Annotated in this window: 50 protein-coding genes (1 of these 50 only partly in view); 29 read left to right on the top strand and 21 right to left on the bottom strand. The window is 68.1% G+C overall.

What is annotated here, in order from left to right; genetic code table 11:
• The 7 genes from IAI53_RS17575 to IAI53_RS17545 all read left to right on the top strand — a co-directional run.
• A protein-coding gene (locus IAI53_RS17575; RefSeq protein ID WP_187719533.1) for a TRAP transporter substrate-binding protein crosses the window boundary here: on the top strand, window positions 1–887 show its 3' portion. It extends 118 nt beyond the left edge of the window; only the last 887 of its 1,005 coding nucleotides appear in the window; the start codon falls outside the window, past its left edge; the stop codon is at window positions 885–887.
• A gap of 66 nt (window positions 888–953) precedes the next feature.
• Window positions 954–1,667: a TRAP transporter small permease gene (locus IAI53_RS17570; protein ID WP_187719532.1), complete on the top strand. Its 714-nt coding sequence runs from the start codon at window positions 954–956 to the stop codon at window positions 1,665–1,667.
• Between the two features lie 15 nt (window positions 1,668–1,682).
• Window positions 1,683–2,969 (top strand): TRAP transporter large permease, encoded by a 1,287-nt coding sequence (locus IAI53_RS17565; protein WP_187719531.1) that lies wholly within the window; start codon window positions 1,683–1,685, stop codon window positions 2,967–2,969.
• Window positions 2,970–3,106: 137 nt separating this feature from the next.
• The gene (dinB, locus tag IAI53_RS17560; RefSeq protein ID WP_349771951.1) at window positions 3,107–4,201 is read left to right on the top strand and encodes a DNA polymerase IV; all 1,095 of its coding nucleotides are present in this window, start codon (window positions 3,107–3,109) and stop codon (window positions 4,199–4,201) included.
• 62 nt (window positions 4,202–4,263) lie between these two features.
• On the top strand, window positions 4,264–5,772 hold the full coding sequence (locus IAI53_RS17555) for a DUF1538 domain-containing protein (RefSeq protein WP_187719529.1): 1,509 nt from the start codon (window positions 4,264–4,266) through the stop codon (window positions 5,770–5,772).
• Window positions 5,769–6,116, top strand: a complete 348-nt coding sequence (locus IAI53_RS17550) for a P-II family nitrogen regulator (protein ID WP_187719528.1) — start codon at window positions 5,769–5,771, stop codon at window positions 6,114–6,116. The genes IAI53_RS17555 and IAI53_RS17550 overlap by 4 nt, the downstream gene beginning before the upstream one ends.
• 11 nt (window positions 6,117–6,127) lie before the next feature.
• Window positions 6,128–6,535 (top strand): CBS domain-containing protein, encoded by a 408-nt coding sequence (locus IAI53_RS17545; RefSeq protein ID WP_225433400.1) that lies wholly within the window; start codon window positions 6,128–6,130, stop codon window positions 6,533–6,535.
• A 54-nt stretch (window positions 6,536–6,589) separates the two neighbouring features.
• Here the strand turns inward: IAI53_RS17545 and IAI53_RS17540 are convergent, their stop codons facing one another.
• On the bottom strand, window positions 6,590–7,141 hold the full coding sequence (locus IAI53_RS17540; protein WP_187719527.1) for a cob(I)yrinic acid a,c-diamide adenosyltransferase: 552 nt from the start codon (window positions 7,139–7,141) through the stop codon (window positions 6,590–6,592).
• 146 nt (window positions 7,142–7,287) lie between these two features.
• On the opposite strand from IAI53_RS17540, the gene alaS reads away from it, so the two are divergent.
• Both alaS and IAI53_RS17530 read left to right on the top strand, forming a co-directional pair.
• Window positions 7,288–9,909: an alanine--tRNA ligase gene (gene alaS / locus IAI53_RS17535; protein WP_187719526.1), complete on the top strand. Its 2,622-nt coding sequence runs from the start codon at window positions 7,288–7,290 to the stop codon at window positions 9,907–9,909.
• A 150-nt stretch (window positions 9,910–10,059) separates the two neighbouring features.
• Window positions 10,060–11,544 carry a sensor domain-containing diguanylate cyclase gene (locus IAI53_RS17530; RefSeq protein WP_187719525.1) on the top strand — a complete coding sequence of 495 codons (1,485 nt, stop codon included), beginning with the start codon at window positions 10,060–10,062 and terminating at the stop codon, window positions 11,542–11,544.
• A 27-nt stretch (window positions 11,545–11,571) separates the two neighbouring features.
• Here the strand turns inward: IAI53_RS17530 and IAI53_RS17525 are convergent, their stop codons facing one another.
• The 7 genes from IAI53_RS17525 to IAI53_RS17495 form a co-directional block, all read right to left on the bottom strand.
• On the bottom strand, window positions 11,572–12,435 hold the full coding sequence (locus IAI53_RS17525) for an HDOD domain-containing protein (RefSeq protein WP_187719524.1): 864 nt from the start codon (window positions 12,433–12,435) through the stop codon (window positions 11,572–11,574).
• 118 nt (window positions 12,436–12,553) lie between these two features.
• Window positions 12,554–13,942 (bottom strand): phosphomannomutase/phosphoglucomutase, encoded by a 1,389-nt coding sequence (locus IAI53_RS17520; protein ID WP_187719523.1) that lies wholly within the window; start codon window positions 13,940–13,942, stop codon window positions 12,554–12,556.
• Between the two features lie 104 nt (window positions 13,943–14,046).
• Window positions 14,047–15,009: a YheT family hydrolase gene (locus IAI53_RS17515; RefSeq protein WP_187719522.1), complete on the bottom strand. Its 963-nt coding sequence runs from the start codon at window positions 15,007–15,009 to the stop codon at window positions 14,047–14,049.
• On the bottom strand, window positions 15,006–15,437 hold the full coding sequence (locus IAI53_RS17510) for a YybH family protein (RefSeq protein WP_187719521.1): 432 nt from the start codon (window positions 15,435–15,437) through the stop codon (window positions 15,006–15,008). Before IAI53_RS17510 ends, IAI53_RS17515 begins: the two co-directional genes overlap by 4 nt.
• 68 nt (window positions 15,438–15,505) lie before the next feature.
• Window positions 15,506–15,706 carry a zinc-finger domain-containing protein gene (locus IAI53_RS17505; RefSeq protein ID WP_187719520.1) on the bottom strand — a complete coding sequence of 67 codons (201 nt, stop codon included), beginning with the start codon at window positions 15,704–15,706 and terminating at the stop codon, window positions 15,506–15,508.
• A 12-nt stretch (window positions 15,707–15,718) separates the two neighbouring features.
• Window positions 15,719–16,639: a branched-chain amino acid transaminase gene (locus IAI53_RS17500; RefSeq protein ID WP_187719519.1), complete on the bottom strand. Its 921-nt coding sequence runs from the start codon at window positions 16,637–16,639 to the stop codon at window positions 15,719–15,721.
• Between the two features lie 130 nt (window positions 16,640–16,769).
• Window positions 16,770–17,618, bottom strand: coding sequence for a mechanosensitive ion channel family protein (locus IAI53_RS17495; protein ID WP_187719518.1), 849 nt, complete (start codon window positions 17,616–17,618; stop codon window positions 16,770–16,772).
• Window positions 17,619–17,757: 139 nt separating this feature from the next.
• On the opposite strand from IAI53_RS17495, the gene IAI53_RS17490 reads away from it, so the two are divergent.
• From IAI53_RS17490 to mnmA, 3 genes are read left to right on the top strand one after another with little or no spacing between them, the layout of a single operon-like run.
• Entirely contained in the window at window positions 17,758–18,213 is a 456-nt protein-coding gene (locus IAI53_RS17490; RefSeq protein WP_187719517.1) for an NUDIX hydrolase, read from the top strand.
• Window positions 18,210–18,878: a hypothetical protein gene (locus IAI53_RS17485; RefSeq protein ID WP_187719516.1), complete on the top strand. Its 669-nt coding sequence runs from the start codon at window positions 18,210–18,212 to the stop codon at window positions 18,876–18,878. Before IAI53_RS17490 ends, IAI53_RS17485 begins: the two co-directional genes overlap by 4 nt.
• 31 nt (window positions 18,879–18,909) lie before the next feature.
• Window positions 18,910–20,007, top strand: a complete 1,098-nt coding sequence (gene mnmA, locus IAI53_RS17480) for a tRNA 2-thiouridine(34) synthase MnmA (protein WP_187719682.1) — start codon at window positions 18,910–18,912, stop codon at window positions 20,005–20,007.
• Window positions 20,008–20,040: 33 nt separating this feature from the next.
• Here the strand turns inward: mnmA and IAI53_RS17475 are convergent, their stop codons facing one another.
• From IAI53_RS17475 to glnE, 6 genes are all read right to left on the bottom strand, one after another.
• Window positions 20,041–20,223, bottom strand: coding sequence for a hypothetical protein (locus IAI53_RS17475; protein ID WP_187719515.1), 183 nt, complete (start codon window positions 20,221–20,223; stop codon window positions 20,041–20,043).
• 26 nt (window positions 20,224–20,249) lie between these two features.
• Window positions 20,250–21,176: a hypothetical protein gene (locus tag IAI53_RS17470; RefSeq protein ID WP_187719514.1), complete on the bottom strand. Its 927-nt coding sequence runs from the start codon at window positions 21,174–21,176 to the stop codon at window positions 20,250–20,252.
• Between the two features lie 141 nt (window positions 21,177–21,317).
• On the bottom strand, window positions 21,318–21,872 hold the full coding sequence (locus IAI53_RS17465) for a DUF2062 domain-containing protein (protein WP_187719513.1): 555 nt from the start codon (window positions 21,870–21,872) through the stop codon (window positions 21,318–21,320).
• Between the two features lie 180 nt (window positions 21,873–22,052).
• Complete coding sequence (locus IAI53_RS17460; RefSeq protein WP_187719512.1) at window positions 22,053–22,505, bottom strand: SixA phosphatase family protein; 453 nt, start codon at window positions 22,503–22,505, stop codon at window positions 22,053–22,055.
• A 69-nt stretch (window positions 22,506–22,574) separates the two neighbouring features.
• Window positions 22,575–24,080, bottom strand: coding sequence for a CYTH and CHAD domain-containing protein (locus IAI53_RS17455; RefSeq protein ID WP_187719511.1), 1,506 nt, complete (start codon window positions 24,078–24,080; stop codon window positions 22,575–22,577).
• Window positions 24,081–24,250: 170 nt separating this feature from the next.
• The gene (gene glnE, locus IAI53_RS17450; RefSeq protein WP_187719510.1) at window positions 24,251–26,935 is read right to left on the bottom strand and encodes a bifunctional [glutamate--ammonia ligase]-adenylyl-L-tyrosine phosphorylase/[glutamate--ammonia-ligase] adenylyltransferase; all 2,685 of its coding nucleotides are present in this window, start codon (window positions 26,933–26,935) and stop codon (window positions 24,251–24,253) included.
• Window positions 26,936–27,094: 159 nt separating this feature from the next.
• Here glnE and IAI53_RS17445 point away from each other — a divergent pair, with 159 nt between their 5' ends.
• From IAI53_RS17445 to IAI53_RS17430, 4 genes are all read left to right on the top strand, one after another.
• Window positions 27,095–31,027, top strand: a complete 3,933-nt coding sequence (locus IAI53_RS17445; RefSeq protein ID WP_187719509.1) for a YhdP family protein — start codon at window positions 27,095–27,097, stop codon at window positions 31,025–31,027.
• Complete coding sequence (locus IAI53_RS17440; RefSeq protein WP_187719508.1) at window positions 31,024–31,854, top strand: carbon-nitrogen hydrolase family protein; 831 nt, start codon at window positions 31,024–31,026, stop codon at window positions 31,852–31,854. Before IAI53_RS17445 ends, IAI53_RS17440 begins: the two co-directional genes overlap by 4 nt.
• Window positions 31,855–31,924: 70 nt before the next feature.
• Complete coding sequence (gene tldD / locus IAI53_RS17435) at window positions 31,925–33,370, top strand: metalloprotease TldD (protein WP_187719507.1); 1,446 nt, start codon at window positions 31,925–31,927, stop codon at window positions 33,368–33,370.
• A gap of 82 nt (window positions 33,371–33,452) precedes the next feature.
• Window positions 33,453–35,441, top strand: coding sequence for an AsmA family protein (locus IAI53_RS17430; RefSeq protein ID WP_187719506.1), 1,989 nt, complete (start codon window positions 33,453–33,455; stop codon window positions 35,439–35,441).
• A gap of 79 nt (window positions 35,442–35,520) precedes the next feature.
• On the opposite strand, the gene IAI53_RS17425 is transcribed toward IAI53_RS17430, so the two are convergent.
• Entirely contained in the window at window positions 35,521–36,918 is a 1,398-nt protein-coding gene (locus IAI53_RS17425) for a sigma 54-interacting transcriptional regulator (protein ID WP_187719505.1), read from the bottom strand.
• A 350-nt stretch (window positions 36,919–37,268) separates the two neighbouring features.
• Between IAI53_RS17425 and IAI53_RS17420 the strand changes: the two genes are divergently transcribed.
• Window positions 37,269–37,850: a bactofilin family protein gene (locus tag IAI53_RS17420; protein ID WP_187719504.1), complete on the top strand. Its 582-nt coding sequence runs from the start codon at window positions 37,269–37,271 to the stop codon at window positions 37,848–37,850.
• 149 nt (window positions 37,851–37,999) lie between these two features.
• Here the strand turns inward: IAI53_RS17420 and IAI53_RS17415 are convergent, their stop codons facing one another.
• Window positions 38,000–41,617, bottom strand: coding sequence for an indolepyruvate ferredoxin oxidoreductase family protein (locus tag IAI53_RS17415; protein ID WP_187719503.1), 3,618 nt, complete (start codon window positions 41,615–41,617; stop codon window positions 38,000–38,002).
• A 159-nt stretch (window positions 41,618–41,776) separates the two neighbouring features.
• Between IAI53_RS17415 and IAI53_RS17410 the strand changes: the two genes are divergently transcribed.
• Window positions 41,777–42,241, top strand: a complete 465-nt coding sequence (locus IAI53_RS17410) for an Lrp/AsnC family transcriptional regulator (protein ID WP_187719502.1) — start codon at window positions 41,777–41,779, stop codon at window positions 42,239–42,241.
• 90 nt (window positions 42,242–42,331) lie between these two features.
• Here the strand turns inward: IAI53_RS17410 and IAI53_RS17405 are convergent, their stop codons facing one another.
• Genes IAI53_RS17405 through IAI53_RS17395 form a run of 3 tightly spaced genes read right to left on the bottom strand, consistent with a single transcriptional unit; the run spans window position 42,332 to window position 45,119 of the window.
• The gene (locus tag IAI53_RS17405) at window positions 42,332–42,691 is read right to left on the bottom strand and encodes a PilZ domain-containing protein (RefSeq protein WP_187719501.1); all 360 of its coding nucleotides are present in this window, start codon (window positions 42,689–42,691) and stop codon (window positions 42,332–42,334) included.
• A 24-nt stretch (window positions 42,692–42,715) separates the two neighbouring features.
• Entirely contained in the window at window positions 42,716–43,354 is a 639-nt protein-coding gene (locus IAI53_RS17400) for a lytic transglycosylase domain-containing protein (RefSeq protein WP_187719500.1), read from the bottom strand.
• Between the two features lie 16 nt (window positions 43,355–43,370).
• Window positions 43,371–45,119 carry a proline--tRNA ligase gene (locus tag IAI53_RS17395; RefSeq protein WP_187719499.1) on the bottom strand — a complete coding sequence of 583 codons (1,749 nt, stop codon included), beginning with the start codon at window positions 45,117–45,119 and terminating at the stop codon, window positions 43,371–43,373.
• Between the two features lie 163 nt (window positions 45,120–45,282).
• Here IAI53_RS17395 and IAI53_RS17390 point away from each other — a divergent pair, with 163 nt between their 5' ends.
• The 6 genes from IAI53_RS17390 to coq7 all read left to right on the top strand — a co-directional run bounded on the left by IAI53_RS17390 (window position 45,283) and on the right by coq7 (window position 49,727).
• The gene (locus tag IAI53_RS17390; RefSeq protein ID WP_187719681.1) at window positions 45,283–45,804 is read left to right on the top strand and encodes an RNA pyrophosphohydrolase; all 522 of its coding nucleotides are present in this window, start codon (window positions 45,283–45,285) and stop codon (window positions 45,802–45,804) included.
• 210 nt (window positions 45,805–46,014) lie between these two features.
• Window positions 46,015–46,434: a rubrerythrin family protein gene (locus tag IAI53_RS17385; protein WP_187719498.1), complete on the top strand. Its 420-nt coding sequence runs from the start codon at window positions 46,015–46,017 to the stop codon at window positions 46,432–46,434.
• A gap of 201 nt (window positions 46,435–46,635) precedes the next feature.
• Entirely contained in the window at window positions 46,636–47,991 is a 1,356-nt protein-coding gene (locus tag IAI53_RS17380) for a heterodisulfide reductase-related iron-sulfur binding cluster (protein WP_187719497.1), read from the top strand.
• Entirely contained in the window at window positions 47,988–48,575 is a 588-nt protein-coding gene (locus tag IAI53_RS17375) for a DUF3501 family protein (RefSeq protein ID WP_187719496.1), read from the top strand. The genes IAI53_RS17380 and IAI53_RS17375 overlap by 4 nt, the downstream gene beginning before the upstream one ends.
• Window positions 48,572–49,099, top strand: a complete 528-nt coding sequence (locus tag IAI53_RS17370; RefSeq protein WP_225433399.1) for a CNP1-like family protein — start codon at window positions 48,572–48,574, stop codon at window positions 49,097–49,099. The genes IAI53_RS17375 and IAI53_RS17370 overlap by 4 nt, the downstream gene beginning before the upstream one ends.
• 7 nt (window positions 49,100–49,106) lie before the next feature.
• Window positions 49,107–49,727, top strand: a complete 621-nt coding sequence (coq7, locus tag IAI53_RS17365) for a 2-polyprenyl-3-methyl-6-methoxy-1,4-benzoquinone monooxygenase (protein ID WP_187719495.1) — start codon at window positions 49,107–49,109, stop codon at window positions 49,725–49,727.
• A 7-nt stretch (window positions 49,728–49,734) separates the two neighbouring features.
• On the opposite strand, the gene IAI53_RS17360 is transcribed toward coq7, so the two are convergent.
• Window positions 49,735–50,157, bottom strand: coding sequence for an OsmC family protein (locus IAI53_RS17360; RefSeq protein WP_187719494.1), 423 nt, complete (start codon window positions 50,155–50,157; stop codon window positions 49,735–49,737).
• 561 nt (window positions 50,158–50,718) lie between these two features.
• Here IAI53_RS17360 and rplM point away from each other — a divergent pair.
• The 4 genes from rplM to erpA all read left to right on the top strand — a co-directional run bounded on the left by rplM (window position 50,719) and on the right by erpA (window position 53,142).
• A complete protein-coding gene (rplM, locus tag IAI53_RS17355; protein WP_136386921.1) occupies window positions 50,719–51,147 on the top strand; it encodes a 50S ribosomal protein L13 in 429 nt (142 codons plus the stop codon).
• 13 nt (window positions 51,148–51,160) lie between these two features.
• Entirely contained in the window at window positions 51,161–51,553 is a 393-nt protein-coding gene (gene rpsI / locus IAI53_RS17350) for a 30S ribosomal protein S9 (RefSeq protein ID WP_187719493.1), read from the top strand.
• 120 nt (window positions 51,554–51,673) lie between these two features.
• Entirely contained in the window at window positions 51,674–52,702 is a 1,029-nt protein-coding gene (gene argC, locus IAI53_RS17345) for an N-acetyl-gamma-glutamyl-phosphate reductase (RefSeq protein WP_187719492.1), read from the top strand.
• An 89-nt stretch (window positions 52,703–52,791) separates the two neighbouring features.
• Window positions 52,792–53,142: an iron-sulfur cluster insertion protein ErpA gene (gene erpA, locus IAI53_RS17340; protein ID WP_187719491.1), complete on the top strand. Its 351-nt coding sequence runs from the start codon at window positions 52,792–52,794 to the stop codon at window positions 53,140–53,142.
• A 106-nt stretch (window positions 53,143–53,248) separates the two neighbouring features.
• Here erpA and IAI53_RS17335 read toward each other — a convergent pair whose 3' ends face one another.
• On the bottom strand, window positions 53,249–54,571 hold the full coding sequence (locus IAI53_RS17335; protein ID WP_187719490.1) for a peptidoglycan DD-metalloendopeptidase family protein: 1,323 nt from the start codon (window positions 54,569–54,571) through the stop codon (window positions 53,249–53,251).
• 82 nt (window positions 54,572–54,653) lie between these two features.
• On the opposite strand from IAI53_RS17335, the gene tyrS reads away from it, so the two are divergent.
• Complete coding sequence (tyrS, locus tag IAI53_RS17330; protein ID WP_187719489.1) at window positions 54,654–55,853, top strand: tyrosine--tRNA ligase; 1,200 nt, start codon at window positions 54,654–54,656, stop codon at window positions 55,851–55,853.
• Window positions 55,854–56,103 lie beyond the last annotated feature (250 nt).

The raw sequence follows: 56,103 nt of genomic DNA, 5'->3' as shown, positions 1-56,103 counted from the left end.
GCAAGGCGGCGGAGAAGTTCAAGGAGCTGGCCGAGCAATACACCAACGGCGCCGTGAAGGTCGAGGTGTACGCCAACAGCACCCTCTACAAGGACAAGGAAGAGATGGAGGCCCTGCAGCTGGGCGCCGTGCAGATGCTCGCCCCGTCGCTGGCCAAGTTCGGCCCGCTGGGCGTGCGTGAGTTCGAAGCCTTCGACCTGCCGTACATGTTCGACGGCTACACCGCGCTGCACAAGGTCACCAAGGGCGAAGTCGGCCAGAAGCTGATGGCCAAGCTGGAGCCGCGCGGCATCAAGGGCCTGGCCTACTGGGACAACGGCTTCAAGTCGCTGTCTGCCAATACCCCGATCCGCAGCCCGGAAGACCTGAAGGGCAAGAAGATGCGTATCCAGTCCTCCAAGGTGATCGAGGAGCAGATGCGTGAGCTGAAGGCGCTGCCGCAGGTGATGGCCTTCTCGGAAACCTACCAGGCGCTGCAGACCGGCGTGGTGGACGGCACCGAGAACCCGCACTCCAACCTGTACACCCAGAAGATGCACGAAGTGCAGAAGCACATGACCCTGACCGACCACGGCTACCTGGGTTATGCGGTGATCACCAACAAGAAGTTCTGGGACGGCCTGCCGGCCGAGGTGCGCAGCCAGCTGGAGAAGGCCATGGCCGAATCCACCGACTACGCCAACGAGATCGCCAAGGCCGAGAACGACAAGGCGCTGGAAGCCGTGCGCGCCTCGGGCAAGACCGAGATCTACACCCCGACCGAAGCCGAGCGCAAGGCCTTCATCAAGGCGCTGCTGCCGGTGCATAAGAAGATGGAATCCCGCGTCGGCGCGGCGACCATCAAGTCGATCTACGAAGCCACCGGTTTCGATCCGGCTTCCTTCTGATGCAGTGACCCGTCAAGACGCCCATCGGCCCAAGCCGGTGGGCGTTTTTTTCAGGGGGAGACTCTCATGAACAAGCTACTTGACCGTCTGGAAGAGATCATCATCGGCAGCCTGATGGCCGTTGCCACGATCGTCATCTTCATCTCGGTCGTGCATCGCTACGCCTCGGGTTTCGACATCCCGGGCCTGCAGGACTGGCTGCTCGAGATGAATGTCGGCTGGGCCCAGGAATTCTGCATCATCCTCTTCGTATGGATGGCCAAGTTCGGTGCCGCCTACGGGGTGCGCACCGGCATCCACGTCGGTGTGGACATCCTGATCAACAAGCTCAAGGACAAGCCGCGTGCGGTGATGATCCACACCGGACTGGTCTGCGGTGTGATCTTCACCGGACTGATCGGCATCTTCGGCGCGCTCTTCGTGTGGGAAAACGGCATGGCCTACGACTTCCTCACGCTGATCGGCCGCGACCCCGGCGAATACTACGAAGGCCCGACCACGCCCGACCTGGAATGGTCGACCTGGGTGGTCTATTCCGCCGTGCCGCTGGGTTCCTTCCTGATGTCCTACCGCTTCCTGCAGGTCATGGCGAGCTTCGCCCGTACCGGCGAGCTGCCGACGCACAACCACGGCCATGTCGAAGGTCTGGACGAGGAAACCGAGACCCTGTCGATCGGCGAGGCGATCGTCGCCGCCGAAGACATCGAACATGCGCATGCCGGCAAGAGCGACGAGGAATGGGCCAAGACCCATCCCAAGCGCCCGGGCGACAAGAACTGACGGGAGCACGCCAAGATGACCAACACGATTGCAATTTTCGGCCTGCTCGTCGTCCTCATGGCGATCGGCATGCCGGTCGGCGTGGCGCTCGGCCTCACCGTGCTGAGCTTCATGTTCATCTTCACCGACGTGCCGCTCGAATCCGTGGCGCTGAAGATGTTCACCGGCATCGAGAAGTTCGAGATCATGGCGATCCCGTTCTTCATCCTCGCCGGCAACTTCCTCACCCACGGCGGCGTGGCGCGGCGCATGATCAACTTCGCCACCGCCATGGTCGGCCACCTGCGCGGCGGCCTGGGGATGAGCTCGGTGCTGGCCTGCGCGCTGTTCGCGGCGGTGTCGGGTTCCAGCCCGGCCACCGTGGTGGCGATCGGCTCGATCCTGATCCCGGCCATGCTGAAGCAGGGCTTCTCGCTGCGCTTCGCCTCCGGCGTGGTGGCTTCGGCCGGCGGCCTGGGCATCCTGATCCCGCCGTCCATCGTCATGGTGATGTACGCGGTGACCACCAACTCCTCGGTGGGCGCGCTGTTCATGGCCGGCGTCATCCCGGGCTTGCTGCTGGCCTTCATGCTGGGGGTGTGCACCTGGTACGTGGCCAAGAAGCGCAACTTCCCGACCCTGCCTGCTGCCAGCTGGGGCGAGCGTTTCGCGGCCTTCCGCAAGGCCTTCTGGGGCCTGATGCTGATCGTCGTGGTGATGGGCGGCATCTACTCCGGCCTGTTCACCCCGACCGAAGCGGCGGCGATGAGCGCGGTGTACGCCTTCTTCATCGCGGTGTTCGTCTATAAGGATCTGACCTTCAAGCAGATCCCGCGGGTGCTGCTGGATTCGGCGAACATGAGCTCGATGCTGCTGTTCATCATCGCCAGCGCGGTGCTGTTCTCCTTCATCCTGACCAGCGAGCAGATCCCGCAGCGCATGGCCGACGCCATCGTCGCCAGCGGCATGGGCGTGATCGGCTTCCTGATCGTGGTGAACATCCTGCTGCTGGTGGCCGGTGCGTTGATGGAGCCGTCCTCGGTGATCCTGATCCTCGCGCCCATCCTGTTCCCGGTGGCCACCGCGCTCGGCATCGATCCGATCCACTTCGGCGTGATGATCGTGGTGAACATGGAGATCGGCATGATCACCCCGCCGGTGGGTCTCAACCTGTTCGTGGCCAGCGGCATCACCAACGCGGGCCTGACCGAGATGAGCAAGGCGGTACTGCCCTGGCTGTACACCATGCTGGTGTTCCTGATGCTGATCACCTACATCCCGGAGATCTCGCTGTTCCTGCCGCGGGCCCTGGGCATGATGTAAGCGACGGTACGGCGCGACCGTATCGTGCAGGCCCGGCCATGTGCCGGGCCTGTTGCCGTCTACGCCGGCTGCAACTGACGGCAAAATAGCGGATCAACGTTTCTGCCCGAGCCTCGATGGAGCCGCCCGACACGCCCGTGCGCAAGATCATCCACTGCGACTGCGACTGCTTCTATGCCGCAGTCGAGGTGCGCGATGCGCCCGAGCTGGCGGGACGCCCGGTGGCGGTGGGCGGGCGGCCCGGTTCGCGCGGGGTGATCGCCACCTGCAACTACGAGGCGCGCGCCTTCGGCGTGCGTTCGGCGATGTCCTCGGCGCATGCACTGCGCCTGTGTCCCCAGCTGGTATTGCTGCCGCCGGATTTCGAGCGCTACCGCGCCGCCTCGCGCCAGATCCTGGCGATCTACCGCGACTACACGCCGCTGGTCGAGCCGCTGTCGCTCGACGAGGCCTATCTGGACGTCAGCGGGGTGGAGCGCTGCCGCGGCTCGGCGACGCTGATGGCGCAGGAGATCCGTGCGCGCATTCACACGGAAGTGGGCATCACCGCCTCGGCCGGCATCGCGCCCAACAAGTTCATCGCCAAGGTGGCCAGCGACTGGAACAAGCCCAACGGGCAGTTCGTGGTGCGCCCGGAGGAGGTGGACGCCTTCGTCGCCGCGCTGCCGGTGAAGAAGCTCTTCGGGGTCGGCAAGGTCACCGCGGCCCGCCTGCAGGCGGCGGGGGTGGACACCTGCGGCGACCTGCGCGCCTGGGGCCAGGCGGAGTTGGTGGCCGAGTTCGGCAGCTTCGGCGCCAGCCTTTACCGCCTGTGCCGCGGCGAGGACAACCGCCCGGTGTCGCCCGACCGCGCACGCAAGTCGCTGTCGGTGGAGACCACCTATACCGAAGACCTGCCGGACCTGGACGCCTGCCTGGACGCGCTGCCGCCGCTGGTCGAGGATTTCACGCGCCGCTACGAGCGCGCGCGCGACGCCGGCGCGGTGTGCAAGGCCTTCGTCAAGGTGAAGTTCGCGGACTTCAGCCAGACCACCGTCGAGCGCGCTGCGGACGAACCCTCTCCGGCCCTGTGGCGGACGCTGCTGGCCGAGGGGCATGCGCGCAAGGCGCTGCCGGTGCGCCTGATCGGCATCGGCGTGCGCTACGCCGAGACGCGCGAGGACGGCGCCCAGCTTGCCCTGTTCGATGCCGAATCCACCGGCGCCGTCGGCGCTCATGCCCCGGACGTATGATGTTTGACCCTCGTTGCGTCCTTGGTGATACTCGCCGGGTCGACGCCTTCCGGCCATAACAAGTGAATCCGCTCGCCGAGTTCTACAACACGCTGCAGCACGCCTTCCGCAACCTGCTGCCCATCGTCGTGGTGGTCGTCTTCTTCCAGGCTGTGGTGATGCGCCAGGTGCCCGACGGCCTGCTGCCCATGGCCTTCGGCCTGCTCGTCGTGGTCTTCGGCGTGGCCCTGTTCCTGCAGGGGCTGGAGCTGGGCATCTTTCCGATCGGCAAGAACCTCTCGAACGAGTTCGCCAAGAGGGGTTCGCTGCCCCTGCTGATGATCTTCGGTTTCGCCCTGGGATTCTCCGCGGTGGTGGCCGAGCCGGCGCTGATCGCCGTTGCCACCCAGGCCGAGACAATCAGCGGCGGGCGTATCGACGGCTTCACCCTGCGCATCCTAGTGGCGCTGTCGGTGGGCGTGGTGGTGGCGCTCGGCGTGGTGCGCACCATCCTCGGCCAGTCCCTGCACTGGTACATGATAGGCGGCTATCTGCTGGTGGTGACGGTGACCTTCTTCGCGCCCGAGGAGATCGTCGGCCTGGCCTACGACTCCGGCGGGGTGACCACCAACATCGTCACCGTGCCGCTGATCGCCTCGCTCGGCATCGGCCTGGCAATGTCCATCCGCGGGCGCAATCCGCTGGCGCATGGATTCGGTCTCGTCGCCCTGGCGGTGATGGTGCCGATGATCTCGGTGCAGCTGTACGGCGTGGTGGTCTACAGCTTCGGTGACGGGGCCCCGCTCGAGGCTGCGGCTGCGGCGGCGGCAAGTGCCGCGCCGGCGGTCGAGGGCGGCGTCGGGGCCTTCCTGATGGGCATGCTGACCGACCTGCTGGGCATGTTCCGCGACGTGCTGCCCATCATCGGTGTTGTGTTGTTCTTCCAGTACGTGGTGATCCGCAAGCCGCTGGCCCACCTGCACAAGGTGGCCGGCGGCTTCGTGCTGGTGATCGTCGGGCTCTACGCCTTCGTGGTCGGCCTCAAGCTCGGCCTGTTCCCGATCGGCCGCAGCATGGCGGAGCAGTTGATCGCACTGCCCAACATTCTGTGGGTCTACCTGTTTGCGTTCTCGATCGGTTTTGCGACCACGATGGCCGAGCCGGCGCTGATCGCCATCGGCCAGAAGGCCGAGGAGGCCGGCAAGGGCAAGCTCGACGGCAACCGCATCCGCCTGTTGGTGGCGCTTGGGGTAGCGGTGGGGATCACCGTCGGCGTGCATCGCATCATTGCCGGCGGGTCCATCCACTACTACATCATGGCCGGCTACGCCGTGGTGATCCTGCTGACCTGGGTGGCGCCGCGCTACATCGTGCCGCTGGCCTTCGATCTCGGGGGCGTGACCACCTCGGAGGTCACCGTGCCGCTGGTCACCGCGCTGGGCATCGGCCTGGCCACCAGCATTCCGGGGCGCAGCGTGCTGATCGACGGTTTCGGCCTGATCGCCTTCGCTTCCATCTTTCCCATCATCACCGTGATGCTGTACGCCATCGTCGTGGAGCGGGTCGTGCAGCCCGAAGGAGCAAGCACATGAAATTCGCCGTACTCGTGGCCATCCTGGCCGACGATCTGGAAGAGAAGGCGCTGGACGTTGCGCGCGACGCGGGAGCGGCCGGTGTGACCATTCTCGATGCGCGCGGCATCGGTGCGCAGGAGAAGAAGACCTTCTTCGGGCTGACCTACGAGGGCAGCCAGTCGGTACTGGTCTTCGTGCTGGAGAAGAAGCTTTCGCTGGTGGTGCTCAAGCGCCTGACCGCCGAACTGGACCTGAAGAACGATTCCCGCGGGGTGGTGTTCACCCTGCCGCTGGAGCACATTGCCGGCATCGACACCCGGCAGATCGAGCGCTTCGAGCAGCGCATCAAGGACGACATCTAGGAGACAGCCACATGTTGCTGGTCAAGGACATCATGGTGCGCGAGGTGGTCACCATCTCGCCGTTTGCCACCATCCGCGAGGCGATGAAGGCGATGAAGCAGCGCGGGGTGAAGTCGCTGGTGGTGGCCAAGCGCCACGAGCACGACGCCTTCGGCATCATCACCTACACCAACATCCTCAAGACCATCGTGGCCGAGGAAGGCGATATCGACCTGATCAACGTCTACGACATCTGCGCGAAGCCGGCGATCTCGATCTCGCGCGAGGTGGAGATCAAGCATGCGGCGCGGATGATGGTGAATCTCGGCATCCGCCGCCTGATCGTCACCGCGACCAACGAGCTGGCGGGCATCGTCACCATGGACGACATCGTCGGCGCCATCCTGGAAATGGCCGACGGCGAGAGCCTGATGAGCTGAGCGCCCGCTCGGAAACGTCACCGGGGCCGGCGGCCCCGGTTGTTTGCTGCGGCGTCAGGCGTTCTTGCCCTTCTGCCACAGCACGTCGCCGCGCCCGCCGGCGCGGTTGAGCGCGCGGCCGAGCACGAACAGCAGGTCCGACAGGCGGTTGAGGTACTGGCGCGGGGCGTCGTTCACCGCCTCTTCCAGTGCCAGGCCGACCAGCATGCGCTCGGCGCGGCGGCACACGGTGCGCGCCAGATGCGCCAGCGCGGCGGCGCGGGTGCCGCCCGGCAGGATGAAGTCCTTGAGCGGCGGCAGCGGTTCGTTGAACTGGTCGAGCGCGGTCTCCAGCATGTCCACCTGCTTGGTGCTGATCATGCTCATGCCGGGAATGCAGACCTCGCCGCCGAGGTCGAAGAGGTCGTTCTGCACGTCGGTCAGCAGGGCGCGCACCTCGTCGGGCAGCTCCTCGGTGAGCAGCAGGCCGATCACCGCATTGAGTTCATCGACCTCGCCCAGGCTGTGGATGCGAAGGCTGTTCTTCGATACCCGCTTGCCGTCGCCCAGGCCGGTGGTGCCGGCGTCGCCGGTGCGGGTGTAGATCTTGGAAAGACGATGTCCCATGCTGTTCTCTGTTGTAGGTTGACGTGAACGTCAATTATAGGGGCAGTGCGCGCCGCGCATGACCCGGTCGGTGTGCAGGCTCATGATAGACTGGCGCATTCGCCCGCAGCCGCGGGGCATCCCCAGCATAGCGATACGTCGACCTTATGAAATCCGCCGAAATCCGCGACAAGTTCCTCAAGTTCTTCGAGTCCAAGGGCCACCAGATCGTCGCCTCCAGCTCGCTGGTGCCGCATGAAGATCCCACGCTGCTGTTCACCAACGCCGGGATGAACCAGTTCAAGGACGTCTTCCTCGGCTTCGACAAGCGTCCCTACAGCCGTGCGACCACCTCGCAGAAATGCGTGCGCGCCGGCGGCAAGCACAACGACCTGGAAAACGTCGGCTACACCGCGCGCCACCACACCTTCTTCGAGATGCTGGGCAACTTCAGCTTCGGCGACTACTTCAAGCGCGACGCCATCAGCTACGCCTGGGAACTGCTGACCGACGTCTTCAAGCTGCCCAAGGACAAGCTGTGGGTCACCGTCTATGCCGAGGACGACGAAGCCTACGACATCTGGACCAAGGAAATCGGCGTGCCGGCCGAGCGGGTGATCCGCATCGGCGACAACAAGGGCGCGCGCTACGCCTCGGACAACTTCTGGATGATGGGTGACACCGGCCCCTGCGGCCCCTGCACCGAGATCTTCTACGACCACGGCCCGGAGATCTGGGGCGGCCCCCCGGGAAGCCCCGAGGAAGATGGCGACCGCTACATCGAGATCTGGAACAACGTGTTCATGCAGTTCAACCGCGACGAGGCCGGCGTGATGCATCCGCTGCCCAAGCCCAGCGTGGACACCGGCATGGGCCTGGAGCGCATCTCGGCGGTGCTGCAGCACGTCCATGCCAACTACGAGATCGACCTGTTCCAGAACCTGATCAAGGCCGCGGCGCGCGAGACTTCCGGCGCCGACATGGATTCGCCCTCGCTCAAGGTGCTGGCCGACCACATTCGCGCCTGTTCCTTCCTGATCGCCGACGGCGTGATTCCGGGCAACGAGGGCCGCGGCTACGTGCTCCGCCGCATCATCCGCCGCGCCATCCGCCACGGCTACAAGCTCGGCGCGCGCGCGGCCTTCTTCCACAAGATGGTGCCGGACCTGGTCGCCGAGATGGGCGAGGCCTATCCGGAGCTCAAGGCCGGCGAGCGGCGCATCGCGGACGTGCTGCGCCAGGAGGAGGAGCGCTTCTTCGCCACCATCGAGAACGGCATGGCCATCGTCGAGGCCGAGCTGGCCGCGATGGAGCAGGCCGGCAACAAGGTCTTCGACGGCGACACCGCCTTCAAGCTGCACGACACCTACGGTTTCCCGCTCGACCTTACCGCCGACATCTGCCGCGAGCGCGGCGTCACCGTGGATGCGGCGGCCTTCGACGCCGCCATGGCGCGCCAGAAGGAACAGGCGCGTGCGGCCGGCAAGTTCAAGATGGCCGCCAACCTCGAGTACGCCGGCCCGGATACCGCCTTCCACGGCTACGAGCGCCTGGAAGAGCAGGGCAGCATCCTGGCGCTGTACAAGGACGGCGCGCCGGTCGATGAGCTGCTGGAGGGTGAGCTCGGCGTGGTGGTGCTGGACAAGACCCCGTTCTACGCCGAGTCCGGCGGCCAGGTCGGCGACCGTGGCGAACTGCGCGGTGCCGCCGGCATCTTCGCGGTGGAGGACACGCTGAAGATCCAGGCCGCGGTGTTCGGCCACCACGGCGTGGTCAAAACCGGCCGCCTCGCGGTGGGCCAGGCGGTGAATGCCCGTGTGGACGTGGCCGCACGGGCGGCGACCGCGCGCAACCACTCGGTGACCCACCTGATGCACAAGGCCCTGCGCGAAGTGCTCGGCGCCCATGTGCAGCAGAAAGGCTCGCTGGTCGATCCGGACAAGACCCGTTTCGACTTCGCGCACGGCGCCCCGATGACCGCCGAGGAGATCCGCGAGGTCGAGGAGCTGGTCAACGCCGAAATCCTCGCCAACTCGGCCACCGAGGCGCGGGTGATGGCGCTCGACGATGCGCAGAAATCCGGCGCCATGATGCTGTTCGGCGAAAAGTACGGCGACGAGGTGCGGGTGCTGTCCATCGGCAGCTCCAAGGAACTGTGCGGCGGCACCCATGTGGCGCGTACCGGCGACATCGGTCTGTTCAAGATCGTCGTCGAAGGCGGGGTGGCGGCGGGCGTGCGCCGGGTGGAAGCCATCACCGGCACCAATGCGCTGCGCTACGCCCAGGAACAGGAGCGCCGCGTGCAGGGCATGTCCGCGCTGCTCAAGGTGCAGCCGGATGAGGTCGCTGAGCGCGTGGCCGGCATCCTCGACAACGTGCGCGCGCTGGAGAAGGAGCTCGCGCGCATGAAGAGCAAGCTGGCCGCCAGCCAGGGCGAGGACCTCGCCGCCCAGGCGGTTGAGGTCAAGGGCGCCCGGGTGCTGGCCGCCACGCTGGACGGTGCCGACGTGCCGACCCTGCGCGAGACCATGGACAAGCTCAAGGACAAGCTCAAGTCGGCTGCCATCGTGCTGGCGTCCACCGCCGACGGCCGGGTCAGCCTGATCGCCGGCGTCACCGCGGACCTGACCGGCAAGGTCAAGGCCGGCGAACTGGTGAACTTCGTCGCCCAGCAGGTCGGCGGCAAGGGCGGCGGACGTCCCGACATGGCCCAGGCCGGCGGCAACGACCCCGCGGCGCTGCCCGGCGCGCTGGCCGGTGTGGCCGGCTGGGTGGACGGCAAGCTCTGAGCCTCGCCCGCCCGTGGCCCGCAGGCGTCAGCCCGCCGGGCCGCGGGAAAAAAGGCTTTGGTTTGGCGGAATCGGGCCGATAATGGCCGGATGAATATCCGGCGCCCCCTGTTTCGGCTTGGTCCTGCCGCCGCGTCCGCATGTGCGGGCATGGCGGCGCCGGTCCGCGCGGCCGACGGCGGATTCGCCGATGCCTGGGCGAGCACCTTTCCCGCGACCACGCTCTTTCTGCTGCTGAGCGCGCTGCTCGGGCTGTTCGTGCTCGGCGCCGCGGCGGTCGCCCTGGTCCGCGCCAACCGCCGTCTCGCGCAGGCGCTTGCCGACCGCCGGCGGGACGAAGCCATCATGCGCTCGACCATGGAGAACATGGCCGAGGCGGTGATCATGGTGGACGGCAGGCTGCGCCTGACCAGCTTCAATCAGCGCTTCGCCGACATCACCGGCTTTGACCCGGCCTTCCTCGCCAACAAGCCGCCGTATGCCGAGATCCTTCGCCTGTGGGCCGGCGAGAACCGGCTCCCGGACGAGTTGCTGGAGCGCGCCATGCAGCGCGCGCGCACCCGGGAACCCTTTCGCCACACCTTCGAGCATCGCGGACGCGACTACGAAGGCAAGCACGTTCCCCTGCCGGGCGGCGGCTTCGTGCGCACGATCTCGGACGTCACCGAGCAGCACCGCGCCGAGGAGGTGCTGCGCGACAGCGAGGCGCGCCTGCGCCAGCTGCTGGCGCTGGCGCCGACGGCCATCCTGGTGTCCGATGCACGCGATGGCCGCGTGCTGTTCGTGAACCAGAAGGCGGCCGAAACCGCCGGCCTGAGCGTGGAGGCCTTCCGCAGCCGTACCGTGTTCGATTTCTATCTGCATGGCGAGGACCGCATCCGGCTGCAGCAGATGCTCAACCAGCACGGCTCGGTGAGCGATTTCGAGCTGCGCCTGCTGCGCGCCAGCGGGGAGCCCATCTGGGCACTGGTCTCCGCCATGCTGGGCGAGTTCGGTGGCCGGCCGGCGGTGATCGCGGCGATCAACGACATTACCGCCCGCAAGCATATGGAAGACGAACTGGAGCGCGCCCGGGAAGAACTCGAGGCTGCCAACCAGCAGATGCGCCGCGCCAACACCGAGCTTGCCGAGGCGGCGTCCACCGACCGCCTCACCGGCCTGGCCAACCGCCGCCGGCTGGAGGATACCGCCGAGGCCGAACTGTCGCGTTCGCGCCGTCACCGGCACCCGCTGAGCGTGGTGCTGTTCGACGTGGACTGGTTCAAGTCGGTCAACGACCGCTTCGGTCACGAAGTGGGCGACGCGGTGTTGCGCGAAGTGGCCACCCGCCTGGGTGGCCAGGTGCGGGCGTCCGATCTGCTGGCGCGCTGGGGCGGGGAGGAGTTCCTGCTGCTGGCGCCGGCCACCGGGTTGGCCGAGGCGCTGGCGCTGGCCGAGAAGATGCGCCGCCTCATCGACGGCACGCCCTTCCCGGTCGCGGGACAGCTGAGCGCGAGCTTCGGCGTGGCGCAGTACAACGGCAGCGAGATGTTTTCCACCCTGGTGGCGCGCGCCGACCGCGCGCTCTATCGCGCCAAGGACGGCGGGCGCAACCGCGTGGAGTGGGCCGGCGAGGACGAGCGGGTCGGTACCTGAGCGCGCAGGCGTCGCCCGCTAGCGGCCTCAGGCGGCTTCCTGGTTCTTCTGCTCGTCCAGCCAGTACAGCAGGTCGTCGGCGATGTCGTCCATTTCGGTCGGCGTGTAGCCGAGGAAGCGCGCGATCGGCTCGCGTCCCTTGCCCCATTCGGCATCCTGCACGGTGCGCAGGTGGGTGCCGACCACGTGTTCCGCAATGACGTTGATCGCCACCAGGGTGCATGACTCGACCTCCAGCCCGGCCGGATCGGCGAAGATCGAGTAGTCGTGGTGCATCAGGATGCCCTGGCTGACCGTGTCCGCCAGCCCCCAGGAGCGTGCCAGCAGGTAGCCGATCACCGCATGGTTGGTGTTGAGCGCCTCGTCCTCGACGTCGGTGAACCAGCGGTCGGTAGCCTGGTTGGCGGCGCGCAGGATCTGCTTGTAGTCGGGAAAGCGCTGGACCAGCAGCGGGATGCCGCAGTCGCGGAACAGCCCGAAGGTGTAGGCGGTTTCCGGGCGGGTGCCGCCGACGATGCGCGCCAGCTGGGCGCTGGCCGATGCGGTGTAGCGCGAGCTGTCCCAGAAGCGCTCCAGCGAGGCGTCGCGGGTGGCTACGGCGCTGCGCAGCAGCGCCTCCTGCACCAGGCTGGTCAGCATGCCGAAACCGAGCAGGCGGGTGGCCTCGTCCACCGAGGCGATCTGCCGCCGGGTGCCGAACAGCGGGGAGTTGGCCGAGCGCACCACCACCGAGGCCAGCCCGACGTCTTCGCCGATCAGCTGGGCGACGCGCTTGCCGTTGGTCAGCGGCTTGCGCAGCTCGCCCATCAGTTCGCCCAGAACGGCGGGACAGGCGGGAATGTTGATGCCGCGGAGGGTCTGTTCCAGCCGGCTTTCGTCGATCGTGCGCATGTGGGGAGGCTTTCTTGTTGTGATTGTGGAAAACCCGTACTTTACCACGCCGGCTTAGGCCAACCGGGTACGCGGACGGGATGCGGACACCCCGTTCCGCGTAGCGGGACGGCAGCGATCAGTACGGCAGCGCGACGCCCGGCCAGACACCCTCGATGGCGCGGCGGAAGTCCGCCTGGATGCGCGCCAGCGCCTCGGCGCTGTCGGCCTCGAAGCGCAGCACGACCACCGGCGTGGTGTTCGACGGACGCGCCAGGCCGAAGCCCTGTGGGTACTCCACGCGCACGCCGTCGATGGTGATCACCTCGTCCGCGCCCTCGAAGCGCGCCTGTTCGCGCAGGCGGCGCACCAGCTCGAAGGGTTCGCCTTCGTTCATGCGGATGTTCAGCTCCGGCGTACTCACCGCGTCCGGCAGGGCGTTGAGCACCGCGCTGGGGTCGGCGTGGCGGGAGAGGATCTCCAGCAGGCGGGCGCCGGTGTACAGGCCGTCGTCGAAGCCGAACCAGCGCTCCTTGAAGAACACGTGGCCGCTCATCTCGCCGGCCAGCGGGGCGCCGGTCTCCTTGAGCTTGGCCTTGACCAGCGCGTGGCCGGTGTTCCACATCAGCGGCTTGCCGCCGTGCTGGCGGATCCAGCCGGCCAGGTTGCGGGTGCATTTCACGTCGTAGATGATCTCGCCGCCCGCCACGCGGGAGAGCACGTCGGCGGCGAACAGCATCAGCTGGCGGTCGGGATAGATGATCTGGCCGTCCTTGGTGACCACGCCCAGGCGGTCGCCGTCGCCGTCGAAGGCCAGGCCCAGCTCGGCATCGGTCTCGCGCAGCACGCGGATCACGTCCTGCAGGTTCTCCGGGCGTGAGGGGTCCGGGTGGTGGTTGGGGAAGCTGCCATCCGCCTCGCAGAACAGCTCGATCACCTCGCAGCCCAGGCGGCGGAAGAGTTCCGGGGCGATGCCACCGGCGATGCCGTTGCCGCAATCGACCACCACCTTCATCGGCCGGGCGAGCTTGATGTCGCCGCACACGCGCTCGAGGTAGGCAGCCTGCACGTCGGCCTGGCGCAGGCGGCCGGCGCCGTGGGCGAGATCGTTGTCGGCCAGCCGCTGGCGCAGGGCCTGGATCTGTTCGCCGAACAGGGTATGGCCGCCGAGCACCATCTTGAGGCCGTTGTAGTCCGGCGGGTTGTGGCTGCCGGTGACGCTGACGCAGGAAGCCGTGCCCAGTTCGAAGGCGGCGAAATAGCTCAGCGGGGTGGGCACGCAGCCGATATCGACCACGTCCACGCCGGCCGCGCGGATGCCGTCGGCCAGGGCGCCCGCCAGTGCCGGGCCGGACAGGCGGCCGTCGCGCCCGATGGCGATCTCGCGCTGGCCGCGCGCCACCGCTTCGGAACCCAGCGCGTGGCCGATGGCGCGCACCGCCTCGCTGGTCAGGGTGGTGTCGACGATGCCGCGGATGTCATAAGCCTTGAAGATTTCCGGGGCGGGCAGCGGGTAGGGCGAGGTCATGAGCGGTCCGTGGGGGATTGGTCGGTGCAACGCAGCATTATCCCAGAGCGCGCCGGCCGATTGAACCGGGAAACGGTGCACGGGCGTGCGCAATGGCGCGGTTTTCAGCGCGAAAGGGTGTCGAAGTGTTGCAGCAGACGTTCGGGCAGCCAGCCGATGTGGCCGGGGAAGGCGCCGCCGAGAAAGCCGACGTGGCCGCCGTGCGGCGGGCACTCGAAGCGCACTGCCGCGGCGAGCTCCGCCGGCCGGGGCAGGGCGGCCCGCGGTACGAAGGGGTCGTTGGCGGCGTTGAGCAACAGGGTGGGCACGCGGATGGCGCGCAGCCAGGGTTTGCTCGAGGCGCGCCGCCAGTAGTCGTCGGCACCGGCGAAGCCATGCACCGGGCCGGTGTAGGCGTCGTCGAATTCGTACAGGCTGCGTGCGCGACGCACCCGGGTGGCGTCGAACAGCCCGGGGTCGCGGGCATGCTTGGCGAGGGCCTTGGCGCGCAAGGTGAGGAGAAAGTGCGCGCTGTAGAGGCGGTTGAAGCCCCGGCCCAGCGCGTGGCCGGAGATGGTCAGGTCGAGCGGCGGGCAGATGGCCGCCGCGCCGGCCAGCAGGGTGCCGGCCTCATGCTCGCGTTCGCCCAGCCACTTCAGCAGCGCGTTGCCGCCGAGCGACACGCCTGCGGCGAACAGCGGCGCGCCGCCGGCCAACGGGGCGAGGCGGCGCAGGATCCAGTCGATCTCGGTGCTGTCGCCGGAGTGGTAGGCGCGCGCCAGGCGGTTGGCTTCGCCCGAGCAGCCGCGGAAATGCGGCACCACCCCGCGCCAGCCGCGCACCGCCAGCGCGCGCAGCAGGGCGCGGGCGTAGTGCGAGCCGCTGCTGCCCTCCAGGCCGTGGAACAGCACCACCAGCGGACGTGCGGCATCCGTGCTGCGGGCCAGCCAGTCGAGGTCGATGAAATCGCCGTCCGGGGTGTTCCAGCGCTCGCGCCGCAGCGGCGGAAGCGTGCCCTTGCGGGCCAACGGCCAGATGGTCTGCGCATGGCCGCCCGGCAGCCAGGCGGGCGACTGGAAGGGGCTCAATGCACCACGTGCGGGGTGTCCTGTCCGACGAGCTCGGCCAGGTCGGGCAGGGGCGAGGCGTGGTGCATGACCATGCGCCAGCCCACCGCGCCGCGGGTGTAGACATTGGTGGCGACCATGGGCGTCTGCAGGCGGTCGTCGCCTTCGACCGCGACGTGCTCGAGCACGTTATGCACGGTCAGCATCATGCTGGCGCTCACCGTCTGGTGTGAGGTGCGCACGATCAGCCGGGTGCCGGCGGCGAACAGCTGGCGCCAGGATTCGCGCACTTCCGCCAGCCCGGTGAGGCGCGGGCCGCCGGGGTGTACGCAGACGACTTCCTCGTCTTCCGACCACACGGCCATCATCGCGTCCAGGTCGGAACGGGCCAGCGCGTCGTAGAACGCGGCCTCTACATCCGCGGCGGAAGTGAAGATGGGTTTGCTCACGGCGCTCGGGCTCCTTGGCTGCAATGCAGACGGGGGCGTCGCCGCCCCCGTCCTCGATCCACTCGGGCTCAGTGGTGGCCCTTGGGGCGCTCGCCGGTGAACACGTAATGCGCGCTGCAGTAGGGGCAAGTGGCCTCGCCGTCCTTCAGTACGTCGAGGAACACGCGCGGATGGCGCGCCCACAGCGGTGCGCCCGGTTGCGGGCAGTGCAGCGGCAGGTCGGCTGCGGTGACCTGCACCGCTTCGCTCTTGTTGGTGTTTTCAGCCATGAGGGACCTCTTTCAGACGTAGGCCAGCCAGTGGTCGTATTCCGGCGCGCGGCCGTTGACCACGTCGAAGAAGCGCGCCTGGATCCTGGTGGTGATCGGGCCGCGCTTGCCTTCGCCGATGATGCGGTCGTCCAGCTCGCGGATCGGCGTCACTTCGGCGGCGGTGCCGGTGAAGAAGGCTTCGTCGGCCAGGTAGATGTCGTCGCGGGTGATGCGCTTGGCCTGCACGTCCATGCCGAACTCGCGGGCGATCTGGATCACCGAGTCGCGGGTGATGCCGGTTAGCGCGGAGGCGATCTCGGGTTCGAAGATCTTGCCGTCCTTGATGATGAACAGGTTCTCGCCGGCGCCTTCGGCGACGAAGCCCTGGTTGTCCAGCAGCAGGGCCTCGTCGTAGCCGTGCTTGGTGACTTCCAGGTTGGCGAGAATGGAGTTCGGGTAGGTGGCGGCCACCTTGGCGCGCGGCATGGTGGAGTTCACATGGTGGCGGGTGTAGGACGAAGTCTTCACCCGGATGCCCTTCTCCAGGCCTTCCTCGCCCAGGTAGGCGCCCCACGGCCAGGCGGCGATGGCCACGTGCACGGTGGCGCCGACGGTGGAGATGCCCATCTTCTCCGAGCCGTAGAAGGCCAGCGGCCGCAGGTAGCAGGATTCCAGCTTGTTGGCGCGCACCACTTCCTTCTGCGCCTCCATCAGCTCTTCCTTGCTGTAGGGGATCTCCATCATGTAGATCTTGGCCGAATTGATCAGGCGCTGGGTGTGCTCGGCCAGACGGAAGATCGCGGTGCCCTTGGCGGTGTTGTACGCGCGTACGCCCTCGAACACGGCCAGGCCGTAGTGCAGGGAGTGGGTCAGCACGTGGGTGGTGGCTTCGCGCCACGGTACGAGCTTGCCGTCTTGCCAAATGAAACCGTCGCGGTCTGCCATCGACATGATGTGAATCTCCAGCGTGTTGGGTTGTGCGGATCGCCCGCCGGCCGGCGGGCATAACCGCGCAATTCTAACGCAAAGCCCGGGCGCCGGACGGGTGCCGGCGACCGGGCCGCGCGCGAGGTGCTGCCCCTCAGTCCGCGGCGGCCAGCGTCTGGCCCTGAACCACGTGCAGCGTGCGCTGCGGGAAGGGGATGGTCAGGCCGGCCGCGTCGAAGCGTTCCTTGGCCAGCTCCTGCAGCTCGAAGAAGGTCGGCCAGAAGTCCGCAGTGCTGGTCCACATGCGCAGCGACAGATTCACCGAGCTGTCGCCCAGCGAGGCCAGCCACACAACCGGCTCGGGGTCCTTCAGCACGCGCGGGTCCTCGTGCGCGAGTTCGAGCAGGATGCTGCGCGCGAGCTTCACGTCGTCGTCGTAGGCGATGCCCATGTTCAGGTCCACCCGGCGGGTTTCCTGGCGCGAGTAATTCACCACGCTGCCGTTGGACAGGTTGCCGTTGGGGATCACCACGGTCTTGTTGTCCGGGGTCAGCAGCACGGTGTGGAAGATCTGGATCTGGTTCACCGTGCCGCCCACGCCCTGGGCCTCGATGTACTCGCCGACCTTGAAGGGGCGGAAGATCAGGATCAGCACGCCGCCGGCGAAGTTGGCCAGGCTGCCCTGCAGCGCGAGACCGATCGCCAGGCCTGCGGCACCGATCATGGCGATGAAGGAGGTGGTCTCCACGCCCACCATGCCGGCCACGCTGACCAGCAGCAGCACCTTGAGGACGATGCCCAGCAGGCTGCCGAGGAAGCCGTGCAGCGTCGGCTCCACGCCGCGCCGCGTGAGCAGGGCGAGCATGCCGCGGGTCAGCTTGCCGACCAGCCACCAGCCGATCACCAGGGTGAGCAGGGCGAGCAGCAGGCGGCCACCGTACTGCATGATCACCGGCAGCCAGGTTTCCTGCATCCGGGCGAGCATGCCGTTCATGTCTTCCATGGGAACTCCTTGTTGTATTTGTCTCGGGCCGGCCGATTGTCGCATCTGAGCGCGAGGGTGCAAGTGCGCACCGGGGCGGCCCACGGGCGCGGCAGCCGCCATCCGCGCTAAAATTCCGGCTTTTCCCCGGATGCGGACGATGGTGCGTGACTGGAAACCCAATGTGACCGTGGCCGCGGTGATCGAGCGCGACGGGCGCTTCCTGCTGGTGGAGGAAGAGACCGCCGAGGGGCTGCGTTTCAACCAGCCGGCCGGGCACCTCGAGGCGGGCGAATCGCTGCTTGCCGCCAGCGTGCGCGAGGCGCTGGAGGAGACCGCGCATCACTTCGTGCCCGAGTGCCTGGTCGGCATCTACCAGTGGCCGCGCCCGCAGGGCGATCTCACCTATTTGCGCTTCGCCTTCGGCGGCCGGGTGAGCGGCGAGGAGCCCGGCCGTGCGCTGGATGTGGGCATCGTGCGCGCACTGTGGCTCACGCCCGAGGAGATGCGCGCCTGCAGCGCGCGCCATCGCAGCCCGCTGGTGATGCAGTGCGTGGACGACTGGCTGGCCGGTCGTCGCCACGCCCTCGACCTGATCCGCCATTACGACGCATGAGGCTGCTGCTGGGCATCCTGACGATCATGGTCGCGATGTCGGCGCAGGCCGCCTCGCCGGTGACCCTGTGCTACAACTACGGCTGCGCCGCGCGCGCGCAGCTGCGTTTCGCCAGCGACGAGCTGGATGCGCTCGATGCCCGGCTGCGCGCGGCCGGCAGCGCCGCCGAGGAGCGCGAGGTGCTCGCCGGCGTGCTCGGCAGCCTGTACCGCATTGCCGGCGAGCGCACGCCGGTGAGCGCGGATCGCGCCGGCAACCTGGGCGACCAGGGCGAGAACGGGCGTATGGACTGCATCGACCACTCGACCAATACCACCGCGCTGCTCGAACTGCTCGCCACGCGCGGCAGCCTGCGCTATCACAAGGTGCTTGCGCCGGCGCGCCGCACCCGCTTCATCCTGCAGCATTATTCGGCGGTGATCGAGGAGATCGCGCCGCCCGCGCCGCTTGCAGCGCCGGCCGAGGTGCCCGACCATGTCGGGCTGCTGCTTTTCCTGTGCGACTGCCCCGAGGTGCTCGCAGACATCCCCCGCCCGCCCGCGCCACCGCCGGGCAATCCGGGCGCGCAATTCGCGGTGGACAGCTGGTTCGTCGACAACGGCGAGCCGGCGGTGGTGCTGCCGCTGGCAGACTGGTTGAATGGAGACGGACCGAATGTCCAGTAATGTCGTGAAGCCCGGCGCCGATGCGCAGGGCATGAAGGTGGTCGTCGGCATGTCCGGCGGCGTCGATTCCTCGGTGACCGCGCTGCTGCTCAAGCAGCAGGGCTACCAGGTCACCGGCCTGTTCATGAAGAACTGGGAGGACGACGACGACGCGGACTACTGCTCCACCCGCCAGGACCTGGTGGATGTGGCCTCGGTGTGCGACGTGATCGGCATCGACCTGGAAGTGGTGAACTTCAGCGCCGAGTACAAGGACCGCGTGTTCGCCGATTTTCTGCGCGAGTACGAGGCCGGGCGCACGCCCAACCCGGACATCCTGTGCAACTCCGAGATCAAGTTCCGCTGCTTCCTCGACCACGCCATGCAGCTGGGCGCCGAGCGCATCGCCACCGGGCACTACGCCCAGGTGCGCGAATGGCACAACGACGGGCGCACCGAATACCAGCTGCTCAAGGCCGAGGACGGCACCAAGGACCAGAGCTACTTCCTCTACCGCCTCAACCAGGAACAGCTGGCCAAGACCCTGTTCCCGCTCGGCGCGCTCTACAAGCGCGAGGTGCGCAGGATCGCCGAACAGGCTGGGCTGCACGTGGCCGCCAAGAAGGATTCGACCGGCATCTGCTTCATCGGCGAGCGCCCCTTCCGCGAGTTCCTGATGCGCTACCTGCCGACCAAGCCGGGCGAGATCCGCTGCCTGGACGACGACCGCGTGCTGGGCGAGCACCAGGGGCTGATGTACCACACCATCGGCCAGCGCAAGGGTTTGCATATCGGCGGCATCAAGGGCAACCAGGACGAGGCCGGTGAGCACGAGGCCTGGTACGTGGCCGGCAAGGACGTGAAGGCCAACCTGCTCTACGTGGTGCAGGGCCACGACCATCCGGCGCTGCTCAAGGAGCGCCTGGTGGCCACCGATCTCAACTGGATTTCCGGGCGCGACCCGCACACCCACTGGGTGTACACCGCCAAGCCGCGCTACCGCACCCCCGACCAGCCGTGCGAGGTCGACCGTATCGCCGACGGGCGTGCCGAGATCGCCTTCGCCCAGCCGCAGTGGGCGCTGACCCCTGGTCAGAGCGTCGTGGTGTACGAGTCCAAGGTCTGCCTGGGCGGCGGCATCATCGTCTGATGCCGGGTGAGCGCCGCCCGGGCGGCGGCGCGCTCAGGAGTCCGACTTGTCGTCCTCGGCGGGCTTCTGCCCGAGCAGCTTGGCGACCAGCGGATTGACCGTCGCCGCCGCGCGGCGGCCGCCCGAGCCGGCGCCGAAGCGCTGCGGCGGCGGGGTGCCCTTGAGGCGGTTGTTGATCTTCAGGCCATTGAGTTTTTCGAGGTCGGTGCGTTTCATCGGGGATTCCGGTAAGGCGTTGCGCGTCAGATCAGCGGCGTGCCGTCGAGCCTGGTGCGGCAGATGGTGTCGAACAGCTTGCAGCGCTCGATGAACTCGCGCGTGCTCTTGGGCATGGGTACCCGCGCGCGGGTGATGTAGGCGATCAGGTCGCGGCCCTGGCCGATCAGGCGCTGGCCGTCGGCCACCAGCTGCTGCTCGGTGGGCGGCGCGTCGGCGGCGAGTTGCGGCGCGAAGGCGCCGAGGTTCTCCGAGGCGACCACGAAGTCGGCCCACACGTCGAAGATCGCATCGTCGGTGCGCAGCGTCTCGCACTTGAGCTTGGCCAAATCCGCGTAGCGGCGGATCAGCGGCTCGCTGCCCAGGAACAGCCGGTTACAGGCCAGCGTGTCGATCATTGCGCTGGCGATGCGGTCGATGTCGCGCATGGTCTGCGCAATCTTGATGTAACGGCTCTCGTAGAAGGCCTCCACCGGGATCGAGAAGGCGCGGAAGGGTTCGCCCCACAGCTCGTCGATGCCCTCGTCGCCGCTGCGGTGCAGGACCAGGCGGCCGAGCGACAGAGCTTCCTGCAGACAGGCGCCGCACTCGCGCATCAGCGCATTGTCTTGGTCGATCTCCACGCCCTGCTCCTGCAGTTCCACCAGCTTGGTGAAGATGTCGGTGGCACGGTTGAACAGCGAACCGGCGAGCATGGCGCCCTTGACCCGCCTGCGGGCCGGATCGGTTTCGGCCTGAAAGGCCGCGCGCGCCTCGCCCACGCGACGCCCCGGTATGTTGATGCCGTGCTCGACGTGGTTGAACAGGCGGCGCGTGAGCGCGCCGATCAGCGCCTTCTTGGCCTGCAGGCTGTCGGCCGGCGGATCGTACATCTTGATCCAGTAGCCGTCGTAGTGGATGCGTTGCACACCGTCGATCTCGCGTACGGTGCCGTCTGCAATGGTGGTGTTCATCTAGGACTGGCGGAGAAATCCCGGGCCGGAAGTGTTGGCAATGATAGCCCTATTTGCGCAGCGCAACAGCGCTTGCCCGTGGATGGCCCGCATCTGCGTCGGCGCTTTGCCTGCGCGGTTTCGCGGGTGCTGCCCGCTGCCTCAGGCGACCGGGCGCAAGGCGCGCGCGGCACGCTGGCGGCGACGCTTGAGAATGACCTTGACTCGCCAGGCGAGGCGGGCGACGACATAGCCGGTCACGGCGCTGACCACCGCCATCACCAGCATGCCCAGTACCAGCGGCTGGCCGATGCCGGTGATCCAGTGCCAGAGGTTGTCGAACCAGGGCAGGGCCGCCATCGCCTGCTCGGCCTTGACCTCGGCCAGCGCGGGATTGGCGCCGGCGTGACGGCCCAGCAAGGCGGCGCCGAGCTGGTAGGCGAAGTAGTAGATCGGCCCGTAGGTGAAGGGGTTGCTGATCAGCGTGGAGACCGCCGCGATCCACAGATTGGCGCGCCAGAACAGCGAGGCCACCGCAGCTGCGGGGATCTGCGCCACCGGGATCATCAGGCCGAAGAAGGCGCCGATGGCCACGCCTTTGGCGACCGCGCGGCGGTTGATGTGCCACAGCGAGGGATCGTGCAGGCGCGGGCCCAGCCAGCGGAGCAGGCGGCTTTGCTTGATGCTGTCGTGGGTGGGCAGGAAGCGCTTGTACATGATCGCCAACGGGAATGAACCGGCATCTTACGGCATGCGCAGGAAAGCACAACAGCCCCCATCCTGCGACGCCACTCAAGTGTTGTATCGATGCATTCCGGCCGCTGCAGCGGTCCGGAACTGCCCGGTAGACCGCAGGGTGCGGCGAAGAATTCCGTGCCGGTCCGCCCGCTGGCGGGCTCAGACGAAGTCCGGCGAAATCACCGCGCGCAACACGGTCTGGGTTTCGCCGTCGCGCACGCGGTTGGTGAACCACCAGAGGGAACCCTTCTTGATCGTCCAGTCAGCCTCTGAGCCGGACAGCAGCAACGCCGCCATGCGCCCGAGTGCCGGCTGGTGCCCGACCACCAGCACGGCGCCGCTCGAATCCGGCCAGCCGGTGGCCGAGAGCAGGCCGGCGACATTGCCGTCGGGACCGAGCGCGTTGACCACTTCGAACTCGTCGCTGAAGGCTGCAGCGGTCTGGCGCGTGCGCACCGTCGGGCTGCACAGGATGGCGAGACGCTTGGGGCGGTGCTCCTGCAGCCAGGCCGCCACGCGCCGCGCCTGCTTCTGTCCGCGCTCGGTGAGTTCGCGGGTGTGATCCGGGGTGCCGTCCACGGCTTCGGCGTGACGCCACAACAGCAAATCCATGCGCTCCTCCAATCGACAGGGCGCAGAGTCTATGCGGCCGGTGTTACACGGTCGTTAATGCAGGGGGCCCTACTTGCGCCAGGGCGTCCGGCCCCACAGCAGCGGCTTGACCTCCTGCCGCGTGCGGCGGCGCAGGCGGGCATAGCGCGGGCCATGCCAGCCGGTGATGAAGGCGGCCGCGGCGAGCAGTTCCTCGTCCTCGTCCGCCCAGCCTTCCAGGCGGCCGCGGGCGACGTCCACATCGTTGAGAAAGCCCAGCGTGGTCTGCGCGCGGGCCAGGGTTTCCAGGTAGCGGACAACCTGCCTTGCCGGGAACAGCGGGGCGAAGAACTCCGCCCCGTAGCGTAGCCGCTTGAGGGCGATGCGCAAGGCATGCAGGCGGGTGGGAATGAGGCTGGCCGAATCCTCGAAGCGGCGGCGCGCCTTCTTGCGCAGGCGGGTGAGTTGCAGGCGCGCGAAGGTGGTGAGGTCGACCGCGCCGATCAGGTTGTTGCTCGGCAAGCGGTGCAGGGCGAGGCTGAAATCCAGCATCAGGCGGCCCTGGGCGGCCGCGTTGAGATTGTGCGAGGCGTCGGCGCGAGCGCGGTCGCGCGCCTCGCGGGCCATTGCCAGCAGGCGGGGCAGGGCGTCGCCTTCGGCCAGCCCGTCGGGCACCACCGGGGCGAGCAGTTCCTCGTAGAGCACGTCCAGGTCGCGCGCGTCGCCGAAGCGGTTGGCGGTGTCGCGCAGCTTCTCGTTCCACTCATCCACGAAGCCGGGCGGCAGGGCCGGCGCGAACAGGCGCAGCAGGGAACGCAGGCGGCGCAGCGCCACGCGCAGCTGGTGGATGAATTCGGGCGCGTCGCACACCGCCGCGCCGGCGGCGTTGCCCTGCCATTGGCGCAGGCAGGCGAAGGCGAGGTCGCGGAAGGCATCGACCGGGTTCATGTCCGCGCGCAGGTGCGAGGGCTCCGCGCGTAGCGGCTTGAGCGGTTGATCGAGGAAGAGGCGGTAGCCGCGCTCGGCCTTGGACAGGTCGCTGGGCACCAGCGGCAGACTGCGGGCAAGCTCGCAGGCCAGGGCCAGCAGGTCGGTGGCCTGCCCGCTGCGCAGTTCCAGTTCGAGTTCGCAGATCGGCGTGGCGCGCTCGCCGGCGAGGATCTCGCCGCGGTCGATCATCAGCAGGATCTCGACGCCGTTGCCGGGTGCATGCAGACGGGTCTCGCGGCGGAAGCGGGTGGTGAACACCGGCACCAGCGCGGCCTCGTGCCTGGCGAGCAGGCGGGCGGCGGCGGGTTCGTCCACCGCCGAGAAGTCGAAGGCGCCGGAAAACGGCTGCTCCCACTCGGGACGGCTGCTCAGGCCGCCGGTGGATTGCGCGGCGCACTTCACGGTCTGCAGCCAGGTGCGTCCCTGGCGGCGGGTGCGCACCGCGACCTTGCGTGCCTTGAGGGCGAGATCGGCGGTGTCGTAATAGGTGTTGTCCAGGGTCGCCGTCTGGCCGAGCTTCTGCGCCGCGGCAAGCAGCGGATGGCGGCGCAGCGCCGGCAGCGACCTGGCGGGCAGGCTCAGCTTGAGTTCGATTTCCTGGCTCATGGCGCGCATTGTATGCGCGCCTTTGCCTGTACGTCATGCGCGGGATTATTACAGGGGGCAGGGGCCGTTGGGTCAAGGTGCAGGAGCGGCCTTGGCCGCGATGCGATGTTCGTTCTCCTGTACGCCGCATCGCGGCCGAGGCCGCTCCTACGCTGGTCGTAGGCCGCCGGTCATTCCTCGCCAAACACCAGCTGCCACAGGGCCTGCACCGGTTTGCGCGCAGCGCCGACCTCGTCCGGATCGACCCGCGAGGGGCGGTCGTTGAGGCGCTGGCGGTGCTGCAGGCGGCGCAGCTGGCGGTAGCTGTCGCCGCAGGCGGTGGCGAGCTCCGCCGGAATCAGCCCGAGCTCGCCGGCGATGCGCAGCAGCGCGATGTTGCCCAGGTTGCCGGTGAGTTGGGGGTGGGCATGGGCGTGGCCGAGCACCAGGTACTGGACGAGGAATTCGACGTCGACCAGGCCGCCGGCATCGTGCTTGAGGTCGAAGAGCTCGCTCTTGTCGGCGTGCGCGTCGCTCATCTTCCGGCGCATCGCCAGCACCTCGCGGCGCAGTTCGGCGAGGTCGCGCGGCAGGCGCAGGACCTCGTCGCGGATGCGCTCGAAGGCTTCGCCCAGGGCCGGGTCGCCGGCCGAGAAGCGCGCGCGGGTGAGCGCCTGGTGTTCCCACACCCAGGCCGATTCGAGCTGGTACTTGCGGAAGGATTCCAGCGAGCAGGCGATCAGCCCGGCGTCGCCGTTGGGGCGCAGGCGCAGATCGGTTTCGAACAGGATGCCGGCCGCGGTCTGGCTGGACAACCAGGTGTTGGTACGCTGGGCGAGGCGCGAATAGACCTCGGGCGCCTCCTGGGCGTCGTCGTCGTAAAGGAAGACGATGTCGAGATCCGAGGCATAGCCCAGTTCTTTGCCGCCCAGCTTGCCGTAGCTGATCACCGCAAACCTGGGTTCTTCGCGGTGGCGGATCTTGATCTTGCGCCAGCACAGCGGAATGGTCAGCGCGAGCATCAGGTCGGCCAGCGCGGAGAGGTGGTCGGCGAGCTTCTCCACGGTGAGCACGCCGGCGATGTCCTGGGTGAGCAGGCGGAACACGCGGGCGTGGTGCTGCTCGCGCATCAGGTCCATCTGGCGCTCCATGTCCGGCTCGATGGCGTCGAGCTGGGCGGCGAACTCGCTGCGGAAGTCCTCCCAGTCCGGCGCCGCGTCGAGGTTGCGGTCGTCGAGCAGTTCGTCGAGCAGGATGGGGTGGCGGGTGAGGAACTGCGCCGCCCAGCGCGAGGCGCCCACCAGTTCCGCCACCCGGCGCAGGGCCTGCGGGTACTGCTGCAGCAGCGCGAGGTAGGCGCCGCGCCGGCTGATCGCTTCCATCAGGTCCAGGCAGCGGGCCAGGGTGTCGTCCGGCGTCTTGGTGTGGGCGGCGACCTCGACCACCCGCGGCATCAGCGCATCGAAGCGGCTGCGGATGTGGTCGGGCAGCTGGCGGTAGCGCGGCGCGCTGCGGATGGCGGCCAGGCGGCCGGCGGCGGCCTGCGGGTCGCGGTAGCCGAGTTCGGCCAGCGCGGGCGCGCACTGTTCGGCGTCGCCGGCGCAGGCCCACATGTCGTCCAGGGTGTGTTCGCCGTCGCTCGGGTCGCCGAAGACGTCGTCGAAATGGCGGCTGACGACGCGGCGGTGGCGGTCGAGCTCCTCGAGCAGCGCGCTCCAGTCGGCGCAGCCCATCGCGCGGGCGATCAGTGCGCGGTCCGCCTCGCTGTCGGGCAGGTCGTGGGTCTGTGCGTCGTCCAGGTATTGCAGGCGGTGCTCCAGGCGGCGCAGGAAGGTGTAGGCGGCGCCCAGGGCCTCCACCGTGCCCGCGGCGAGGATGCCGCGCTCGGCGAGGCCGGCGAGCACCTTCAGGGTGGGGCGGATCTGCAGGCCGGTCTCGCGTCCGCCGCGGATGAGCTGGAAGACCTGGGCGATGAACTCGATCTCGCGGATGCCGCCCGGCCCCAGCTTGATGTTGTTGGCGCGGTCGCGGCGGGCGACCTCGCGGCGGATCTGCGCGTGCAGGTCGCGCATGGCGTTGATCGCGCCGAAGTCGAGGTACTTGCGGAACACGAAGGGCCGGGCGATCTCCTCCAGCTCGCGCCAGCGCTCGCCGGCCAGCACCCGCGCCTTGATCCACGCGTAGCGCTCCCACTCGCGCCCCTGGGTGATGAAGTAGTTCTCCAGCATGTCGAAGGAGCACACCAGCGGGCCCGAGTCGCCGTTGGGGCGCAGGCGCATGTCCACGCGGAAGACCTGTCCGTGCTCGGTGACTTCGGCCAGCGCCTGGATGAGCTGCTTGCCGAGCTTCTCGAAGAACTCGAAGTTGCTGATCACCTTCTTGCCGCCGGTGTCGCCGTCTTCCGGGTACACGAAGATCAGGTCGATGTCGGAGGACACGTTGAGCTCGCGCCCGCCCAGCTTGCCCATGCCGATCACCAGCAGTTCCTGCTCCCAGCCGGTGGGCGACAGCGGCAGGCCGTAGCGTTCGACCAGCGCTTCGCGCAGCAGGTCGTGGGCGGTACGCACGGTGACTTCGGCCAGCACGGTCATGGCCTCGGTGACTTCCGTCAGGCTTGCGCGTCCGGCGAGGTCGCGCACCAGCACATGGCAGATCACCCAGGTGCGCAGCTCGCGCAGCGCCGGTTTGAGCGTCTCGGTGCAGACGCCGCGTCCGGCGAGGAACGCCTGCATGGCATCCGCGTCCACCGTTTGATCGAGGTGCGCGGCGAGTTGTCCGCCCAGCCAGGGCCGGCTGTCCAGCATGCGGCGCAGGAAGCGCGACAGGCTGGCAGCGTGGCGGATGTCGTCGGGCAGGGCGGAAAGGTCGCAGGACATGGGCGGAAGGCTCGTCAACATTGGTAGAATCGTGCGCCGTGGCGCTTTGCGCCCGCGGACCGGCGGATACGGCGTCGATTGTAGCCAAGCTTGCCGGACAGCGGCCGGCCGCCGGTCGCGCCGCGCAGTCCCGTCCGTTCTTCCCCGAGTCGAGTATCGATGACCGTCCCCGCCGTTCCTCCCGCCGAAGCCCCGCACGAGGGTGCCGTCCTCGGCGTGCGCCGCCGGCAGGGGGAGCGCCTGCTGTTCTGGCTGACGGTGGCCTATTTCGTGTTCGGCGGCCTGTTCCTGGTGTTGCGCGAGGTCGTCGCGCCGCGTATCGGGGATTACCGGGCGGAGATCGCCGTGGCGCTGGAAAGGGCGATCGGCCTGCCGGTGGCCATCGACAGCCTGTCGGCCGAGTGGACCGGCCTGCGGCCGCGGCTGCACATCGGCGGCCTGCAGATCAGCGAACGCGACGGCAGCGCCGCCCTGCGTTTCGAACGTGTCGAGGCGGTGCTGGCCTGGTCCACCGTGCTGCGCCTGCAGCCCCACTTTCATCGCCTCGAGATCCTCTCCCCGCAGCTGGCCCTGCGCCGCGAGGCCGACGGACGCCTGTTCGTGGCCGGCCTGCCGGTGGATACCGATGGCGCCGGCGACGGCGGCTCCCTGGAGTGGCTGCTCGCGCAGCGCGAGATCCTGGTCCGCGACGCGGCGCTGAGCTGGAGCGACGGCCTGCGCGGCGCCCCCGAGCTGCGGCTGGAGAAGGTGTCCTTCCGCCTCGACCGGCGCGGCGGGCGCTACCGCTTCGGCCTCATGGCCGAGCCGCCGGCCGGGCTGGCCTCGCGCCTGGACCTGCGCGGCGACCTGGTGGGCACCGACCCGCGCGATCCGGTTTCCTGGGCCGGGCAGCTCTATCTCGCGCTCGATCACGCCGAGCTCGGCGCCTGGCGGCCGTGGATCGACTACCCGGTGGACATCGACGGCAGTGGCGGCCTGCGCGCCTGGATCGGCCTGGATGCCGACCGGCAGACCAGCCTGAGCGCCAATCTCGCGCTCGACGGCGTCGTCACCCGGCTGGCGCCGGAGCTGCCCGAACTCGATCTGGAGAGCCTGCGCGGACAGGTGTCGCTGCGCCGCTCGGCGGGTGGCGCAACGCTGCAGACCCGCGGCCTGGCGCTGCGCACCGGCGACGGGGTGACGCTGGCGCCGGTGGATATCGACCTCTCCGTGCGCGGGCCGAGCGGCGGCTGGGTGGAGGAGGTGTCCGAAGGCGAGTTCCGCGTCAATCGGCTCGATTTCGCTGCGCTGGCACGCCTGGCCGGTCATCTGCCGCTGGACGAGGCGGTGCGCCGCCGGCTGGCCGCCTTCGATCCGCGCGGAGAGGCGAGCGCGGTACGCATCGAATGGCGGGGGCCGGTGGCCGAGCCGCAGGGCTGGCAGATCCAGGCATCGTTCCGCGGCATCGGCCTGGCCGCGCAGGGCGCGCTGCCGGGCCTCGGCGGGCTGTCCGGCGAGATCGACGGCAGCGAACGCGGCGGGCGCTTCCGCATTGCCGGCGAGGATGCGTGGATCGACCTGCCGGCGGTGTTCCCCGAACCTCGCCTGGCGCTGTCCACCCTGCGCGCCGAAGGCGGCTGGTCGCGGCGCGATGGTGCGCTGGAAGTGACCCTCGATTCCGCCTCCTTCGAGAACGCGGACGCGACCGGCTCGGCCTCGGGGCGCTACCGCCCGGTGGCCGGCGGGCCGGGCGAGATCGACCTCACCGCGCGGCTGCAGCAGGCCGACGGCGCGGCGGTGTGGCGCTACATGCCGCTGGTGGTGAACCAGGACACCCGCGACTGGCTGCGCCGCAGTATCGTCGGCGGCGTCGCGCCCGAGGCGCGCCTGCGCCTGCGCGGCGATCTCGCGGACTTCCCCTTCATCAACGGCGCCGACGGGCAGTTCCTGGTCACCGCGCGGATTGCCGGGGCGCGCCTCGAGTACGCCCCCGGCTGGCCGGCGATCGATGCGATCGACGGCGAACTGCGCTTCGAGGGCGAGAGCATGCTGGTCACCGCCGAGCGCGGCAGCATCTATGGCGTGCGCCTGTCCGAGGTGAGCGCCGCGATCCCCAGCCTGATGGCGCACGGCGGCGAGACCATGACCATCCGCGGCCGCGCCGCCGGGGCGACCGCGAATTTCCTGCGCTTCGTCTCCGAGAGCCCGGTGGCGACCCGCATCAACCGCTTCACCGACGACATGCGTGCCGAAGGTGCCGGCACGCTGGACCTCACCCTGGTGATGCCCTTGCGCCAGATCGCCGACACCACGGTAGAAGGACGCTACCGCTTTGCCGACAATCGGCTGTGGGTGGTGCAGGGCTTGCCGCCGCTCGAGGCGGCCGCCGGCACCCTGCGCTTCACCGGCGACACCATGGCCATCCCGCAGGCGAAGGCGCGCCTGTTCGGCGAGCCGCTGACGCTCACCGCGCGCACCGACGAGGAGGGCATCGTCGGCTTCAAGGCCTCCGGCAGCCTGGCGGTGTCCGCGCTGCGCGGCGAAATGGACTGGCCGGCGCTGGCCCACCTGTCCGGCAGCACGCCGTGGAGCGCGGACATCGCCCTGCGCCGCGAGGGCGTCCAAGTGACGGTGCAGTCCGAACTGGCCGGCATCGCCTCCAGCCTGCCGGAGCCGCTGAACAAGCCGGCCGGCGACCGTTGGCCGCTGCGTTTCGAACTGGTCGGCATGGACGGCGGTCAGCGCGAGCGCATGCGCGCGACGCTGGCCGATCGCATCGACCTGGCCCTGCTGCGCCGGGCCACGCCGCTCGGCTGGGCGGTGGAGCGCGGCGGCCTCGGCGTGTTCCGGCCGCTGCCCAGCGCCGAGGACGGGGTGATGGTCGATGCGCGGCTCGATGCGCTGGACGTGGATGCCTGGCGTCGTGCGCTGCGTGCGCCGTCCGCGGACGAATCCGCCGGCGCGCCCGCGCTGCCGCTGGCCGGGCTCAGGCTGGACACCGGACGGCTGCGCGCCTTCGGCCAGACGCTCAACGACGTCGCGCTGCGGGCCACCGCGCAGTCGGGCGACTGGCGCGGACAGATCGCCAGCCGGGAAGCGAACGGGCGTTTCGAGTGGCGCAACGCGGGGGACGGCGCGCTGCTGGCGCGCTTCGAGCACGTAACGCTGGCGGCCGGCGAGGACGAGGCGGAGGCCGAGGCGGTCGACGACGAGCCGCTGCGCCGCCTGCCGGCGGTCGACCTCCAGGTCAAGGATTTCAAGCTGCGCGACAAGGCGCTGGGCGAGCTCGAGGTCAAGGCGGTCAACCGCGGCGGCGAATGGCAGCTTGAGTCGCTGGCGATCCGCAACCCGGACGCACAACTGAGCAGCTCGGGCGTGTGGCGCACCGGCGCGCGCCAGAGCACCCGGCTCGATTTCCGCCTGGAGACCGGCAACGTCGGCGCGCTGCTGCAGCGCATCGGCTACCCGGACGCGGTGCGCGACGGTGAGGCGGTGCTGGCCGGCAAGCTTGGCTGGCGGGGAGCGCCGATCAAGGTCGACTACCCGTCGCTTGCGGGCAGCATGCAGATCGATGCCGCCAAGGGGCAGTTCAACAAGCTCGAGCCGGGGGTCGGCCGCCTGCTTGGTGTGCTCAGCCTGCAGGCGCTGCCGCGGCGCATCACGCTGGACTTCCGCGACGTGTTCTCGGAAGGATTCGTGTTCGACCGGGTTTCCGGTAGCATCGGCGTGGATGCGGGCGTGATGCACACCGACGACCTGCTGATCCGTGGTCCGGCGGCGCGCATCGCGATGCGCGGGGATACCGATCTGGCGGCGGAGACGCAGGACCTGCGCGTCACCGTGCAGCCGACGCTGAGCGAATCGATCGCCATCGGCGCCGCCGCCGGGCTGATCAATCCGGTGGCCGGCGTGGTGACCTACATCGCGCAGAAGGTACTGAGCGATCCGTTCGAGAAGCTGCTGGCCTTCGACTACGCGATCACCGGCACCTGGGGCGAACCGAAGGTCGAGAAGCTCACCGGCAGTGCCCCGCCGCCCGCCGCGCGGGATGCCGCGCCCTCCGACCAACCCGACCCGGCTGCGCCGCGGTCCGAATCCGCCCGGCAACAATGACACAAGCGCTCGAAAACCCTGCTGTTTCCACGGTGCGCATCGCCGCCGTACAGACCGTGTCCGGCCCGGACGTGGCCGAGAACCTGCGCGTGGCCGGTGAGCTGGTGGCCGAAGCCGCCGCCGCCGGCGCCCGCCTGGTCGCGCTGCCGGAATACTTCCCGCTGATCACCGCCAACGAGACCGCCAAGGTGCGCATCCGCGAGCGCGACGGCGAGGGTCCGCTGCAGGACTTCCTGCGCGAGACCGCGCAGCGCCACAAGGTCTGCCTGGTGGGCGGCACCATCCCGCTGGCCGCCACGGCCGACGACAAGGTGCGCAACAGCACCCTGGTGTATGACGAGCGCGGCGAGCGCATCGCGCGCTACGACAAGGTGCACCTGTTCGGTTTCCGCAAGGGCGAGGAGTCCTACGACGAGTCGGTGACCATCGAGGCCGGCCGCGAGGTGGTGCGCTTCGATTCGCCGGCCGGGCCCACCGGCCTGTCCGTGTGCTACGACCTGCGCTTTCCCGAGCTCTTCCGCGCGATGGGGGCGGTGAACCTGATCATCCTGCCGGCCGCCTTCACCTACACCACCGGGCGCGCGCACTGGGAAGTGCTGCTGCGCGCGCGTGCGATCGAGAACCAGTGCTACGTGCTCGCGCCCGCACAGGGCGGTCGCCACCCGAGCGGGCGGGTGACCTGGGGCCACAGCCTGGTGATCGACCCCTGGGGCGAGGTGCTGGCCTGCCGTGAGGAAGGCCCTGGCGTGGTCGTGGCCGATGTCGACCCGGCGCGCATCGCCTCGGTGCGCGAGAGCCTGCCCGCGCTGCGCCACCGCTGCCTGTGAGCGGCAGTGCCCGATTGATCGTTTTGACGCCTGCCGGGTCCAACCCGGGCAGCCCCAACCTGGATACGCCATGAGTCAAGCCAAGAATGCCCTGAAGGTCGCCGACCGCTACCTGCTGAGCCCCTACGACCTGTCCGCCGAAGGCCTGGAGAAGGTCTTCCGCAAGCTGATGCGCCACGACATCGACTTTGCCGACCTGTACTTCCAGTACCACCGTGCCGAGGCCTGGAGCCTGGAGGAAGGCATCGTCAAGGCCGGCAGCTTCGACATCGAGCAAGGGGTGGGGGTGCGCGCGATCAGCGGCGAGAAGACCGCCTTCGCCTACTCCGACGACATCTCGCTGAACGCGCTGCTGGATGCGGCCACCGCCACCCGGGCGATCGCCGAGGCCGGCAAGCGCCGCAAGGTGCAGATCGCCCCGGCGCGCGGGCGCAACCGGTTGTATCGCGCCGACGACCCGCTCGATTCGCTGGAGGATACCGCCAAGGTCAAGCTGCTCGAACGCCTGGAAGGCTTCGCGCGCGCCGAAGATGCCCGCGTCACCCAGGTCATGGCCCATGTCGCCGGCTCTTGGGAGGTGGTCATGGTGGCGCGCAGCGACGGCCACCTGGCCGCCGACGTGCGCCCGCTGGTGCGGGTGTCGATCACCGTGATCATGGAGGACGGCGGCCGCCGCGAGCAGGGCAGCGCAGGCGGCGGCGGACGCTTCGACTACGGCCACTTCTCCGACGAGCTGCTGCGCGACTACGCGCGCGCCGCGGTGCATCAGGCACGCACCAACCTGGATGCCGCCCCTGCGCCGGCCGGCACCATGACCGTGGTGCTGGGCTCGGGCTGGCCGGGCATCCTGCTGCACGAGGCCATCGGCCACGGCCTGGAGGGCGACTTCAACCGCAAGGGCAGCTCGGCCTTCTCCGGGCGCATCGGCCAGCAGGTCGCCGCCAAGGGCGTCACCGTGGTGGACGACGGCACCATCCCCGACCGCCGCGGCTCGCTCACCATGGACGACGAGGGCAACCCCACCGAGCGCACCGTGCTGATCGAGGACGGCATTCTCACCGGCTACATGCAGGACATGATGAACGCCCGCCTGATGGGCATGGCGCCCACCGGCAACGGGCGGCGCGAGTCCTACGCCCATTTGCCGATGCCGCGCATGACCAACACCTACATGCTCAACGGCGACAAGGACCCGGAGGAGATCATCCGCTCGGTGAAGAAGGGGCTGTACGCGGCCAACTTCGGCGGCGGCCAGGTGGACATCACCTCGGGCAAGTTCGTGTTCTCCACGTCCGAGGCCTACCTGATCGAGAACGGCAAGGTCACCCGCCCGGTCAAGGGCGCCACGCTGATCGGCAACGGCCCGGACGCGCTCACCCGGGTGTCGATGATCGGCAACGACATGGCGCTCGACCCCGGCGTGGGTACCTGCGGCAAGGACGGCCAGAGCGTGCCGGTGGGCGTGGGCCAGCCCACCCTGCGCATCGACGGACTGACGGTGGGCGGAACCGCCTGAACGAGGAGTTTTCCATCCCGCTGGGCCGGCAACGCCGCCCCGCGGGCGCCCGCGTGCGGGCGAAACCGAAGCGGAGTCGGACATGAAGGCACTCAGGATAGGGCTGCTGGCCCTCCTTGCACTGGTTCTCCTGGCGCTCGGCGCGGCGGTCTTCCTGATCGTCACCTTCGACGCCAACCGGCACAAGGACAGCCTGGTCGAACTGGTGCGCGAGCGTTCCGGGCGCGAGCTCGCCATCGGCGGCGACATCGCCCTGTCGGTGTTCCCCCGCCTGGCGCTCACCGCAGCCGACCTCAGCCTGACCGACCCCGACGGCAAGACCCCGTTCGCCGCCATCGAGCAGGTGGAACTGGCGGTGCAGGTCATGCCGCTGTTTCGTGGCGCGGTGCAGGTGGAGCGGGTGCGGGTGATCCGCCCCCAACTCAGCTACCGCCGCGACGCGCAGGGGCGCAGCAATGTTGACGACCTCCTTGGTGCGGCCGCGGCAAGCACCGCCGAGGAGCGTGCGCCGGGCGGTGCCGGCTCCTCGGGACCGGGCCGCAGCGACGATGAGACGGGCGGCGGGGACGGCGCGGGCGGAGAGTTCGCCCTGGACATCGACGGTGTCGAGCTGGTCGATGCGCGCGTGGCGGTGGACGACGCCAAGGGCGGCATCAAGGGCGAGGTCCGCGGCCTGTCGCTGGAACTCGGGCGGCTGGTGTCGGGGACAAGCGCCCCGTTCGCCCTGGCGGCGGATTTCGCCTTCGAGCAGCCCGCGCTGCGCGGCCGGCTGGAGACCGGCGGCGACATGCTGGTCGAAGCGCAGCGCCTCGCGGTGCGCGGCCTGTCGCTGGATCTCGCGCTCACCCCCGCGCAGGCCGCTGCGTTGCGCCTGTCGCTGGCGGGCGACCTCGAACACGCGCTGGATACCGGCAACACCGGTGCCCAGTTCAAGGGCAGGTTCGACGACAGCGCGCTGGAGGGCAGCGTTGAAATAGCGCAAGGCCAGCCGCTGAAGTTCGCGCTCAAGCTCGACCGGCTCGACGTCGACCGCTACACCGCCGGCCCGTCGGCCGCGCCGCAGCCGGTCAAGGATGCACCATCCACTGCACCGGTCGCGGCGGGCGAGGGCGGCAAGGCCGCCGGGGCGCAGGGTAGCGCACGCGGCGATGCCCAGCCGGTGGACCTGTCCTTCGCGGCCGGTGCGCCGCTAGACGGCAGGCTGGAGGTGGGCGAGTTGCGGGCGGCCGGGCTGACGCTCGGCGAGGTCTCCGCACGCCTGGTAGGCGACGGGCGCAGCCTGTCGGTGGCGCCGCTGGCCGCACGCGGCTACGGCGGCACCATGAAAGGCGAGCTGCGCGTCGACGCCGCCGGCCAGCGCGTGCGCGTGCAACAGAGCTTTGCCGACATCCAGGTCGGTCCGCTGCTGCGCGACCTCGCCGGCAAGGACACGTTGGAGGGCCGCGGCAGCCTGGCCTTCGATGTGGACACCCGGGGGCGCACGGTGGGCGAGCTCAAGCGCGCGCTCGCCGGCAAGGCCGAACTGGCGCTGCGCGACGGCGCGATCAAGGGTTTCAATGTCGGCCAGATCCTGCGCGACGGCCAGGCCCTGCTGTCCGGGCAGCGCGACGAGAGCTACCAGTTCCGCCGCACCGAGCAGACCGACTTCAGCGCGCTGGATGCCAGCTTCCGCATCGCCGGTGGGGTGGCGCGCAACGACGACCTGGCGCTGCTGAGCCCCCTGCTGCGCGTGGGCGGCGAGGGTTTGATCGACATCGGCGGCAACCGCATCGACTACACCCTGCGGACCAGCGTGGTGGCCACTGCAGAAGGGCAGGGCGGCGCCGGGCTGGAGAAACTGCGCGGACTCACCGTGCCGGTGCGCATCACAGGCCCGCTGGAGGCGCCTGCGCCGCAGGTGCTGTGGTCCGCGGTGGTGGGCGACGCCGCCCGCCGCGCGCTGGCTGAGCGTCTGCAGGAGAAGCTGGACGAAAAGCGCGGCGAGGGTGGCGATGGCGGCAGCGCCCCGGCCACGCCCGAGGACGCGCTGAAGGAAGAACTGGGCCGTCGGCTGCAGGATCTGCTGCGCTGACCGGCACGCTCGCCGTCCCCGAAGGGCCGGCGACTGAGCGGGCGCGCAAGGCAGCGTTGCAAGCGCGCTGGTCCGGGCGTCAGCCCCAGCCGGTCGCCGGTGCGTCGGGCTCGCCCGGATGGCGGAAGAGCTCTGCGTTCAGGCCGGTACGGCGCAGCAGGCGGTAGAACTCGGTGCGGTTGCGGCCGGCCAGACGCGCCGCATCCGAGACATTCCCCGCAGTGAGCTTGAGCAGGCCGACCAGGTAGTCGTGTTCGAAGCGCTGCTTGGCGTCCGCGTAGTGCAGCGACACCATGCCGTGGCGATGCAGGGCGCGCTCGACCAGGCTGCGGGGAATCAGGGCGGTGGTGCTCAGCGCACAGGCTTGTTCGACCACGTTCTGCAGCTGGCGTACGTTGCCCGGCCAGGCGGTGGTGGCCAGCACCGCCAGCGCGTCCGGCGCGAAGGCGCGGCAGGGGCGCCGGTAGCGCCGTGCGGCGGCGGCGAGGAAGTGCGCCGCCAGCAGGGGAACGTCCTCGCGCCGCTGGTCCAGGGTGGGCAGCGCCAGGTTGACCACGTTCAGCCGGTAGTACAGATCCTCGCGGAAGCGTCCTTCGGTCAGTGCGCGGTCGAGGTCGCGATGGGTGGCCGAGACGATGCGCACGTCGACCGGCTCCGTAGCGGCCGAACCGACCGGACGCACCACGCGCTCCTGCAGCATGCGCAGCAGCTTGACCTGCAGGGCGAGCGGCATGTCGCCGATCTCGTCGAGGAACAGCGTGCCGCCGTGGGCCTGGCGCACCAGGCCGCGCTGCTCGCTCACCGCGCCGGTGAAGGCGCCGCGGCGGTGGCCGAACAGCTCGGATTCCAGCAAGGGCTCGGGAATCGCGCCGCAGTTGATGGCCACGAAGGGGCCGCCGGCCCGCGGGCTGGCGCGGTGGATGGCGCGGGCGAGCAGCTCCTTGCCGGTGCCGCTTTCGCCGCGGATCAGCACGCTGGCGTCGGTGGCGGCCACCAGCCGTGCTTCGGCCAGCACGCGGGCCATGAGCACGCTTTGGCTGACGATCTCGGCGCACCACGCCCGTCCGCTGGCGGCTTCGCTGCCGGTGCCGGCCCAGCACAGCGCACCGGCGACGCATTCCAGCACCTCCTGCGGCCGCTGGGGCGCGGGGAGGTAGGCGGAGACCCCGCGGGCGGTGGCGGCGACCGCCTCGGCGATGCTCCCCGGTGTTGCCAGCACGACGACCGGCAGCGCCGGATGAAGCATACGCAACTCGTCGAGCAGGCCGGGTAGTTCGCCGTCCGGCGGCGGCGAGGCCAGGAGGGCGAGATCGCAGGGGCTGGTGGCCAGGAAGGTCCGTGCCGCCTCTGCGCCGCTCACGCGCTGCACCCGGTGGCCCGCGGCCCGCAGGGCGTCGGCAATGCTCTCGAAGCGGCGCGATCCGTCGTCTGCCAGGAGCAGTTGCGCGGGGGTCGGGCGGTGGGACGGTGCGGTCATCTAGCGGCTTGAATGCGTGGTGAACAGCGGGCTGCGGGGAACGCGATGGAGTTTAGGTGGCGGGGCCGGCGGGCAGGGGCGGCAAGTGCAAGGCAATGTTTCAGTGCACCATGGTGTCGGCATTTGGCGACAGTTCGTAATTGCTGCAAATTCAATTGCTTGCAATGAAAAGTTCACGCGGTTTGTCGTCCGCAGGCGACGGTTTTGCTTCGATTTCGGATCGGCTCTTGCCCCGCTCGTCTCCCAAAGCCATGAATCGAAAGAACATTTTCTCAGTGGCACGGCGCTTGCCATTAGGCCCGGGTTCGCGGCGCCATGCCGGAGCGCCGGACACACCATCAGGAGCGAATATGTTCAACAAACCCACCCTGTTCCCCAAGCAGCCCGAACCCCAGACCGCGCGCGGCGTGCGCAGCGCCCCCGCGAACCCGGTCGGCTCGCTGGCCCAGGCATCGGGCAGCACGACGAGTGTCGCGAAGGAGGTTTCCACGCAGGCCGCTTCCGCACCGGCGACCGAAGAGAAGGAGCTGGCCAAGGTGGCCGAAGGCGGCAACCGCCTGATCGTCGGTCCCGAGGTCAAGCTCAAGGGGGCCGAGATCCTCGATTGCGACACCCTGGTGGTGGAGGGCCGGGTTGAGGCGACGATGGACAGCCGGGTGATCCGCATCGCCGAGAACGGTTCCTTCTCCGGCACGGTGGGCATCGACGTGGCCGAAATCCACGGCCGCTTCGACGGCGAGCTGACCGCGCGCAAGCAACTGATCGTGCATGCCACCGGCCGGGTGAACGGCAAGATCCGCTACGGCAAGATCTTCATCGAGGAAGGCGGGGAGATCTGCGGGGACGTGCAGTCGCTGGCCAACGCGCAGGACAGCGGACGGCCGGCCGAGCGCGAGCCATCCACGCCGCGAGTGGTGGCGGCCGCCGGCTGACCGGGAGCGCCAGACGGGAAGCGTCGCGCCCAAGGTCGCTCCTGCCGGTGCTGCAGGAGCGGCCTTGGCCGCGATGGGGCGGTCGCATCCTCGAAGGCCGCATCGCGGGCAAGCCCGCTCCTACACGCGACCGACCCGCCCTTCGGGGGTCAGCGCGCGGTGACCACCGGGATGCCCTTCAGCGCATTGCCGCGGGTGGCGACGAGTGCCTCCGCGGGTACGGCGCCGGCCAACAGCGGGGTGAGCCCCAGGCGCTCGCACAGCGCCGCTTCCTGCGCGAGCACCGTGCGCAGCCCGGCCATCTTGACGTGGCCGAAGCCGCGCACCTTGTCGGCCAGCGCGGCCAGCGCGATGGCGTCGGCCAGGCGTTCGGCGGACAGGCGCGGCAGCAGCGCTTCCACCTGTTGCGCATAGGCTGCGGCGAGCGCACGTTCCATGCGCCGCTCGGCGGTATGGCCGAAGGGGTCGAACCAGCTGCCGCGCAAGACCTTGCCGCGCGCCAGCCATTTCATGGCACCCAGCAGCCAGGGGCCGTAGCGCACCTTCAATGGCGGCGCGCCGTCCTTGGGCTTGACCAGCAGCGGCGGGGCCATGTGGAAGGACAGCTGCAGCTCGCCTTCGAAAGTTTCCTCCAGCGCGCGGCGGAAGCGCCCGTCGGTGTACAGGCGCGCCACCTCGTACTCGTCCTTGTAGGCCAGCAGCTTGGCGTAGCCGTGCGCCACCGCGCGGGTGAGCGGCAGCGCCGGATCGGCCGCCAGGCGCTCCTCGGCGGCGCGGACCTTGTCCACCAGCGCGCGGTAGCGCGTGGCGTAGGCGGCGTTCTGGTAGGCGGTCAGGTGCTCGACTCGGTGGGCGGTGAGTTCGTCCAGGGTCTTGGCGCGCGGGGCGGGCTCTTCGGCCAGCGCGAGCACGGTGTCCGGTTCCTCGGCGGCCAGGCGGCCGAGGTGGAAGGCCATGCGGTTGGCGTCGATGGCCACGCCGTTGAGTTCGATCGCGCGCTCCAGCGCGGCGAGCGACACCGGCACCAGGCCGCGCTGCCAGGCATAGCCGAGCAGCAGGATGTTGGCGCCGATCGAGTCGCCCAGCAGGCGCAGTGCGAGATCGTAGGCATCCACCGTTTCCAGCGTGGCCGGGTTGTCGTCCGCGCCCACCGCGTAGCGCAGCTTGTCGATCAGCGCGTCGGCGTGCAGGCTGGCCTCCGGGTCGCGCACGAACTTGTCGGTGGGGTTGTGGTGGCTGCTCGCCACCACCCGGGTGCGCCCGCGGCGCACGGTGCCGAGCGCATCCGGCGAGGCGCCGACCACCAGGTCGCAGGCGAGCAAAAGATCCGCCTGCTGGGTGTCGATGCGCACCTGGTTGAGCAGGTCCGGCCGCCTGGCCCAACGGATGAAGGCGAGCACAGCGCCGCCCTTCTGCGCGAAGCCCATGAAGTCGAGCTGCGAGCTGGCCATGCCGTCCAGGTGAGCGGCCATGCTCACCAGCGCGCCCACGGTGACCACGCCGGTGCCGCCCACGCCGGTGATCAGCATGTCGTAGGGCGCCTCGTCCAGATGCGTGGCGGGTTGCGGCAGGTGGGCGATGAGTTCGTCGAGCTTGTCGCGCCCGAGGCGGGCGACGCGCTTTTTCAGCTTGGCGCCTTCCACCGACACGAAGCTCGGACAGAAGCCCTGCACGCAGGAGTAGTCCTTGTTGCAGGACGACTGCTCGATCTGGCGCTTGCGCCCGAGCTCGGTTTCCAGCGGCAGCACCGACAGGCAGTTGGACTGCTGGCCGCAGTCGCCGCAACCCTCGCAGACCTCGGCGTTGATGAAGATGCGGCGGTCGGGGTCGGGGTACTCGCCCTTCTTGCGCCGGCGGCGCTTCTCGGCGGCGCAGGTCTGGTCGTAGATCAGGCAGGTCACGCCTTCGATTTCGCGCAGGGTGCGCTGCACCGCGTCGAGTTCGCTGCGGTGATGGAAGGTGGTGCCGGGCGGGAACAGGCTCTCCTGGCCGGTGTACTTCTCCGGCTCGTCACTGACCACCGCGAGCCGGCGCACGCCTTCGGCCTCGACCTGGCGGGCGATGCGCTCGACGCCGATGACGCCATCGACCGGCTGGCCGCCGGTCATCGCCACCGCGTCGTTGTAGAGGATCTTGTAGGTGACGTTGGCGCGGGCGGCGATGGCCTGGCGAATGGCCAACGAGCCGGAATGGAAGTAGGTGCCGTCGCCGAGGTTCTGGAACACGTGGGGGCGCGCGGTGAAGCGCCCGTGCGCGGCCCAGTCCACGCCTTCGCCGCCCATCTGGATCAGCCCGGTGGTGGCACGGTCCATCCACGAGGCCATGAAGTGGCAGCCGATGCCGGCCTGGGCGATCGAGCCCTCCGGCACCTTGGTGGAGGTGTTGTGCGGGCAGCCGGAGCAGAAGTAGGGCAGGCGGCGCACCGCGTCGGCGATGTTGGAGAGCAGGGGCGGGGCGGTGAAGTCGATGACGTGTTCGCGGCGATCCAGCGCCGGCTTGCGCGTCGCCAGCCATTCGGCGAACACCGGCATGATGCGCGAGGGGCGCAGCTCGCCGAGCGCGGAGAGCAGCGGGCGGCCCTCGGCGTCCGTCTTGCCGACCACCCGCGGGCGCGTGTCGCGGTTGAACAGCAGGTCGTGCAATTGGCGCTCGACCACCGGGGCCTTCTCCTCGATCACCAGCACCTCGGCCAGCCCCTCGACCAGTTGCGCGATGCGGGTCGGCTCCAGCGGGAACACCAGGCCGACCTTGTAGATGCGGATGCCGGCGGCTTCCAGGTCGGCGAGCGTGAGCCCGAGGCGGCGCAGCACCTCGAGGAAGTCGTAGTGCGCCTTGCCGACGGTGACGATGCCCAGATCCGCCTGTGCAGGACGGGTGATCCAGCGGTCGAGGCTGTTCACCCGCGCGAAGGCGCGCACCGCGTCGAGCTTGGCGCTCAGGCGCTGCTCGATGGTCAGGCTGGGCAGGTCCGGCCAGCGGTAGTGCAGGCCGCCGTCCGGGGCGACGAATTCGGCCGGCGGCGGAAAGTGGGTGCGCACCGTGTCGAGATCCACCGTCATGCCGCTCTCGACCACTTCGGACAGCGCCTTGAAGCCCACCCAGTTGCCGGAGAAGCGCGACAGCGCCCAGCCGTAGAGGCCGAATTCGAGGTATTCGGCGACGTTGCCCGGGTGCAGCACCGGCATGCTCCAGGCCTGCATCGCCAGGTCGCTCTGGTGCGGCATCGACGAGGACACGCAGCCGTGGTCGTCGCCGGCCACCACCAGCACGCCGCCGGTGGGCGAGGAACCATAGGCGTTGCCGTGCTTGAGGGCGTCGCCGGCGCGATCCACCCCCGGCCCCTTGCCGTACCAGATGGCGAATACGCCATCGACCGTGCGCTGCGGGTCGGACTCGACCTGCTGGCTGCCGAGCACCGCGGTGCCGCCCAACTCCTCGTTGATCGCCGGCATGAACTGCACGCCGGCGCGGTCGAGCATGGACTTGGCCTTCCACAATGCCTGGTCGTAACCGCCCAGCGGCGAGCCGCGGTAGCCGCTGATGAAGCCGGCGGTGTTGAGCCCGCGCGCGCGATCCAGCGCGGCCTGCATCAGCGGCAGGCGCACCAGGGCCTGGATGCCGGTGAGGAAGACGGTGCCGCGCGAGGCTTCGAGGTTGTCGGTGAGGCGGTAGTCGCCGCGTAGGGGCGCGGGCGAGTTGCCGGTCGCTGCGAGGGTCGCGGACGTGCGAAGGTCAGCACGCCCCGCAACCGGGGTGGTGGTCTGCATGTTTGTCTCTCCACGGGGTCGGGGGCGGTCGGTTCGCCGCTCACCTCTGTCGTGATGAAAGCTTAGTTTCCGATTGTGGAGAGAGGGTTCTCTTTCTGCGCAGATTTCGCCTTCAATGAGTATTATTGACCTACATCAAGTTTATTCTGGAGAACAAACATGCTCGACCGCATGGTGCGTCGCATTCTTTACGAACTGCAGCGCGATGCGCGTCTGTCGGTACAGGAACTCGCCACCCGCATCGGCCTGTCGGCCACGCCGTGCTGGCGCCGGCTGAAGGAGATCGAGAAGAGCGGCATCATCCGCCGCCATACGGTGCTGCTCGACCGCGAGGCGCTGGGTCTGAAGGAATGCCTGCTGGCCCACGTGACCCTGCTGCGCCACGCGGGCAACACGGTGGATGAATTCGAGCGTGCGGTGCTGGAACACCCGGAGGTGATCGAGTGCTACAGCACCACCGGGGATGCGGACTACATCCTCAAGATCGTGGTGCCGGACATGAAGGCCTACGATGCCTTCCTGCACCGCCACATCTTCGGCATTCCCGGGGTGGCCAATGTGCGCACGGCGGTGGTGCTGCGCGAGGTGAAGTACGACACCCTGCTGCCGATCGACCCCGCCTGAGCGGCGCGGCTGCCGGTGTAGGAGCGGCCTTGGCCGCGATGCAGCCTGCGGAGAAACGACGCTGCAATCGCGGCCAAGGCCGCTCCCACACTAATCGTCGTCGCCTTCGTCGCCGATCGTGAAGCGGTGCAGCAGGTCTTCCAGCGCTTTGCGCGCGGTGGGCGATTCGAGGTCGTAGATGCGAAAGCCGGTGGAGAACAGTTCCGGGTTCACGTCGGCGCCGGACCACATGGCCTTGGCCTTGAAGCGTGCGCTGCGCGGGGCGCCCTTGTCGTCCTGGTAGTCCACCCGCAGGCGGTACAGGGTGTCGGTGGCGAGCACGGCGGGGCCATAGACCATGAAGCCGCCGGGGCTCAGGTCGCCCATGCGGCCGATGAAGGTATCGGTGGCATCGTCGAACACGCGGAAGTTGATCGCGATGGAGCGGCGGCGGAACAGGCGGTTGTCCATGATCGGCGGGCTGCCTTGCGTTCGTCAGTTGGTGGGTGTGGTATTGGCGGCGAGCTGCTGCTTGGGCCAGGCCCAGTCGCGCTCCCAGGCGGTGCGCACCAGGTTCGGGTAGTGGGCCTTGCCCAGACTGCCGTTGTAGCGGCCCAGCGCGCGAAAGAGGTCGCCCTTCTCGATGTCCAGGTAGTGGCGCAGGATGGTGCAGCCGTAGCGCAGGTTGGTACGCAGGTGGAAGAGGTTGTCGTCCGGGCTGCCGATCACGCCGATCCAGAACGGCATGACCTGCATGTAGCCGCGCGCGCCGGCCGAGGACACCGCGTACTTGCGGAAGTTGCTCTCGACCTGGATCAGCCCGAGCACCAGTTGCGGGTCCAGGCCCGCGCGGGTGGCCTCGTAGTGCACCGAGGTCAGCAGGTCGATGCGGTAGTTGCGGTCGGGGATGCGCTTTTCCAGCCGGCGCGACATGGTCTCCAGCCAGCGCTCGCGCTCGGCGGGATCGGCGATCAGCAGGCGGGGCGCGGCGGCGTCCGAAACGGCCGCGTGCAGCGCGGCGCGCACGCTCGCCGCCATGGGTTCGTACTGCTGGTTGCCGGCAAAGCCGGCCGCGCTCCCGAGCAGGGCTGCGGCGGCCAGGGTAGAGCGAAGCAGTCGGCGTGCGGCGTGCATGCCGGATTTATAACCTTCAGCGCAGGGCGAGTCTAGCGAGTACGGCCTCGGCCAGGCCATCGACCGCCAGCTTCGTTGCTTCGGCGTCACGGCGGCCCTGGTATTCCACCTGGCCTTCCTTCAGCCCGCGGTCGCCGATGGTGATCCGGTGCGGCACGCCGACCAGCTCCCAGTCGGCGAACATCACCCCGGGGCGTTCGTCGCGATCGTCCAGGATGGCGTCGATGCCGGCGGCGCGCAGCGCCTCGTAGAGCGCGGTGGCGGTGTCGCGCACCGCCTCCGAACGGCCCCAGCCCACCGGGCAGATCACTGCCTGGAAGGGGGCGATGGCGTCCGGCCAAATGATGCCGCGCTCGTCGTGGTTCTGCTCGATGGCCGCACCCGGGATGCGGGTGATGCCGATGCCGTAGCAGCCCATCTCGAAGGGCTTGGGGCGACCGTCCTCGTCGAGGAAGGTCGCGTTCATGGCCTTGGAGTACTTGGTGCCAAGGTAGAACACGTGGCCCACCTCGATGCCGCGCTGGATGGCGAGTTCGCCCTTGCCGTCCGGGCTGGGGTCGCCTGCGACCACGTTGCGGATGTCGGCCACCAGGTCGGGTTCCGGCAGGTCGCGGCCCCAGTTGGCGCCGGTGTAATGGAAGTCCTCGGCGTTGGCGCCGCAGATGAAGTCGGCCATGTTGGCCACCGTGCGGTCGGCCACCACCTTGACCGGCTTCAACAGGCCGATCGGCCCCAGGTAGCCCGGCTTGCAGCCGAAGTGTTCGAGGATCTCGGCCTCGCTGGCGAAGCGGAAGCCGTTCTTGAGGCCTTCCAGCTTGCCGGCCTTGACCTCGTTGAGTTCATGATCGCCGCGCACCAGCAGCAGCCAGACGGTGACGCCGGCGGGCTGACCGGCTTCGTCCACATCGTCGGTGGCCAGCACCAGGGACTTCACCGTGGTCTCCAGCGGTACGCCGAGCAGCGCGGCGACGTCCGCGCAGGTGGCCTTGCCCGGGGTCGGGGTCTTCACCAGGTCGGCGCCGGGGGCGGCACGGCTGGCGAGCAGGGGCAGGGCTTCGGCCAGTTCGATGTTGGCGGCGTAGTCGGACTGCGGGCAGTACACGATGGCGTCCTCGCCGGTGTCGGCGATCACCTGGAACTCGTGCGAACGATCGCCGCCGATGGCGCCGGTGTCGGCCGCCACCGCGCGGTAGGTGAGGCCCATGCGGTCGAAGATGCGGCAGTAGGCGGCGTACATGGCGTCGTAGCTGCGGCCGGCGGCGTCCACGTCGCGGTCGAAGGAGTAGGCGTCCTTCATGGTGAACTCGCGCCCGCGCATCACCCCGAAGCGCGGGCGGCGCTCGTCGCGGAACTTGGTCTGGATCTGGTAGAAGTTCTTCGGCAGCTGGCGGTAGCTCTTCAGCTCCTGGCGCGCGGTGTCGGTGATGACTTCCTCCGAGGTCGGCTGCAGGGCGAAGTCGCGCTCATGGCGGTCCTTGAAGCGCAGCAGTTCGTCGCCCATCTTGTCCCAGCGCCCGGTCTCCTGCCACAGCTCGGCCGGCTGCACCATGGGCATGGTGAGCTCCAGGGCGCCCGCGCGGTCCATCTCCTCGCGCACGATGTTCTCCACCTTGCGGATTACCCGCAGGCCCATCGGCATGTAGGTGTAGATGCCGGCGGCGACCTTGCGGATCAGCCCGGCGCGCAGCATCAGCTTGTGGCTGACGATCTCGGCGTCGGACGGGGCTTCCTTGAGGGTGGAGACGAAGAACTGGGAGGCGCGCATGCTGGAATCCACGAACGAGGGGAGGACGAAGCCCGCGATTCTAGCGCAAGCCGTCCGCGCCATGCGCCGCTGAGGCGGGAACGAAGCGGCGGGCCTTGCTTTCCAAGGAACGGCAAGTGTGGAAGAATCCGCCACAGTCCATGAAATTTTTGAAGGTTTGATCATGCTCGACCGTGAAGGCTACCGCCCGAACGTCGGCATCATTCTGGTCAACGCGCGCAACGAGGTATTCTGGGGCAAACGCATCCGCGAACACTCCTGGCAGTTCCCGCAAGGTGGCATCAAGCACGGCGAATCGCCCGAGCAGGCCATGTATCGCGAATTGTTCGAAGAGGTCGGATTGCGTCCGGAGCACGTGAAGATCCTCGGCCGCACGCGTGGCTGGTTGCGTTACGACGTTCCCAAGCACTGGATCAAGCGGGAATGGCGGAACACCTACCGCGGGCAGAAGCAGATCTGGTTCCTGCTGCGCCTGGTGGGGCGCGATACCGACGTAAGTCTGCGCGCCAGCAACCATCCGGAATTCGATGCCTGGCGCTGGAGTGAATACTGGGTGCCGCTCGATGCGGTCATCGAGTTCAAGCGTGGGGTGTACCAGCAGGCACTGACCGAGTTGTCGCGCGTGCTGTTCCGCTCCAGGCCGCGCGAGGTGCCGCAGGGCTACCGTCCGTCCGAGGCGTCCTGAGCGGCCGCCAAGACTTCGCTGTTCTGCCGATACGACGGCGTCCGCTTTGGACGCCGTCTTTTTTTTGCCCTCGGCGTGCGTGGTCATAGCGCCCACCAATGGCATGGATAGCTCGAATCAATTTCTGCGCGCCGCTGGGCTTGCCTAGGCTGGAATCGTCCCCGCGTCGGGGCGTGTGGTGCGCAGCGCAGAAAAAGGAAGGAGAGAGACATGCAACTCAAGGGCTCCAGGACCGAAGACAACCTCAAGGCCGCGTTTGCCGGCGAATCCCAGGCGAACCGCCGCTATCTCTACTTTGCCGCCAAGGCCGATGTCGAAGGACAGAACGACGTGTCGGCGGTGTTCCGTTCTACCGCCGAAGGGGAAACCGGCCACGCACACGGCCATCTCGAATACCTCGAGGCGGTCGGCGATCCGGCGACCGGCCTGCCGATCGGCAGCACCCGGGCCAACCTGGGTGCAGCCATTGCCGGCGAGACGCACGAGTACAGCGATATGTACCCGGGCATGGCGAAGACCGCGCGGGAAGAGGGCTTCGAGGAAATCGCCGACTGGTTCGAGACGCTCGCCAAGGCCGAGCGCTCGCACGCCAACCGCTTCCAGCGCGCGCTCGATTCCTTGCAGGACTGAGCCGGCGGCGCCCGCGAGGTCCGCTCCTCGCGGGCGCACGCCTGCCGTGTGTATCGCACCGGCGGGGGCGGGCGCCGTCGCGCAGCCCCCGGGCGCGAGGGGCTGTCGGCCGTCTTGGTCGGGTCCGGTTGCGGTTTCCAGGGTTCATGCAGGGAGAGCCGGCCTTGCCCGTGCGGGTGAGACCGGAGGGGGAGGTGCCTGATGAGCATGAGAGAAGGCAGCCTGGAGGCGCCGACGCGCCATCCGGTCGCGTGGCGGGAGGCGGATTTCTACGACGAGGACGCGCTCAACCGCGAACTCGAGCGCGTCTTCGACATCTGCCATGGGTGCCGGCGCTGCGTGAATCTGTGCAATGCCTTTCCGACCCTGTTCGATCTCGTCGACGAGAGCAGTACCGGCGAGGTCGACGGGGTGGCGCGCGCCGATTACGGCAAGGTGGTGGATCAGTGCTATCTGTGCGACGTCTGCTACATGACCAAGTGTCCCTACGTGCCGCCGCACGAATGGAACGTCGATTTTCCGCACCTGATGCTGCGCGCGAAGGCGGTGAAGTTCCGCAAGGGCGAGGTGCGGCGTCGCGACCGCATCCTCAGCAGCACCGACGCGCTGGGCCGGCTGGCCGCCATCCCGGTGGTGGCGCAGACGGTGAATTTCGCCAATCGCAACGGCGCCGCGCGTGCCTTGCTGCAGTCGGTGCTCGGCGTGGACAAGCGGCGCGAGCTGCCGCCCTACAGCCCGGCCCGTTTCCGCCCGCATGCGTCGGTGGGCGAACGCTGGCCGGTGCGCGACGGTCAGCGCACGCCCGGCAAGGTGGCCATCTTCGCGACCTGTTACGTCAACTACAACGAGCCCGGGATCGGGCACGACCTGGTGGCCGTGCTGGCGCACAACGAGCTGCCCACGGTGCTGGCGGAGCAGGAGGCCTGCTGCGGCATGCCCAAGCTGGAGCTCGGCGACCTGGAAGGGGTGGCGCGGCTCAAGGAGCGCAACATCCCGCTGCTTGATCGCCTGGCCGGCGAAGGCTATGCGCTGCTCGCGCCGGTGCCGTCCTGCGCGCTGATGTTCAAGCAGGAACTGCCGCTGCTGTTCCCGGAGGACGAAGCGGTAAGGCGCGTGGCCGAGGCGATGTTCGACCCCTTCGAGTACTTCATGCTGCGCCATCGCGATGGCCTGCTGAAGACCGATTTCAGGCGCGAACTCGGCAAGGTGGCGTACCACATCCCCTGTCATGGCCGGGTGCAGAACGTCGGCCAGAAGACGCGCGAGGTGCTGCAACTGGTGCCCGGTACCCAGCTGACCACGGTCGAGCGTTGCGCCGGCCATGACGGCACCTGGGGGGTCAAGACGGAATACTTCGAGCAGTCGATGAAGATCGGCCGCCCGGTGTTCCGCCAGATGGCACAGGCCCAGCCGGCCTACATCAGCTCGGACTGCCCGATCGCGGGGCGCCACATCCAGCAGGGCATCCGCGACGCTGGCACCGACCTGGGGGCCGAGCGCGCGCATCCGCTCACCCTGTTGAGGATGGCCTACGGACTGGAGGAGGGCGGCCGATGAGCGCGATCGCCAGGGAGTCCCTGCTGAGCCTCGAGGACTATGCGCGCCAGCGTGCCGAGTTCCGTGCGCGGGTGATCGAGCACAAGAAGCGGCGTGCCTTGCGGGTTGGCGACAGCGTGACGCTGATCTTCGAGGACGAACTGACCATCCGCTACCAGATCCAGGAGATGCTGCGGGTCGAGCGCATCTTCGAGGAGGCGGGCATCGAGGACGAGCTCGATGCCTACAATCCGCTGGTTCCGGATGGCAGTAACTGGAAGGCGACCATGCTCATCGAGTACGCCGATCCGCTCGAACGCAAGCACTGGCTGGCGCGGCTGATAGGCGTCGAGGACCGGGTCTGGGTGCGCGTGGCGGGGCATGACGCGGTATTTGCGATTGCAGACGAGGACCTTGAGCGCGAAAATGGCGAAAAGACCTCGTCGGTGCACTTCCTGCGTTTCGAGCTTGAGCCGGCCATGATCGCCGCGCTTGGGGCGGGCGCCGCACTGGCAGTGGGTATCGATCATCCCGCCTGCCGGGTTGCGGTCGACCCGGTGCCCGAAGTCATTCGCTCATCCCTGTGTGGAGACCTGCACGCTTGAAATCGCTGCATCTGCTCATCCGCGGGGGCCTGGCGGCCCTCGTTTGTTTTTCCGGCCCCGTTTCGGCGCAGTTTCTCGCCGACGAGGAGGCAAACGCGAACTGGAAGGAAGGGGAGGTCGAGTTCCCGCCCGCGCCGGCCGAATCCTCGCTGCGCGAGTTCTTCGTCTCCAGCGCCTCGCCCAACACGTTTCTGATCGACGAGCAGACGCTCAGCGTCGGCGAGGACGGCGTGGTGCGTTACGTGCTGGTGGTGCGTACGCCGGGCGGCGCGGAGAACGTGACCTTCGAGGGCATCCGTTGCAACACCGGCGAGCGCCGCATCTACGCCAGCGGACGTCGCGACGGAAGCTGGTCCAGGGCGCGCAACTCCGAATGGGCGCCCATCTCCGACAACAGCTACAACAGACCGCGTGCTGCGCTCGCCAGGGATCACTTCTGCGACGGACCCGCGCCCCCACGGAATCGCGACGAGGTCCTGCGCCGCCTTCAACAGAGCGACGGCGCCAACCCCATCTACCGTTGAGTTTGCCATGATCGACCAGGCCATCATCCAGTTTGATCGCGCACTGCGTACCGTATTCGCCCCCGCCCGCAGCGTACGCCCGTTGCCGGGCGCGGAGCTGCCGGACGCCCCGCTCTCCGATGAGGAAAAGCGCCACGCCGCGGCACTGATGCGCATCAACCACTGCGGCGAGATCTGCGCCCAGGCGCTCTACCAGGGCCAGGCGATGATGTCGCGCGACCCGGGTACGCGCGTCGCCCTGCAGGAGGCGTCGAACGAGGAAACCGAGCATCTGGCGTGGACCGAACAGCGCATCGGCGAACTGGGCGGGCGGAAGAGCCTGCTCAACCCGGTGTGGTACGGCGGTGCACTGGCGATCGGGCTGCTCGCCGGCAAGTTCGGAGACCGTTGGAATCTCGGTTTCCTCGCCGAGACCGAGCGTCAGGTCGAAGCGCACCTCAAGGGGCACCTCCAGACCCTGCCGGCCGACGATGCCCGCTCGCGTGCGATCGTCGAGCAGATGAAGGAGGACGAGATGCGCCACGCCGACACCGCGGTGTCGCTCGGCGCGCTCGAACTGCCCGCGCCGGTCAAATCGGCGATGAAGCTTGCTTCGAAGGTGATGACCCGCACCGCGTACTGGGTCTGACGCGGGGCTAGACCTCGACGATCTCCCACTCATGGGTGATCTCGGCGGTCTTGCCGAGCATGATGGAGGCGGAGCAGTACTTCTCCGCGGACAGGTGCACCGCGCGCTCCACCGCCTCGGGCTTGAGGCCCTTGCCGCTGACCTTGTAGGTGAAGCGGATGCTAGTGAACACCTTCGGGTCGGTGTCGGCGCGGTCCGCCGCCAGGCTCACCTCGCATCCGCGCACGTCGTGGCGGCCGCGCTTGAGGATCAGCACCACGTCGTAGGCGGTGCAACCACCGGCTCCGGCGAGCATCAGCTCCATCGGACGGGGTGCCAGATTGCGACCGCCACCCTCGGGGGCGCCGTCCATTGCCACAACGTGTCCGCTGCCGGTCTCGGCCAGGAAGGTCATGCCGTCCACCCCGGTCCACTTGATCTTGCACTCCATCACTCTCTCCAATCAGCCTGTTGCGTTCCACGCCTGCGGGGCGCTGCGGGCGGCAATTCTACCGGAGCTTTGTACACTGCCAGGTCCGTGGTGCGATGCGCGGGCGCGATCGGCGTGCGGCCGGGCAAGGGCGCGGCTGCCGCCCATCGTGCGCCGTGCCATCCACGGCCGATGATCCTCGGTCCGTCGTTCCCGGGCTCGCCGGAATCCCACTCGGTATGAGGCTCACAACGCTTATAAGTCAGTAGCTTAAAGAGCAATAAATGTAGTTTATAAAAGGATCAAAACAATTATAGTGCAATGCACAAAAACTGCTTGCGCGGCGATATCCGCTTTGGTGTAATCCATCCCAGTCGGATCGCAAACGTCTCCGCGGTCCAAACGGTGTCTCCTCCACCCTCCTCCTTTGGTGTGGATTTAACGCAGTCCCGAGCGGACTGCGTTTTTTTTGCTTGTTTCTCCCTGCATTGGCGATTGACATCGCAATGGCTAGCGCATTAAGATTGCGAGCTTTCCGTTTGGTGGCCGGTTCGCCAGGCCTGACAAAGATCGAGGTTTCGAATGAAAACGTTTTCTGCCAAGCCGCACGAGGTTCAGCGCGACTGGTTCGTTGTTGACGGGACGGACAAGGTGCTTGGCCGGCTTGCCGCCGAAGTGGCGCGTCGCCTGCGTGGCAAGCACAAACCCATCTACACGCCGCACGTCGATACCGGTGACTACATCGTGGTCGTCAATGTGGACAAGCTTCGCGTGACCGGCAACAAGGCGCTGGACAAGAAGTACTACCGTCACTCCGGTTATCCGGGCGGGATCTACGAGACCAACTTCACCAAGCTGCAGCAACGCTTCCCGGAGCGTGTGCTGGAGAAGGCGGTGAAGGGCATGCTGCCCAAGGGTCCGCTGGGTTACGCCATGCTGAAGAAGCTGAAGTGCTACGCCGGTGCCGAGCATCCGCATACCGCTCAGCAGCCCAAAGTTCTCGAGATCTGACAGGAGCCGATAAATGGCCGTGACTTACAACTACGGCACCGGTCGCCGCAAGACCGCGGTGGCCCGTGTATTCATCAAGCCGGGCTCCGGCAACATCGTCGTCAACGGCAAGCCGGTTGACCAGTTCTTCTCGCGCGAAACCGGCCGGATGATCGTCCGTCAGCCGCTGGTGTTGACCGGCAACGAGTCCCGCTTCGACATCATGGTCAACGTGACCGGTGGTGGCGAATCCGGCCAGGCCGGTGCGGTGCGCCACGGCATCACCCGTGCGCTGATCGACTACGATGCCGAGCTGAAGTCCGACCTGCGCAAGGCCGGCTTCGTGACCCGCGATGCCCGTGAAGTCGAGCGTAAGAAGGTCGGCTTCCACAAGGCGCGTCGTCGCAAGCAGTTCTCCAAGCGCTGATCCCTGCGGGGGTTCGCTCGAGCAAAGCCGCCCGCGAGGCGGCTTTGTGCTTTTGCACCGCAAACGAATTCCTGCAGTGCGATAATTGGCCGTGGCATCGTCGCCAGGCAAGGAGGAAAGATGATCAAGGTTGGTGTGGTAGGTGGTACCGGCTATACGGGCGTGGAGCTGTTGCGGTTGCTTGCGCGCCATCCCCAGGTGAGTCTGACCGCGATTACCTCCCGCGGCGAGGCCGGCTTGCCGGTGGCCGACATGTTCCCCAGCCTGCGCGGTCGTGTCGATCTGCGCTTCGTCGCCCCGCAGGATGCGGCACTCGACCAATGTGACGTGGTGTTCTTTGCGACCCCCAACGGTATTGCGATGAAGCAGGCGGCGGAACTGGTCGCTGCGGGCGTTCGGGTGATCGACCTGGCGGCGGATTTCCGTATTCGAGACATCGCCGAGTGGCAGAAGTGGTACGGCATGGAGCATGCTGCGCCCGAGCTCGTCGAGGAGGCGGTGTACGGTCTGCCCGAGGTCAATCGCGAGCAGATCCGCAGCGCCCGCGTACTGGCCAATCCGGGTTGCTACCCGACGGCCGTGCAGCTCGGCTTCCTGCCGCTGATCGAGGCGGGTGTGGTCGATCTCGGGCATCTCGTGGCGGACGCCAAGTCCGGTGTGTCCGGGGCTGGCCGCAAGGCCGAAGTGCATACCCTGTTCGCCGAGGCGGCCGACAGCTTCAAGGCCTACGGCGTCCCTGGACACCGCCACCTCCCCGAGATCCGTCAAGGGCTCGTCCGCGCTGCCGGCCAGCAGGTCGGGCTGACCTTCGTGCCGCATCTGACGCCGATGATCCGCGGCATCCATGCGACCCTGTACGCGAAGCTGAGCAGCGATGTGGATCTCCAGGCGCTGTACGAGAAGCGCTATGCCGCCGAGCCCTTTGTCGATGTACTGCCCGCCGGCAGCCACCCGGAAACGCGTTCGGTCCGTGCTTCGAACATCTGCCGCATCGCGGTGCATCGCCCGCAAGGACAGGACGTCGTGGTGGTGCTGTCGGTGATCGACAACCTGGTCAAGGGCGCTGCCGGCCAGGCGGTCCAGAACATGAACATCATGTTCGGCTGTGACGAGATGCTCGGCCTGGATATCGTTCCGGTCAGCCCCTGAGGGAACCTTTTTCAGTCTGTTACGATCAATTTTGACCAGTGGCGGACAGTTGCCGCATCATTGGCCCCTAGCCCCAGAGAGGAAAGAACATGAACGCAGTAGTCGAAAGCCCGGAAGTGCTCGTTTTCACTGACAGTGCGGCCGGCAAGGTGAAGGAACTGATCGAGGAAGAAGGCAATCCGGCGCTGAAGCTGCGCGTCTTCGTCACCGGCGGTGGCTGCTCCGGCTTCCAGTACGGATTCACCTTCGACGAGGAAGTGGCGGAAGACGATACCGCCTTGGAAAAGAATGGCGTGACGCTGCTGATCGATCCGATGAGCTACCAGTATCTGGTCGGTGCAGAGATCGATTACACCGAAGGGCTGGAAGGGTCGCAGTTCGTGATCCGCAACCCGAATGCCACCAGCACCTGCGGCTGCGGGTCGTCGTTCTCGGCCTGAGTTTGCTCCCGCCCCGGCGGAACTGAGCGGGAATGAATGAAAACGGGGCGCCCCGCTCGGGGCGCCCCGTTTCTATTGGTACGGGCGGTGCGTAGCAGCCTTCCGCTTAGCGCAATGCAGCGACGGTACTGCGGTTGAGCAGGGCGATGCGCGCCACCAGCGGCGAGGTCTGCTCATTGAACTTGGCCAGTTCACCCTTGGTCAGCGGTTGAGCGGCAGGCAGCGCGATACGCATCGGATCGTGCGGCACGTTGTTCACCCGGATCTCGTAGTGCAGGTGAGGGCCGGTTGCCCATCCGGTCTTGCCCACGTAGCCGATCACGTCGCCCTGGTTTACGCGTTGCCCCTTGCGCAGGCCGCGTGCGAAGCCGTTCAGGTGGGCGTAGGCGGTGGAGTAGCGGTCGCGGTGCTGCACGATGATGATGTTGCCGTAGCCGCGCTGGGTGCCCACGAAAGATACCGTGCCGTCGGACGTGGCCTTGATCGGTGTGCCGATCGGGGCAGCGAAGTCGACGCCGGCGTGGGTTCGCCAGTTGCGGTGGATGGGGTGAAGGCGACGTCCGAAACCCGAGGTGACGCGCGAGAACTCGAGCGGAGAGCGCAGGAATGCCTGGCGCAGGCTGCGACCGTCTGCCGTGTAGTATTGTTCGCGCCCGTCGTCGCCGCGGAACAGGACGACAACATGCCGTTCGCCGCGGTTCACGAACTCTGCGGCGAGGATCTTGCCGGTACGCGAGGGGCTTCCCTGATCGTATAGGGTCTCGTAGACCACGCTGAAGGAGTCGCCGCGCCGGAGGTCGGTATGAAAGTTGATCTCGGTGCCGAAGATCTCGGCGAGCTTCGTGGCGACGCTGTCGGGCAGGCCGGCGGCGTCGGTCGCGCCGAAGAGCGAGTGCTGAATGACGCCGCTGCGCATTTCCACCACGGTGGCGAGCGCCTGGGTCTCTTCGCCCCTGATCTGCAGGCCCTCGGCGGTCCGCTCGATGCTGAAGCGGCCGCTGGCCTGGGTGATCGGCAGGCTCAGGGCCCGCAGGCGGCCGTCCGGCTCAACAAGCGCGGTGACCGCCCGTCCGGAGCGAAGCTGGCGAAGCGCGGTGCGCCCTTCGTCGGTGCCGAGCAGGAACGCCAGCGCTTCGGGGTCCGACACGTTGAGACGACGGAAGATCGATTCGATGGTGTCGCCCGGCAGTACGCGTTCGTCGTGAACGAAGGGCAGTCCGCTGCCGGCATCGGCTGCCGTCGGGGCGACGGGCAGTCTCTCGACCACGGTCTGCAGCGGAAAGGGCGGCGGGCTGTCGGGGGTGGTCGCTGTCGCCGCCACGACGCCGAACAGAGAGATGCCGAACAGTGGTGCCAGCACCCAACCGCGCCTTGCCGAAGGCAGATGAGCCAGGAGATCGGCTAGAATCCTTTTCTTTCGGGCCTGCATGGGACTTTTCGGGCAAAAAATTTCCGAGAGTCTAGCAAAGTCTTGTGCAGGTCCGCGTGACGGGCAGGGAGATTTTTTGTAAATGAGCGATGTTGCATCCGCGCTGGCGCTGATCAAGCGCGGCGCCGACGAGATCCTGATCGAGGCCGAACTCGTCGAGAAGCTGAAGAGCGGCCGCCCGCTGCGGGTCAAGGCGGGCTTCGACCCTACTGCGCCCGACCTGCACTTCGGGCATACGGTCCTCATCAACAAGCTGCGGCACTTCCAGGAGCTCGGCCACCAGGTGATGTTCCTGATCGGGGACTTCACCGGCATGATCGGCGATCCGTCGGGCAAGAACACCACGCGTCCGCCCTTGTCCCGCGAGCAGATCATGGAGAACGCCAAGACCTATCAGGATCAAGTGTTCAAGATCCTTGATCCGCAGCGTACCGAGATCTGTTTCAACTCCGAGTGGATGAACGGCCTCGGGGCCGCAGGCATGATCCGCCTTGCCTCGCGCAGTACCGTCGCGCGCATGCTGGAGCGGGACGACTTCGCCAAGCGCTACACAAACGAGCAGCCGATTGCGGTGCATGAGTTTCTCTATCCGCTCTGCCAGGGCTACGACTCGGTGGCAATGAAGGCGGATGTCGAACTGGGCGGAACCGACCAGAAGTTCAATCTGCTGATGGGACGGGAACTGCAGAAACATGAAGGACAGGCGCCGCAGACCGTGGTGATGATGCCCTTGCTGGAGGGGCTCGACGGCGTCAACAAGATGTCCAAGTCCCTCGGTAACTACATAGGTATTGCCGAGCCGGCGCGCGAGATCTTCGGGAAGGTGATGTCCATCTCGGACCAACTGATGTGGCGTTACTACGAACTTCTGTCCTTCCGCCCGACAAGCGAAATCGGTGGCTTGCGTCGGGAAGTAGAGGAAGGGCGGAATCCACGCGACGTGAAGGTGATGCTGGCACAAGAGTTGGTCGCGCGATTCCACGGCCTCTCGGCCGCAGAGGACGCATTGCGCGATTTCGAAGCACGCTTCCAGCGCGGTGCGATGCCCGTCGAGATGCCCGAGGTGAGCGTGCAGGTGGGAAGTGAGGGGCTGCCGATCTTCCAGGTCCTGAAGCAGGCCGGACTGACCGGCAGCACCTCGGAAGCGATTCGTGTGATCGGCCAGGGTGGGGTGAAGATCAACGGCGAGCGGGTCGAGGACAAGGGGCTGCTGCTCAAGGCCGGCGAGACCGTAGTGCTGCAGGTCGGCAAGCGCAAGTTTGCTTCCGTGGTGCTCGGCTGAGGTCGTCGGCTCGGACGCGGAGCAGGGCGCCGGCCGCGAGGTCGGCGCCCTTTGTCCTTGATTCGCCGGCTCTTTTGGTGCGGTGCGGGGCGGTGTTATCGGTCGCTTGTCGAAATTCTTCGTTCAGGGGCGTTGACAGTCTTTTCATGGTGTCTATAATGCGCACCTCTTTCGCGCTGCACGGCGCACCGGTGTTGAGCCGGGGTGCTGCGAAAGTCAGTGTTTAAGCGGTTCTTCAGCGGTTTGTTCG

It is taken from the genome of Thauera sedimentorum (assembly GCF_014489115.1).
Classification (GTDB): Bacteria; Pseudomonadota; Gammaproteobacteria; order Burkholderiales; family Rhodocyclaceae; genus Pseudothauera; species Pseudothauera sedimentorum.
The sequence above is the reverse complement of the archived record's forward strand: the minus strand, read 5'-3'. Positions and strand labels throughout refer to the sequence as shown.

Excerpts from the sequence above, each read along its gene's own strand:
- IAI53_RS17570 (WP_187719532.1), top strand. The coding sequence starts at position 954 with ATGAACAAGCTACTTGACCGTCTGGAAGAGATCATCATCGGCAGCCTG.
- IAI53_RS17565 (WP_187719531.1), top strand. The coding sequence starts at position 1,683 with ATGACCAACACGATTGCAATTTTCGGCCTGCTCGTCGTCCTCATGGCG.
- IAI53_RS17550 (WP_187719528.1), top strand. The coding sequence starts at position 5,769 with ATGAAATTCGCCGTACTCGTGGCCATCCTGGCCGACGATCTGGAAGAG.
- IAI53_RS17545 (WP_225433400.1), top strand. The coding sequence starts at position 6,128 with ATGTTGCTGGTCAAGGACATCATGGTGCGCGAGGTGGTCACCATCTCG.
- IAI53_RS17540 (WP_187719527.1), bottom strand. The coding sequence starts at position 7,141 with ATGGGACATCGTCTTTCCAAGATCTACACCCGCACCGGCGACGCCGGC.
- alaS (WP_187719526.1), top strand. The coding sequence starts at position 7,288 with ATGAAATCCGCCGAAATCCGCGACAAGTTCCTCAAGTTCTTCGAGTCC.
- IAI53_RS17530 (WP_187719525.1), top strand. The coding sequence starts at position 10,060 with ATGGCGGCGCCGGTCCGCGCGGCCGACGGCGGATTCGCCGATGCCTGG.
- IAI53_RS17525 (WP_187719524.1), bottom strand. The coding sequence starts at position 12,435 with ATGCGCACGATCGACGAAAGCCGGCTGGAACAGACCCTCCGCGGCATC.
- IAI53_RS17520 (WP_187719523.1), bottom strand. The coding sequence starts at position 13,942 with ATGACCTCGCCCTACCCGCTGCCCGCCCCGGAAATCTTCAAGGCTTAT.
- IAI53_RS17505 (WP_187719520.1), bottom strand. The coding sequence starts at position 15,706 with ATGGCTGAAAACACCAACAAGAGCGAAGCGGTGCAGGTCACCGCAGCC.
- IAI53_RS17500 (WP_187719519.1), bottom strand. The coding sequence starts at position 16,639 with ATGTCGATGGCAGACCGCGACGGTTTCATTTGGCAAGACGGCAAGCTC.
- IAI53_RS17495 (WP_187719518.1), bottom strand. The coding sequence starts at position 17,618 with ATGGAAGACATGAACGGCATGCTCGCCCGGATGCAGGAAACCTGGCTG.
- IAI53_RS17490 (WP_187719517.1), top strand. The coding sequence starts at position 17,758 with ATGGTGCGTGACTGGAAACCCAATGTGACCGTGGCCGCGGTGATCGAG.
- IAI53_RS17485 (WP_187719516.1), top strand. The coding sequence starts at position 18,210 with ATGAGGCTGCTGCTGGGCATCCTGACGATCATGGTCGCGATGTCGGCG.
- mnmA (WP_187719682.1), top strand. The coding sequence starts at position 18,910 with ATGAAGGTGGTCGTCGGCATGTCCGGCGGCGTCGATTCCTCGGTGACC.
- IAI53_RS17475 (WP_187719515.1), bottom strand. The coding sequence starts at position 20,223 with ATGAAACGCACCGACCTCGAAAAACTCAATGGCCTGAAGATCAACAAC.
- IAI53_RS17470 (WP_187719514.1), bottom strand. The coding sequence starts at position 21,176 with ATGAACACCACCATTGCAGACGGCACCGTACGCGAGATCGACGGTGTG.
- IAI53_RS17465 (WP_187719513.1), bottom strand. The coding sequence starts at position 21,872 with ATGTACAAGCGCTTCCTGCCCACCCACGACAGCATCAAGCAAAGCCGC.
- IAI53_RS17460 (WP_187719512.1), bottom strand. The coding sequence starts at position 22,505 with ATGGATTTGCTGTTGTGGCGTCACGCCGAAGCCGTGGACGGCACCCCG.
- IAI53_RS17455 (WP_187719511.1), bottom strand. The coding sequence starts at position 24,080 with ATGAGCCAGGAAATCGAACTCAAGCTGAGCCTGCCCGCCAGGTCGCTG.
- glnE (WP_187719510.1), bottom strand. The coding sequence starts at position 26,935 with ATGTCCTGCGACCTTTCCGCCCTGCCCGACGACATCCGCCACGCTGCC.
- IAI53_RS17445 (WP_187719509.1), top strand. The coding sequence starts at position 27,095 with ATGACCGTCCCCGCCGTTCCTCCCGCCGAAGCCCCGCACGAGGGTGCC.
- IAI53_RS17440 (WP_187719508.1), top strand. The coding sequence starts at position 31,024 with ATGACACAAGCGCTCGAAAACCCTGCTGTTTCCACGGTGCGCATCGCC.
- tldD (WP_187719507.1), top strand. The coding sequence starts at position 31,925 with ATGAGTCAAGCCAAGAATGCCCTGAAGGTCGCCGACCGCTACCTGCTG.
- IAI53_RS17430 (WP_187719506.1), top strand. The coding sequence starts at position 33,453 with ATGAAGGCACTCAGGATAGGGCTGCTGGCCCTCCTTGCACTGGTTCTC.
- IAI53_RS17425 (WP_187719505.1), bottom strand. The coding sequence starts at position 36,918 with ATGACCGCACCGTCCCACCGCCCGACCCCCGCGCAACTGCTCCTGGCA.
- IAI53_RS17420 (WP_187719504.1), top strand. The coding sequence starts at position 37,269 with ATGTTCAACAAACCCACCCTGTTCCCCAAGCAGCCCGAACCCCAGACC.
- IAI53_RS17415 (WP_187719503.1), bottom strand. The coding sequence starts at position 41,617 with ATGCAGACCACCACCCCGGTTGCGGGGCGTGCTGACCTTCGCACGTCC.
- IAI53_RS17410 (WP_187719502.1), top strand. The coding sequence starts at position 41,777 with ATGCTCGACCGCATGGTGCGTCGCATTCTTTACGAACTGCAGCGCGAT.
- IAI53_RS17405 (WP_187719501.1), bottom strand. The coding sequence starts at position 42,691 with ATGGACAACCGCCTGTTCCGCCGCCGCTCCATCGCGATCAACTTCCGC.
- IAI53_RS17400 (WP_187719500.1), bottom strand. The coding sequence starts at position 43,354 with ATGCACGCCGCACGCCGACTGCTTCGCTCTACCCTGGCCGCCGCAGCC.
- IAI53_RS17395 (WP_187719499.1), bottom strand. The coding sequence starts at position 45,119 with ATGCGCGCCTCCCAGTTCTTCGTCTCCACCCTCAAGGAAGCCCCGTCC.
- IAI53_RS17390 (WP_187719681.1), top strand. The coding sequence starts at position 45,283 with ATGCTCGACCGTGAAGGCTACCGCCCGAACGTCGGCATCATTCTGGTC.
- IAI53_RS17385 (WP_187719498.1), top strand. The coding sequence starts at position 46,015 with ATGCAACTCAAGGGCTCCAGGACCGAAGACAACCTCAAGGCCGCGTTT.
- IAI53_RS17380 (WP_187719497.1), top strand. The coding sequence starts at position 46,636 with ATGAGCATGAGAGAAGGCAGCCTGGAGGCGCCGACGCGCCATCCGGTC.
- IAI53_RS17375 (WP_187719496.1), top strand. The coding sequence starts at position 47,988 with ATGAGCGCGATCGCCAGGGAGTCCCTGCTGAGCCTCGAGGACTATGCG.
- coq7 (WP_187719495.1), top strand. The coding sequence starts at position 49,107 with ATGATCGACCAGGCCATCATCCAGTTTGATCGCGCACTGCGTACCGTA.
- IAI53_RS17360 (WP_187719494.1), bottom strand. The coding sequence starts at position 50,157 with ATGGAGTGCAAGATCAAGTGGACCGGGGTGGACGGCATGACCTTCCTG.
- rplM (WP_136386921.1), top strand. The coding sequence starts at position 50,719 with ATGAAAACGTTTTCTGCCAAGCCGCACGAGGTTCAGCGCGACTGGTTC.
- rpsI (WP_187719493.1), top strand. The coding sequence starts at position 51,161 with ATGGCCGTGACTTACAACTACGGCACCGGTCGCCGCAAGACCGCGGTG.
- argC (WP_187719492.1), top strand. The coding sequence starts at position 51,674 with ATGATCAAGGTTGGTGTGGTAGGTGGTACCGGCTATACGGGCGTGGAG.
- erpA (WP_187719491.1), top strand. The coding sequence starts at position 52,792 with ATGAACGCAGTAGTCGAAAGCCCGGAAGTGCTCGTTTTCACTGACAGT.
- IAI53_RS17335 (WP_187719490.1), bottom strand. The coding sequence starts at position 54,571 with ATGCAGGCCCGAAAGAAAAGGATTCTAGCCGATCTCCTGGCTCATCTG.
- tyrS (WP_187719489.1), top strand. The coding sequence starts at position 54,654 with ATGAGCGATGTTGCATCCGCGCTGGCGCTGATCAAGCGCGGCGCCGAC.